This is a genomic window from Spirochaetota bacterium, from assembly GCA_035477215.1.
Lineage (GTDB): Bacteria > Spirochaetota > UBA4802 > UBA4802 > UBA5368 > MVZN01.
In genome coordinates, this window is sequence record DATIKU010000002.1 from 1 (window position 1) to 57,671 (window position 57,671).

The 57,671-nt window shown below is 58.1% G+C and carries 53 protein-coding genes and 2 tRNA genes (1 of these 55 running past the window's edge); 35 read left to right on the forward strand and 20 right to left on the reverse strand.

The genetic code is table 11. From position 1 onward, the window contains the following. Positions 1 to 184: hypothetical protein (locus VLM75_00045; GenBank protein ID HSV95302.1), on the forward strand; the 184-nt coding region annotated here is incomplete at its 5' end. Between the two features lie 71 nt (positions 185 to 255). Next, on the forward strand, positions 256 to 2,082 hold the full coding sequence (locus VLM75_00050; protein HSV95303.1) for a long-chain fatty acid--CoA ligase: 1,827 nt from the start codon (positions 256 to 258) through the stop codon (positions 2,080 to 2,082). 470 nt (positions 2,083 to 2,552) lie between these two features. Here VLM75_00050 and VLM75_00055 read toward each other — a convergent pair whose 3' ends face one another. Further along, positions 2,553 to 3,764, reverse strand: coding sequence for a pyridoxal phosphate-dependent aminotransferase (locus tag VLM75_00055; protein ID HSV95304.1), 1,212 nt, complete (start codon positions 3,762 to 3,764; stop codon positions 2,553 to 2,555). Between the two features lie 315 nt (positions 3,765 to 4,079). Between VLM75_00055 and VLM75_00060 the strand changes: the two genes are divergently transcribed. After that, positions 4,080 to 5,036 (forward strand): MBL fold metallo-hydrolase, encoded by a 957-nt coding sequence (locus VLM75_00060; GenBank protein ID HSV95305.1) that lies wholly within the window; start codon positions 4,080 to 4,082, stop codon positions 5,034 to 5,036. Between the two features lie 9 nt (positions 5,037 to 5,045). On the opposite strand, the gene VLM75_00065 is transcribed toward VLM75_00060, so the two are convergent. The 6 genes from VLM75_00065 to VLM75_00090 all read right to left on the reverse strand — a co-directional run bounded on the left by VLM75_00065 (position 5,046) and on the right by VLM75_00090 (position 8,422). Next, entirely contained in the window at positions 5,046 to 5,735 is a 690-nt protein-coding gene (locus tag VLM75_00065; protein ID HSV95306.1) for a TrkA family potassium uptake protein, read from the reverse strand. A 3-nt stretch (positions 5,736 to 5,738) separates the two neighbouring features. Next, positions 5,739 to 7,088: a potassium transporter TrkG gene (locus VLM75_00070; GenBank protein ID HSV95307.1), complete on the reverse strand. Its 1,350-nt coding sequence runs from the start codon at positions 7,086 to 7,088 to the stop codon at positions 5,739 to 5,741. A 44-nt stretch (positions 7,089 to 7,132) separates the two neighbouring features. Further along, positions 7,133 to 7,205 (reverse strand) — tRNA-Val (locus VLM75_00075). A 3-nt stretch (positions 7,206 to 7,208) separates the two neighbouring features. Next, positions 7,209 to 7,478, reverse strand: coding sequence for an HU family DNA-binding protein (locus VLM75_00080; GenBank protein ID HSV95308.1), 270 nt, complete (start codon positions 7,476 to 7,478; stop codon positions 7,209 to 7,211). Positions 7,479 to 7,498: 20 nt separating this feature from the next. Beyond that, a complete protein-coding gene (rpsT, locus tag VLM75_00085) occupies positions 7,499 to 7,777 on the reverse strand; it encodes a 30S ribosomal protein S20 (GenBank protein ID HSV95309.1) in 279 nt (92 codons plus the stop codon). 87 nt (positions 7,778 to 7,864) lie between these two features. Then, complete coding sequence (locus VLM75_00090; protein HSV95310.1) at positions 7,865 to 8,422, reverse strand: hypothetical protein; 558 nt, start codon at positions 8,420 to 8,422, stop codon at positions 7,865 to 7,867. Positions 8,423 to 8,834: 412 nt separating this feature from the next. Between VLM75_00090 and VLM75_00095 the strand changes: the two genes are divergently transcribed. The 3 genes from VLM75_00095 to VLM75_00105 all read left to right on the forward strand — a co-directional run bounded on the left by VLM75_00095 (position 8,835) and on the right by VLM75_00105 (position 12,065). Next, on the forward strand, positions 8,835 to 9,176 hold the full coding sequence (locus tag VLM75_00095; GenBank protein HSV95311.1) for a hypothetical protein: 342 nt from the start codon (positions 8,835 to 8,837) through the stop codon (positions 9,174 to 9,176). 48 nt (positions 9,177 to 9,224) lie between these two features. Then, a complete protein-coding gene (locus VLM75_00100) occupies positions 9,225 to 10,514 on the forward strand; it encodes a DUF362 domain-containing protein (protein HSV95312.1) in 1,290 nt (429 codons plus the stop codon). 117 nt (positions 10,515 to 10,631) lie between these two features. Next, positions 10,632 to 12,065, forward strand: coding sequence for a Mur ligase domain-containing protein (locus tag VLM75_00105; protein ID HSV95313.1), 1,434 nt, complete (start codon positions 10,632 to 10,634; stop codon positions 12,063 to 12,065). Positions 12,066 to 12,099: 34 nt separating this feature from the next. Here VLM75_00105 and VLM75_00110 read toward each other — a convergent pair whose 3' ends face one another. After that, positions 12,100 to 13,071 (reverse strand): FAD-dependent oxidoreductase, encoded by a 972-nt coding sequence (locus VLM75_00110; protein ID HSV95314.1) that lies wholly within the window; start codon positions 13,069 to 13,071, stop codon positions 12,100 to 12,102. Positions 13,072 to 13,220: 149 nt separating this feature from the next. Between VLM75_00110 and serS the strand changes: the two genes are divergently transcribed. From serS to VLM75_00140, 6 genes are all read left to right on the forward strand, one after another. Next, positions 13,221 to 14,480, forward strand: coding sequence for a serine--tRNA ligase (gene serS / locus VLM75_00115; GenBank protein ID HSV95315.1), 1,260 nt, complete (start codon positions 13,221 to 13,223; stop codon positions 14,478 to 14,480). After that, a complete protein-coding gene (locus tag VLM75_00120) occupies positions 14,477 to 15,436 on the forward strand; it encodes an RNA 3'-terminal phosphate cyclase (GenBank protein ID HSV95316.1) in 960 nt (319 codons plus the stop codon). The genes serS and VLM75_00120 overlap by 4 nt, the downstream gene beginning before the upstream one ends. Positions 15,437 to 15,998: 562 nt before the next feature. Further along, positions 15,999 to 16,331, forward strand: coding sequence for a hypothetical protein (locus VLM75_00125; GenBank protein ID HSV95317.1), 333 nt, complete (start codon positions 15,999 to 16,001; stop codon positions 16,329 to 16,331). A 29-nt stretch (positions 16,332 to 16,360) separates the two neighbouring features. Then, complete coding sequence (locus tag VLM75_00130; GenBank protein ID HSV95318.1) at positions 16,361 to 18,118, forward strand: O-antigen ligase family protein; 1,758 nt, start codon at positions 16,361 to 16,363, stop codon at positions 18,116 to 18,118. Further along, positions 18,115 to 18,360 (forward strand): MoaD/ThiS family protein, encoded by a 246-nt coding sequence (locus VLM75_00135; protein HSV95319.1) that lies wholly within the window; start codon positions 18,115 to 18,117, stop codon positions 18,358 to 18,360. The genes VLM75_00130 and VLM75_00135 overlap by 4 nt, the downstream gene beginning before the upstream one ends. Positions 18,361 to 18,397: 37 nt before the next feature. Then, a complete protein-coding gene (locus VLM75_00140; protein ID HSV95320.1) occupies positions 18,398 to 18,814 on the forward strand; it encodes a molybdenum cofactor biosynthesis protein MoaE in 417 nt (138 codons plus the stop codon). Here VLM75_00140 and VLM75_00145 read toward each other — a convergent pair. Next, positions 18,811 to 19,221 carry a HEPN domain-containing protein gene (locus VLM75_00145; protein ID HSV95321.1) on the reverse strand — a complete coding sequence of 137 codons (411 nt, stop codon included), beginning with the start codon at positions 19,219 to 19,221 and terminating at the stop codon, positions 18,811 to 18,813. The genes VLM75_00140 and VLM75_00145 overlap by 4 nt on opposite strands. A gap of 466 nt (positions 19,222 to 19,687) precedes the next feature. Between VLM75_00145 and VLM75_00150 the strand changes: the two genes are divergently transcribed. Further along, a complete protein-coding gene (locus tag VLM75_00150) occupies positions 19,688 to 20,914 on the forward strand; it encodes a cofactor-independent phosphoglycerate mutase (protein HSV95322.1) in 1,227 nt (408 codons plus the stop codon). A gap of 10 nt (positions 20,915 to 20,924) precedes the next feature. Next, positions 20,925 to 22,397 carry an SH3 domain-containing protein gene (locus VLM75_00155; GenBank protein ID HSV95323.1) on the forward strand — a complete coding sequence of 491 codons (1,473 nt, stop codon included), beginning with the start codon at positions 20,925 to 20,927 and terminating at the stop codon, positions 22,395 to 22,397. A 50-nt stretch (positions 22,398 to 22,447) separates the two neighbouring features. On the opposite strand, the gene VLM75_00160 is transcribed toward VLM75_00155, so the two are convergent. Further along, complete coding sequence (locus tag VLM75_00160) at positions 22,448 to 23,110, reverse strand: flagellar filament outer layer protein FlaA (GenBank protein ID HSV95324.1); 663 nt, start codon at positions 23,108 to 23,110, stop codon at positions 22,448 to 22,450. Positions 23,111 to 23,528: 418 nt separating this feature from the next. Here VLM75_00160 and VLM75_00165 point away from each other — a divergent pair, with 418 nt between their 5' ends. From VLM75_00165 to VLM75_00240, 16 genes are all read left to right on the forward strand, one after another. Continuing rightward, a complete protein-coding gene (locus VLM75_00165) occupies positions 23,529 to 25,172 on the forward strand; it encodes a hypothetical protein (protein ID HSV95325.1) in 1,644 nt (547 codons plus the stop codon). 90 nt (positions 25,173 to 25,262) lie between these two features. Further along, complete coding sequence (locus VLM75_00170) at positions 25,263 to 26,000, forward strand: ABC transporter permease (protein HSV95326.1); 738 nt, start codon at positions 25,263 to 25,265, stop codon at positions 25,998 to 26,000. Between the two features lie 2 nt (positions 26,001 to 26,002). Continuing rightward, positions 26,003 to 26,749 (forward strand): ATP-binding cassette domain-containing protein, encoded by a 747-nt coding sequence (locus VLM75_00175; protein ID HSV95327.1) that lies wholly within the window; start codon positions 26,003 to 26,005, stop codon positions 26,747 to 26,749. Between the two features lie 80 nt (positions 26,750 to 26,829). Further along, the gene (locus tag VLM75_00180) at positions 26,830 to 27,486 is read left to right on the forward strand and encodes an MlaD family protein (protein HSV95328.1); all 657 of its coding nucleotides are present in this window, start codon (positions 26,830 to 26,832) and stop codon (positions 27,484 to 27,486) included. A 127-nt stretch (positions 27,487 to 27,613) separates the two neighbouring features. Then, positions 27,614 to 28,315: an outer membrane lipoprotein carrier protein LolA gene (locus VLM75_00185; GenBank protein ID HSV95329.1), complete on the forward strand. Its 702-nt coding sequence runs from the start codon at positions 27,614 to 27,616 to the stop codon at positions 28,313 to 28,315. 4 nt (positions 28,316 to 28,319) lie between these two features. Further along, positions 28,320 to 29,453: a RodZ domain-containing protein gene (locus tag VLM75_00190; protein HSV95330.1), complete on the forward strand. Its 1,134-nt coding sequence runs from the start codon at positions 28,320 to 28,322 to the stop codon at positions 29,451 to 29,453. Then, entirely contained in the window at positions 29,454 to 30,767 is a 1,314-nt protein-coding gene (gene rimO, locus VLM75_00195) for a 30S ribosomal protein S12 methylthiotransferase RimO (protein HSV95331.1), read from the forward strand. Then, the gene (gene pgsA, locus VLM75_00200) at positions 30,764 to 31,429 is read left to right on the forward strand and encodes a CDP-diacylglycerol--glycerol-3-phosphate 3-phosphatidyltransferase (GenBank protein ID HSV95332.1); all 666 of its coding nucleotides are present in this window, start codon (positions 30,764 to 30,766) and stop codon (positions 31,427 to 31,429) included. The genes rimO and pgsA overlap by 4 nt, the downstream gene beginning before the upstream one ends. Next, positions 31,429 to 31,908, forward strand: coding sequence for a phosphatidylglycerophosphatase A (locus VLM75_00205; GenBank protein HSV95333.1), 480 nt, complete (start codon positions 31,429 to 31,431; stop codon positions 31,906 to 31,908). Before pgsA ends, VLM75_00205 begins: the two co-directional genes overlap by 1 nt. An 88-nt stretch (positions 31,909 to 31,996) precedes the next feature. Then, the gene (locus VLM75_00210) at positions 31,997 to 32,869 is read left to right on the forward strand and encodes a hypothetical protein (protein ID HSV95334.1); all 873 of its coding nucleotides are present in this window, start codon (positions 31,997 to 31,999) and stop codon (positions 32,867 to 32,869) included. A gap of 12 nt (positions 32,870 to 32,881) precedes the next feature. Then, positions 32,882 to 33,379, forward strand: a complete 498-nt coding sequence (locus VLM75_00215; GenBank protein ID HSV95335.1) for an HIT domain-containing protein — start codon at positions 32,882 to 32,884, stop codon at positions 33,377 to 33,379. Positions 33,380 to 33,466: 87 nt separating this feature from the next. Beyond that, on the forward strand, positions 33,467 to 34,168 hold the full coding sequence (locus tag VLM75_00220) for a tetratricopeptide repeat protein (protein HSV95336.1): 702 nt from the start codon (positions 33,467 to 33,469) through the stop codon (positions 34,166 to 34,168). Further along, positions 34,165 to 35,283: a DNA-processing protein DprA gene (gene dprA / locus VLM75_00225; protein HSV95337.1), complete on the forward strand. Its 1,119-nt coding sequence runs from the start codon at positions 34,165 to 34,167 to the stop codon at positions 35,281 to 35,283. Before VLM75_00220 ends, dprA begins: the two co-directional genes overlap by 4 nt. Then, entirely contained in the window at positions 35,280 to 35,891 is a 612-nt protein-coding gene (locus tag VLM75_00230) for a hypothetical protein (GenBank protein HSV95338.1), read from the forward strand. Before dprA ends, VLM75_00230 begins: the two co-directional genes overlap by 4 nt. 187 nt (positions 35,892 to 36,078) lie before the next feature. Next, positions 36,079 to 38,187, forward strand: coding sequence for a type I DNA topoisomerase (gene topA / locus VLM75_00235; GenBank protein ID HSV95339.1), 2,109 nt, complete (start codon positions 36,079 to 36,081; stop codon positions 38,185 to 38,187). A 56-nt stretch (positions 38,188 to 38,243) separates the two neighbouring features. Further along, positions 38,244 to 39,173: a tyrosine-type recombinase/integrase gene (locus VLM75_00240; protein HSV95340.1), complete on the forward strand. Its 930-nt coding sequence runs from the start codon at positions 38,244 to 38,246 to the stop codon at positions 39,171 to 39,173. 30 nt (positions 39,174 to 39,203) lie between these two features. On the opposite strand, the gene VLM75_00245 is transcribed toward VLM75_00240, so the two are convergent. The 4 genes from VLM75_00245 to VLM75_00260 form a co-directional block, all read right to left on the reverse strand. After that, on the reverse strand, positions 39,204 to 40,946 hold the full coding sequence (locus VLM75_00245) for a P83/100 family protein (protein ID HSV95341.1): 1,743 nt from the start codon (positions 40,944 to 40,946) through the stop codon (positions 39,204 to 39,206). A 151-nt stretch (positions 40,947 to 41,097) separates the two neighbouring features. Beyond that, a complete protein-coding gene (gene hslO, locus VLM75_00250; GenBank protein ID HSV95342.1) occupies positions 41,098 to 41,976 on the reverse strand; it encodes an Hsp33 family molecular chaperone HslO in 879 nt (292 codons plus the stop codon). Positions 41,977 to 41,978: 2 nt separating this feature from the next. After that, complete coding sequence (locus VLM75_00255) at positions 41,979 to 43,853, reverse strand: aldehyde ferredoxin oxidoreductase C-terminal domain-containing protein (GenBank protein ID HSV95343.1); 1,875 nt, start codon at positions 43,851 to 43,853, stop codon at positions 41,979 to 41,981. Between the two features lie 63 nt (positions 43,854 to 43,916). Continuing rightward, complete coding sequence (locus VLM75_00260) at positions 43,917 to 44,948, reverse strand: radical SAM protein (protein HSV95344.1); 1,032 nt, start codon at positions 44,946 to 44,948, stop codon at positions 43,917 to 43,919. 357 nt (positions 44,949 to 45,305) lie between these two features. Between VLM75_00260 and VLM75_00265 the strand changes: the two genes are divergently transcribed. Then, positions 45,306 to 45,575 (forward strand): FmdB family zinc ribbon protein, encoded by a 270-nt coding sequence (locus VLM75_00265; protein ID HSV95345.1) that lies wholly within the window; start codon positions 45,306 to 45,308, stop codon positions 45,573 to 45,575. A gap of 2 nt (positions 45,576 to 45,577) precedes the next feature. Here VLM75_00265 and VLM75_00270 read toward each other — a convergent pair whose 3' ends face one another. From VLM75_00270 to mltG, 4 genes are read right to left on the reverse strand one after another with little or no spacing between them, the layout of a single operon-like run. Further along, positions 45,578 to 47,416: a hypothetical protein gene (locus VLM75_00270; GenBank protein HSV95346.1), complete on the reverse strand. Its 1,839-nt coding sequence runs from the start codon at positions 47,414 to 47,416 to the stop codon at positions 45,578 to 45,580. After that, positions 47,403 to 48,686 carry a histidine--tRNA ligase gene (hisS, locus tag VLM75_00275; protein ID HSV95347.1) on the reverse strand — a complete coding sequence of 428 codons (1,284 nt, stop codon included), beginning with the start codon at positions 48,684 to 48,686 and terminating at the stop codon, positions 47,403 to 47,405. Before hisS ends, VLM75_00270 begins: the two co-directional genes overlap by 14 nt. Further along, the gene (locus VLM75_00280) at positions 48,680 to 49,930 is read right to left on the reverse strand and encodes a peptidase U32 family protein (protein HSV95348.1); all 1,251 of its coding nucleotides are present in this window, start codon (positions 49,928 to 49,930) and stop codon (positions 48,680 to 48,682) included. Before VLM75_00280 ends, hisS begins: the two co-directional genes overlap by 7 nt. Then, positions 49,914 to 50,933, reverse strand: a complete 1,020-nt coding sequence (gene mltG, locus VLM75_00285; protein HSV95349.1) for an endolytic transglycosylase MltG — start codon at positions 50,931 to 50,933, stop codon at positions 49,914 to 49,916. The genes VLM75_00280 and mltG overlap by 17 nt, the downstream gene beginning before the upstream one ends. A 171-nt stretch (positions 50,934 to 51,104) precedes the next feature. On the opposite strand from mltG, the gene VLM75_00290 reads away from it, so the two are divergent. Beyond that, entirely contained in the window at positions 51,105 to 53,114 is a 2,010-nt protein-coding gene (locus VLM75_00290) for a tetratricopeptide repeat protein (protein HSV95350.1), read from the forward strand. Positions 53,115 to 53,565: 451 nt separating this feature from the next. On the opposite strand, the gene VLM75_00295 is transcribed toward VLM75_00290, so the two are convergent. Further along, positions 53,566 to 54,483, reverse strand: a complete 918-nt coding sequence (locus VLM75_00295; GenBank protein ID HSV95351.1) for a tetratricopeptide repeat protein — start codon at positions 54,481 to 54,483, stop codon at positions 53,566 to 53,568. 29 nt (positions 54,484 to 54,512) lie between these two features. On the opposite strand from VLM75_00295, the gene VLM75_00300 reads away from it, so the two are divergent. Both VLM75_00300 and VLM75_00305 read left to right on the forward strand, forming a co-directional pair. Further along, positions 54,513 to 54,585, forward strand: a tRNA-Phe gene (locus VLM75_00300). Between the two features lie 229 nt (positions 54,586 to 54,814). Beyond that, a complete protein-coding gene (locus tag VLM75_00305; GenBank protein ID HSV95352.1) occupies positions 54,815 to 56,710 on the forward strand; it encodes a gamma-glutamyltransferase in 1,896 nt (631 codons plus the stop codon). 13 nt (positions 56,711 to 56,723) lie between these two features. Here VLM75_00305 and VLM75_00310 read toward each other — a convergent pair whose 3' ends face one another. Beyond that, positions 56,724 to 57,233 carry a flavin reductase family protein gene (locus tag VLM75_00310; GenBank protein HSV95353.1) on the reverse strand — a complete coding sequence of 170 codons (510 nt, stop codon included), beginning with the start codon at positions 57,231 to 57,233 and terminating at the stop codon, positions 56,724 to 56,726. 366 nt (positions 57,234 to 57,599) lie between these two features. Here VLM75_00310 and VLM75_00315 point away from each other — a divergent pair, with 366 nt between their 5' ends. Continuing rightward, a protein-coding gene (locus VLM75_00315; GenBank protein ID HSV95354.1) for a TrpB-like pyridoxal phosphate-dependent enzyme crosses the window boundary here: on the forward strand, positions 57,600 to 57,671 show its 5' end (the start). 1,293 nt of this gene lie beyond the right edge of the window; 72 of the gene's 1,365 nt are visible here — the first part of the coding sequence; its start codon is at positions 57,600 to 57,602; the stop codon falls past the right edge of the window.

The window sequence follows — 57,671 nt, forward strand, 5'->3', positions numbered from 1 at the left end:
AATAGACGATTTTCATGGATTCTGTTCCGTCGCCGCTTTCCATACGCGATTTTGCGACGGGAGTCAAGAACGAATTAGCGTGCCCGGTCACCGTGCGGGAATGATGATCATTCCCCGTCTTCCGGCGAAAATATTATTTCCGTCGGAAAAAGTGCTTGCCGTGAATTTGGCTTATGTAATATGATCATAGAACATAATATCTTAACGTCGCGTGCTATAGTGATAATATAAATTAAAGATAGGGAGGTTCGTTTGATGAAAAAGTACCCCGAGGTTTCGATCGCCGCGGTTTTCCAGAACAACGCGCAGCGTCTCGCCGGAAAGGCATATGCGGCGTATTACAAGGACGGAAAGTTTCACGACATCTCGTGGACCGAGATGAACGAGATGGTGCGCAATCTCGCCTATTACCTGCTGTCGAGGGGAATCCAGAAGGGCGACAAGGTGGGCATCTTCTCGCCCAACCGGTACGAGTGGCATATTGCGGCGCTTGCGATTCACTCGATAGGCGCCGTGGACGTTCCCATCTACGGCACCAACTCGGCCCAGGAGACGGAGTACATCCTGGAAAACTCCGACTCGAAAATGTGCCTGACCGGCACCAAGGACCATCTCGACAAGGTGCTGCAGGTCAGGGGCAAGCTTCCGCTCATTACGGAGGTCATCGCTTTTGACGAGCCCGGTGTAAAAATCGACGGTGTGACGAGTCTTAAAGACGCGCTTGCGGCCGGAAAGAGCAAGGCCGACGAGGCTACCTTCGACCAGCGCCTCAAGGCCATTCAGCCGAACGATCTGGCCACGCTTATCTATACCTCGGGAACAACGGGAAATCCGAAAGGGGTCATGCTCACCCACAATAATTTCTACTCGAACGTCAACAACACCCTCTTCGAAATGAAAGATAAAAAAACCGGCAAACCGCTCCTCACCGAAGACGATCTTTTTCTTTCATTTTTGCCGCTTTCGCATTCTCTCGAGCGTACGGCGGGTTTTCATGGGGCCGTTTATTCCGGAGCCAAGACCGCCTTCGCGCGCGACATCAGCACCATCCTCGAGGACTTCACCATGGTGCGGCCGACCGTCATCATCTGCGTGCCCCGAATTTATGAAAAGATACATGCGGGAGTACTCGGCAAAGTGGCCCTCGCCCCGCCGGCACGGCAGAAGATATTCGGCTTTGCCACCGCGCAGGCCTCAAAAAACCTTCACCGCGTTTGCCGCGATCTTCCGATCAGAAGCATAAAATACAAGATCGCGAACAAGCTCGTCTTCTCCAAGCTCAAAGCCGCGCTCGGCATGGACCGCCTGCGCTACGCCATCTCGGGCGGGGCGCCCCTTTCCGTCAACGACGCGGAATTTTTCATCGGCATGGGCATGAAGATCCTCGAGGGTTTCGGTCTCACCGAGACCTCGCCGGTCACGCATTTCAACCGTCCCTGGTTCATCAAGCCGGGCACGGTGGGGCATGCCATCCGCGGAACCGAGACCAAAATCGCCGACGACGGCGAGCTCCTCATCCGCGGGCCGCAGGTGATGACTGGTTACTACAAGAACGAGGCCGCCACGAAAGAAGTGTTTACCGACGACGGGTACTTCCGCACCGGCGACATCGCCATGATCGACGAGGAAGGCTGCCTTAAAATCACCGGCCGAATAAAGGACATCATCGTAACCGCGGGCGGCAAGAACATCTCGCCGCAGAACATCGAAAACAGCGTGAAGAACAGCCGCTACGTGGAGCAGATCGCCGTGATCGGCGACCGTCGCAAGTTTCTCTCGGCGCTGGTGGTGCCGGCCTTTCCGGAGCTCGAGGCGTGGGCCAAACAGCAGGGCATAGCTTTCGGCCAGGCGACTGAGCTTCTTACCAACGCGAAGGTGCTCGAGCTCTTCCGAAAGGAAATCGACGAGAACACGGTGCAGTTCGCGCGCGTCGAACAGATCCGCAAGTTCACGCTCATCAAGGCCGAATGGACGCAGGTGACCGGCGAGCTTACCCCCACGCAGAAGGTGAAGCGTCGCGTTATCGAGAAGAAGTACGCTTCCGAAATCGACGCCATGTACGCCGGCGAAACGGGGGACTGATTCGCGGTGGTACGGGCATGAAAGTGCCGCCTGTCATGAACCATTATCCGGAATAAGTGAAAAAGACCGGGCGGCGATCGTTATCGCCGCCCGGTTTTTCGTATAATCATAACCTTGAATGTTTCGCTTTCTGCCTGTTGAAGGTTCGTAGGGGGTGATTATATATCGATCGTTTGTATATCCTTTTTCAGACGGCCATCGCGGTTTGTTGTCGTACTGATTCTCAGGGTTTCCATTTTACTTAGAAGCCCTTGCTTTTTTCACTTCGTTCCCCAACCCGCGAATTCCAGGGCCGATTCGTTTTTTACGCAATCATCAATTTCCAAACATGAATACCCATATTCGGGAATAAACTCAATCGCCAGGGCTGTAAACAGGATGCAATCAAGACTGCAATTTGTCATGAGAACGCCGCGCCCGATCCCCGCATCGAGGATAGATCCCGCCGCCCCGGTTTCGTAATAATCCGATTACGCCAGCTTCTCCAGCGCCGCCTTGATGCGCTCCACGCCCTTGCGGATGTTCTCATCCGACGTGGCGAATGAGAGGCGGATGTTGTCGTCGTTGCCGAATTCCACGCCGGGCACCACCGCCACCTGGGCGACTTCCAGCAGGTACGACGTCAGCGCGCTTGAAGTTGAGGGGCCTTCGTATTTATCCTTCACGGTTTTCCATCCCTTGAGCTTCTCGACGCCCCTGATGTTCGGAAACGCGTAGAAGGCCCCTTCGGGCATGAGGCAGGATATTCCGGGCGCGGCGTTGAGCGCGTCGACTATGAGCTTTCGCCTGCGGTTAAAGGCCCCGACCATCGCGGTGACGACCGACTGATCTCCGATAAGCGCATCGACCGACGCCCACTGCGAGATGGACGCGGGGTTGGACGTGGACTGGCTCTGCAGTATCTCGACCTTTTTGATGACCTCGGCGTCGCCGGCCATGTAGCCGATGCGCCATCCCGTCATGGAATAGGCCTTGGAGACGCCGTTGAGCACGATGGTCTTTTTAAAAAGCTCGCTCGAGATGTTCGCGGTGTTGGTGAAGGTCCGCCCGTCGTAGACGATGGACTCGTAGATGTCGTCGGAGATGATGACGATATCGCGTTTTTCAAGCACTGCTGCAAGTTGCGCAAGCTCGTCGCGGGAGTAGGTCGCGCCGGTCGGGTTTGACGGGGAATTCAGTATGACCCCGCGGGTTTTTTTAGAGAGCGCTTTTTCGAGGTCGGCGGGAGTCGCCTTGAAACCCATTTCCTCGCGCGTTTGCAGAATCACCGGGACGCCTCCGGCGAGCTCCACGATCGGCGGGTACGATACCCAGTAGGGGGCGGGCACGATCACCTCGTCGCCGTCGTTGAGGAGCACCTGCATCAGGTTGTAAAACGAGTGCTTTCCGCCGCAGTTGACCGTTACCTGGGCGATGTCGTATTCCAGGCCGTTATCGCGTTTGAATTTCTCGACGATCGCCTTCTTAAGCTCCGGGATGCCGCCGGCGGGCGTGTATTTGGTCTTTCCCGCGTCGATGGCTTTTATGGCGGCGTTCTTGATGTGGGCGGGCGTGTCGAAATCGGGCTCGCCCGACCCGAAACCGATTACGTCGATACCCTTCGCTTTGAGCGAATCGGCGAGCGCGGTGATGGCGAGCGTCGCCGAAGGCTTCACCTTGAGAATTCTCCCGGAGAATTGCATGTTCACACCCTTGCGTGTCGTAATAATGAGGAACGAAACGGCATTGAGAGCGGTTACCCGGTGATCGGTGGCGTGACGGAGCGTATGGACTGCAGATGCCGGGCCTTTCCGCCGGACCGGAATGAAAATAGATGGTGGGTCCGTGATGTCAATGGTTTTTTGGGAAATTGATGATGCAAACAACGGAATTTTTGGACATATATAAAAAAGGATTTGCGTAATTGCCCGGATAAGGGTACGACCACGCAGGGTCTGAACACGGCGACTGCGGGCGAGGGGCCGGCGGGCTTCGGACGATACAACAGAGGCGAATATATGATTATACGGTTCTGGGGAGTGCGGGGTTCCATTCCGACGCCGCCCACCGATGCTGTAATGCGGGATAAGATCAGGAAGGCGCTCTTGCAGGCGTCTCCGGCGGACATTTCGTCGGAGGAATCCATCGATCGCTTCATCGATTCGCTTCCGTATTCCGTCCGCGGCACCTATGGCGGTAACACCACCTGCCTGGAGGTGCGTACCGCCGATGACGACATTTTCATCATCGACTGCGGCACCGGCATCCGCCATCTTTCGGCGGAGCTTATGAAGGGAGATTTCGGCCGCGGCCAGGGCATCGCCAATATCCTGCTTACGCATACGCACTGGGACCACATACAGGGCATTCCGTTCTTCGTTCCCTTCTTCGTGAAGGGAAACCGGTTTCATATTTATTCGCCGTTTCGCGACATCAGGGAGCGCGTGGAGTATCAGCAGGTATTCACCCATTTCCCGGTGAACCTCGATTCGATGCTCGCCACCAAGGAGTTTTTCATCATCGAGAAGGAGGCGCCGTTCCATCTCAACAACGTCACGATCATCAACAAGCGCATGCGGCACCCGGGCGGGGCCTTCGGTTACCGGATAGAGGAGGACGGAAAATCGTTCATCTTCACCAGCGACTGCGAGTTCAATATCGACGAGATCGACCAGATCGACTCGTACAGGGATTTTTTCTGGAATGCCGACGTGGTCGTCTTCGACACGCAGTACACCTTCGAGGAGGCCATCGACAAGATCGACTGGGGGCATTCCTCGGCGTCGATCGCGATCGATATCGCCCTGCGGTTCAACGTTAAAAAGCTTTTCCTCTTCCACCACGAGCCCACCTACAGCGACGACAAGCTCGAGACGGTGCTTTCGAACGCGCGGACCTACATGAGTATGAACGCGAGGAGAAAGGGGGTGCTCGATATCGACATTGCGCGCGAGGGCGTCACCATCGAGCTCTGACGTGCCGCGTCAGCGGACCCCCTGCAGGCGGTCGATGTCCGCGTGTTTGCCGATTACGATCATGATCACGTCGGCGGAGATTGTGTCGTGCGCCGTGGGCGCGATCTTGATTTTATGGTTCTTGTCCTCGATTCCCGGCGACGCGCCTTCGGGGGGCGGGTATTTCAACCCGATGATCTGACAGCCGTAGCGCGTGCTGATCTGAAGCTCCTTGAGTGTCTTGCCGACAAAGCTCTTCGGCGGCGTGACCTCGATGATGCCGTAATCGTCGGTAAGGGGCAGGTAGTCCATGGCGTTCTTCAGGGCGAGCTTGTTGGCAACGCGTACCGCCATGTCTTTTTCGGGAAAGATGACGTCGGTAACGCCGATCATTCTTAGAATTTTGCCGTGGTCCTCGGATATGGCGCGCACGATTATCCGCGGAATTCCGATCTCCTTTATATAGAGCGAGATGAGAATGCTCGCGCCCATGTCGTGCCCGATGCTGATGATCGCGCCGTCGAAGTCCCTTAGCGCGAGCGATTCAAGCACCTCCTTGTTGGAGGCGTCGCCGATGATGGCGTGGCTTATGAAGTCCCTTGCGTGCTGCACCGCGTCGCGGTTGGAGTCCATGCCCAGCACCTCGCAGTTGTTCTCCACGAGCGTGAGCGCGATGTTGAAGCCGAAATTTCCAAGCCCGATGATGATAAACTTTTTCATAACCTATCCTATCATTATATGCTCTTCGGGATAGCGGATATCCAGTTGTTTCTTCCCTGTCGTAAGAGCGGTGATCAGCGTAAGCGGCCCGAGCCTTCCGATGTACATCACCGCGCATAACAGCAGTTTACCCGTATCGCTCAGGTGGGGCGTGAGGCCCGTCGAAAGGCCGACCGTGCCGAAGGCGGATGTGACCTCGAACATGGCGGAAAGGAATACGTTTTTCACCGCCGGGGTTCCCACGACAAGAAGGCAAAAGGTGGCCGTTGAGACGAAAATCAGCGCCAGTATGAAAAGCGACGTGCTTCTCTCGACCGTATCGGAATCGAGTGCGCGACCCCACAGCACGATCTGGCCACGCCCGCGGAATTTCGTGATGAGCATAAGCCATACCACGGCCATGCTCGTGGTTTTTACCCCGCCGGCGATTGAGCCGGGAGATCCGCCCGTGAACATGAGAAATACCATCATGAAGAGCGTGGTCTCGCGGAGCGAGCCGATATCCACGGTGCTGAATCCCGCGGTGCGGCAGGTTACCGACTGGAAGAAGGAGTTAACGATCTTCCCGGAAAAAGTGAAGTTCATAAGCGTATTGTTCCATTCCAGCGCGGCGAATGTCACCATCCCCCCGGTGATAAAAACCGCCGTGAGCGTCAGAACCAGTCTTGTATGGAAGCTGTACTGGCCCATGAACCGTCGCAGGTGGAAGCGTGTGCGCGAGAGCTCGGAGAGCACGATAAACCCCAGTCCGCCCATGATAATGTTTGCCGCCACGGCCGTCAGCACTATCGGGTTGTCGTGATACCCCGCGAGGCTGTCCGGATAAGTCGAAAAGCCGGCGTTGCAGAACGCCGATATGGAATGGAACAGCGCGTTCCAGGCGGCCGTTTGAGGGGCCTGTGTTTTGATGAACTGGCTGAACAGCGCCGCCGCGGCGATCGTTTCTATGACAAAGGTGTAGAATATGATCTGTAAGAGGAGCTTCCGTATGGGAAGATTCCGTAAATCGCTGTATACCGATTCGAACGTAAACCGCCATTTGATTGAAATGCTTCCGCTCAGCGCGGATAAAAGCGCGATCGAGAAGGTCATGATCCCGAGGCCGCCGAACTGGATCAGGACGAGCATGACCGCCTGACCGAACAGGGTGAAGTCTGTGGCCGTGTCGAGAACGATAAGCCCGGTAACGCATACCGCGGAGGTCGCCGTAAAGAGCGCATCCACGAACGATATGCCATGGACGGTCGAAAAGGGAAGCATGATGACCAGTGCCCCGACCAGGATGAGCGCGAGGAAGCTCAACAATATCTTGTTGATCGGGTGGACCGACGAAAGTGTATTTCGTGGACTCATGGCTCATAAAAAAAGGGTATCGGTCATCAATACCCTGTTTTCTTTGGGCGCTGCAGGGATTGAACCTGCGACCCTCTGCTTGTAAGGCAGATGCTCTCCCAGCTGAGCTAAGCGCCCCGTTTAGGCCTCTCTTTCGGTCGACTTACTGGGTTTGAATGACAGCACCGATCGGGCCGGAACATCCAGGCTTCTTCCCGCAATGGGGGAGAACACCCTGCGCTCCTTGCGCAGCACCCTGGTGAACGTACCGAAACCCCTTATCTCTATTCTGCCGTCCGTGTCAAGATTTTTAAGAATGAGCTCGAGAAAATTGTCCACGATGTAGCCCACTTCCCGGCGCTTCATGCCGCTCTGGCGGGTGAGCTGGTCGACGATCTCGTGCTTGGTCAAGCAAGCCCCCGTTCGGCGTCCTAACGGCTCGCCGCGGCGTTTACCTTCCTGGCGAGGCGCGATTTTTTTCGTGCCGCGGTCTTCCAGTGGAAGACTCCCTTTGCGGCCGCCTTGTCGATCTTTTTAACGAAACCGGCGAAAACGGACGAAAGAACGGAAGGATCCTTCGCTTCTTTCGATTCGAGGGTTTTCTGCACCTTTTTGATCTCGGTCCTCACCGACGACTTGACCTGCGCGTTTTTCTGACGGCTCTTTTCGTTGGTTTTTATTCGTTTCTGTGCGGATTTGATGTTCGCCACTGTGCCACCTTTACGCTGATGCTGAATTCGCAAAACTGAAGCGCAACTATGCTGTGCGGGCCTTTTTGTGTCAAGAATAAAAACCCATCATTCGGTCAACAGCAGGCGGAAGATGGATCGGGCGTAATAGTGCATGGTACACTCGTAGTTGCCTTCCACCTTGGAGATCTGCACCAGCACGATCGTTTTCTCGCAGGAAAAGGAATAGCTTGTCGTGGAGCCCTCGTGCTGGATGTGGGGCTTGCCGTATACATTCATAACGGCCCCGAGCTTCTCCGCGAATGCCGCAGTGCTTATCGCTCCGTGCCGCTCCATCACCGCCATGAGGCGGCTCCTTATAAAGAGGTAGTCTCTTGCGGGGGTGGAGGCGGCCTGGACGATCGTCATGTTGTCGGCAAGAGCGCCGTTTACGGACAACAGGTAATTCACGATCTTATTGTCATAACGGGGATTCGCCCTTGGCGAAAGCTCGCTGACGGCGGTTCCCGGGGCGATTATACGGCCAAGGACCGCGTCCTTTGTCATACCCCACGAACTGAAGGAAGGGGGAAATCCCGATGTTCCCGCCGGGCCCGCTCCGGCGAAGGCCGTCAGTACCATGAATGCGAAGAGGGCGGCCCCTCCTTTCCGCGCGATGTATTCCATAAGCTCTCCGGAGTGGTGAAGTCTGGCCCGTCTTCGGTACCGCTTTTCCGCCGATTCCGTCTTCCATCGATCATCGAAACGCATACCGTATTGTGTCAAACATTTTAGTCCTTTGGTGACAGTGTTTAACCGTTTAAGCGTTCACATCGATATACCGCAATGGATTGTTCGGGGGCAATCCGGAATAGACTTTTATTATATCACGCTTAAAAAAAACGGTAAAGGTGTTGTAATTTATAATTGCCGTACGTTATTGTACCACAGGCTCGGGATGTGATTGTAAAGGAATAAAATGGAGATGCCGTATCGGATATGGGTGTTCCCGGTGGCGGTCTGAACGCGAACGTTTTCCCGGTTCGGCACCCACGCCGCACGGATAAAATCGGAACGACGCGATGGAGGAGGGAGGGTGATGCTGCTGAAACTTGAACATATATCGATGCTCACGACGGCCTTTATCGTACTGGCCGGATTCATGTCCTTTTCCGAGGCCGGGGATAAGCCGGGCCGACAGTCCGAGTTCACCGGTCGGGTGATCGACGTCGGCGGGAGCTATGTGGAGCTGAAGCGCGGAGCGAGGGAGTTGCGGCTCGAGTACGCCGCAACCACAAGGTTCTTCGGCCTGGATGGCGTCGAGACAGACAAAAACGTCATCGAGCTCTGCCAGGTGGTTAAGGCGGTCTACCAGCCGGTCAATCGTGCCGGGGAGCCGGCGAGTATAGCGGTCGTAAAGGAAGGAAATTGCCGGAAATAGAAAGTATGCCGATATGTCCCGTTCGAAAAGCCGATCTGGAGGCCCATTATGAATAAGCCGCGCGTGCTGTTGAGGAGATGCGACGATTATGCCGTAGACGCCATCGAGCGCATTCTGTCCGAATCCGTAGATGACCTCGGACTGAAAATAGCCGGAAAGGTGTTTGTAAAACCAAACGTGGTCAATGCCAATAAAAGATACAACAGGCATTCATTTACGAATCCGGCGGTCGTCGAGGCGATGCTGCGACTCGTCAGGAAAAAAAACCCCGACGACATTACGGTTGGCGAGTCCGGCGGTTTCGGCATCCCGACGCGCTACCTGTTCAAGGAAGCCGGGTATTATGAGATGACGCGAAGGCAGGGCGTGCGCCTTATCGATCTTAACGAGCATGCCGTTGATCGTGTCGAGCTGTCAAAAGGAGTGTGTCACAGGGACATGCTGCTTTCGCGGTATATCCGCGAGGCCGATTTTAAAATATGGATGCCCCGGCTCAAGTACCACATTTTCACGGACATCACGAACGCGCTCAAGCTCAACATCGGCATCCTCACGCACAAGGAGCGGATGATCTGTCACGACCACCGTATCCACGAAAAGATCGTGGACATGCTCGAGGTGGGCTATCCCGACCTGGTGGTCTCCGACGCCATCGAGACCACATACGGCTGGGAGTCCGCGGCGTATCCTGTTCCGCTGGGCCTGCTTATGATTGCGAACGATCCCCTGGCCGCCGATGTAGTCGGCGCGTACATCATGGGCTACAGGGCCGAGGAGGTTCGGCACCTCAAGATCGCGCACGAACGCGGGTATGGAAGCCTGTCGCTCGGTGATATTTCCATTGAGGGCGATGCCGATCTTGAAGAGCTGCGCGCAAAACCCAAGGGGCAGACGCGCCTGTTCCAGCACCTGAAGGAGCTCGACACTCCCATCAGGTTCTATGCGGGCTACGCGCCGGACACCGACATGATATGCGACGGCGGTTGCGAAGCCGCCCTCAAGGCAACGCTCGCCCTTGTGGAGAAAAAGTATCCGGGCGCGCTTAAAAAAGCGAAGAAGGGGGCCGTGGTTACCGGCATCTATCATGGAGACGTCGATATGCCCGACGGCCCGGTACTTTTCATCGGCACGTGCACGCGTGTGGAGGGGACGCTCAACGCCAAAAAGATCCGCCGCGTAAACGGCTGTCCCATGGGGGCCAAGGACCTCATGCTCAGCGTCCCGTTCTTGTTCGGGTTGCCCAATCCCGTGCTTGATTTGAGGGACCTCGCTCCGCTCGCGCTCAATATCGTCCAGAAGGGGATGAGCATCGTCGCGAACAAGGTAATGGGCAGGTAATCGCGAAGCGATATTTTCATTGACGAAAGCGGTCGATTTCGTACCGTCAAAGGCGCGGCGAAAGGCCGCGCCTTTGTCTTTGTGCGCGGCGATACGGACCGGCCATCCGGGGTAAGCATGAAAAAGGACATCGCCTCAATTCATCTGATCGGCGTCTGCGGCGTTGCAATGGGAAGCCTGGCGGGCATGCTCAAGAGCAGCGGTTACCATGTCACCGGCTCCGACGAGGCGGTATACCCGCCAATGAGCGATATGCTCGCGGAGTGGGACATAAGAGTGAGCCGCGGATACAGCGAAGAGCATGTGGGTAACCCCGACCTCGTGGTGGTCGGAAACGTCATAAGCCGGGGCAACGCCGAAGTCGAGTACGTGCTCGCGCGGCGAATTCCCTACCGCTCCATGGCCCAGGCCCTGCGGGACTTTTTTCTGGAAGGGAAAGAGGTCGTCGCCGTGGCCGGTACGCACGGTAAGACCACCACCACGGCGCTGCTTGCCCATATACTGATAGAGGCGGGCCTCGATCCATCCTTCTTTGTAGGCGGCGTGCCGAAGAACCACGGCTCGAATTTCCGCCTGGGAAACGGCAGCCATTTCATCATCGAGGGCGACGAATACGATTCCGCGTTCTTCGAGAAAGTCCCCAAGTTCGCCGTCTACCGCCCGCAGCACCTGGTGCTCACCTCTCTCGAGTTCGACCACGCCGACATATACCGGAACCTGGACGAAATTTCTCTGTGGTTCCGTCGGCTCGTCAACGTCATCCCTTCCAACGGAAACATCGTCTATTCGACCGCCTATCCGGCCCTGCGCGGCGCGGTCGGGCGTTCATTCGCGCCATGTCATTCATACGGCGGCACGGACGCGGATTTCTTCTGTGAGGATGACGGGGTGGATGGTGAATGGTCGCGTCTTGTGCTGCACCTGCCGGGGGCACGGGCCATCCCGCTTCGCTCGCGCCTTTTCGGGGAGTTCAACCGGGCCAATATCGCGGCGGCTGCGGCCATGGCGCTTCGGCTCGGCGTTTCGCCCGACACGCTTCGTCGCGGTGTCGAGAGCTTCGAGGGGGTAAAACGCCGGCAGGAGCTCATCTACGCGCGGGAAAACTTCATGATTTACGAGGACTTCGCCCATCATCCGACGGCGATCGCCGGCGTGATCGCCATGATGCGCGAGCGCTTCCCCCTGTCGCGCCTGTGGGCCGTGTACGAGCCGCGGAGCGCGACGAGCAGGCGCAATGTATTTCAGAACGAACTGCCGGGCGCGTTCGCCGGCGCGGACAGGGTATTGATCAGGGCCCCCGATAAACTGGACGGCATTCCCGAGGCCGAGCGCATTGACATCGCCCGCGCGGTCGGAGATATCAATGCGCGGGGCGGCAGCGCCCTGGTGTTATGCGACGTCTCTTCCATCGTGGCCGTCATTTTCGGGGAAATCGACAGGATGGAGGACAACGTGGTGATCATCATGTCCAACGGAGGATTCGACGGCATCTACGATGCGATGCGCGCGGCCGCGGACGATTTTTTCATGATGAACCCATCGCGCGGCTGAACCCGCCCGGAGCGGTCCGAAGGCCGGAGCGCGCTCAGTGCGACCACTGCGAAACGGCGCGCCCCCGCTTATTGATGTACTGCTCGGCCGAGAGCGCCGCGATACATCCCTCCGCCGCCGCTATGACGACCTGGCGCACCTTCTTGCAGGTTACGTCACCTATGGCGTATACGCCCTCAATCGAAGTGGCCATGGTTTCCCTGTCCACGTCGATGCATCCCTCGGCGGTGGTCTCGATCGCCCCGTACAGGTAATCGACGATCGGCTTGTTGCCGTGCAGGTACAGGAAGACCCCTTCAACGTTCAGGGTCTGTTCCGCGCCCTGCGCGCCGGAGATGGTTACGCCGCTTACGTGATCGTTCCCCAGGATTGCGGTTATCCGGCTTCCGGTCTTTACGGAGATCGCCGGATTGGAGGCGATAAATGCCGCGTGTTCGGCCGGAACCTCCTTCTCGCGCGTGACGAGGTGGATGCGCCGGGCGAACCTGACGAGGGCCTCGATCTCCTCGATCACTTCCCCGACGGCGCCGGCTATGGCCACGTCTTTGTCCTGGTAGAAGGCGGCGTCGCAGGTGGCGCAGTAGCTTACGCCGCGGCCTGTGAGCTCGGCCTCGCCCGTCAGCGTCGCCGAGCGTCCCATCGAGCCCGTCGCGATGATGACGGCCTTCGCGCGAACCGACGAGTTCGAGGTAAAAACCTGGAAGGGGCGCGCGGCGAAGTCCACGCCGTAAACCTGCTCCTGCTGCACCCGCGTTCCGAAAGATTCGGCCTGGGCGCGCATGCGCTCGAGGAGTTCGGTCCCGCCGATGTTTCCGGGAATGCCGGGGTAATTGGCGATGCGGTCGGCCGAGCCGAGCGCGCCGCTTGAGGGGTTCTTGTCCAGGACCAGCGTTTTCATTTTCGCCCGCGCGGCGTAGAGCGCCGCCGAAAGGCCGCCCGGGCCCCCGCCGATGACGATGATATCGTACAGCTCGTCGTTTGTGTGTTCGGTCTTTATGGTTTCCACGTCCGGTGCCCTCGCTTACCGAGTCTTTGTGACAGTAGAGCGCAAGATGTCGCGCGGCGCAACCAATTTCCCGCCGCATCTTCCTTGACAATCCGCGGCATGGGTGTACTCTGCCCATCCCGTAACCAAATGAAACACGGAGATTTACCATGATAGATCCCAAGCTTGTGCGCGAAGAACTTGAAAGCGTCCGCGGCATGTTGAAAAAGCGCAATATGGAAACCGTCATCGATCTCGCCGAGCTGAAGCGCATCGACGAGGAGCGGCGCGCCGTCATTGCGCGGGCGGACGAGCTGCGCGAGAAGCGCAATCGCGTCTCGAAGGAGATCGGAAAGCTCAAGTCGAAGGGAGAGGACGCCGCCGCGCTTATGGCGGAGATGGGCGGCGTTAACGACAGCATCAGGGAGCTCGAGGCGTCCGCGGAAAAGCTGGACGCCGGTTTCAACGAGCTCATGCTCTCGCTGCCCAACGTGCTTTCGGACATGGTCCCCGAGGGGCGCGGCGAAAACGACAATGTCGTGGTGCGCACCTGGGGCGAAAAACCCGCGTTTCCGTTTGGGCCCAAGCCCCATTACGACCTGGGTACGGACCTGGGCATCCTCGATTTCGAGCGCGGGGTCAAGCTCTCGGGTACGCGCTTTTACGTGTATCGCGGCCTGGCGGCGAAGCTTGAGCGCGCCATCATAAACTTCATGCTCGATCTGCACACAACGGAGCACGGCTACACCGAGACCTTCGCGCCGTTCGTGGTAAACGACGACAGCATGATCGGCACCGGCCAGTTTCCCAAATTCAGGGACGAGTACTACCGCATCGAGCGCGACGGCCTTTCGCTCATACCGACGGCGGAGGTGCCGCTAACCAATCTCTACCGCGATGAAATACTCGAGAAGGAGCAGCTTCCGCTGTACGTCACGATGCAGTCGGCGTGCTTCCGGCGCGAGGCCGGGAGCGCGGGGAAGGACACGCGCGGCCTTATCCGCGTACACCAGTTTCAAAAAGTGGAGCTGGTGAAATTCGTGGAGCCGGAAACCTCCTTCAGCGAGCTCGAAAAGCTCACGGCCAACGCCGAGGAGGTGCTCAGGCGCCTCAACCTTCATTACCGCGTGATGCTGCTGTGCTCCGCCGATACCTCGGCGGCCTCAACGAAGACCTACGATATCGAGGTATGGATGCCCGGGCTCGACCGTTATGTAGAGGTTTCGTCGTGCTCGAACTTCCTGGACTACCAGGCGCGCCGCGCGCGCATTCGCTATCGGAAGGCCAGAGGCGAAAAGGCCGCCTTTGTGCACACGCTGAACGGGTCGGGCCTCGCCGCGGGAAGGACGCTCGCCGCGGTCATGGAGAATTACCAGACCGCTGAAGGCGGCATAGAGGTGCCGGCCGTCCTCAAGCCGTACATCAAATGATCGGGTTGTCCCTGCCCGAAATCGACCATGTAGCGCTCCGTCACGCGATATCGCTTTCGCTGGCCACCGGCAGGGCCTTCCGCCTTGCCGATGGTTTCCGGTTCGTCAGGGAAAACCCCGTCGCCGGGAGCCTGCTCGCCGACTGGGAGAATGCGCTCGGCATGCTTTCGGCCGGCTCATTCGGAAGCGACGGAGACGACCTGCTTTTCAGGCCGGGCACGTTAAAGCACGGCGATTATTCATTCGTAACAGGTGCATTTTCCTCGGCGCTCGAGCTCGTACTTCTCCTGATTCCGCCGCTCACCAGGCTCGAGTATCGCAGCACGCTCGGCGTACGCGGCGTCACGCATTCGGACCTGACGTACACGACCGATTTCGCAAACATCACAATTTTCGACCTGCTTGAACGGATGGGCTTCTATATCCATCTTTCACTGAAGCGTTTCGGTTTTTACGGCTCCGGCGGCGGATTGCTCGAGGCGAAGGCCTACCCCGAGGAGAGCAGCGGGGTGTTCCCCGCCCTGCGGTACCGGGACGTTCGGATTACGGGCGCCCGCGTATACATAGCGAAGCTTCCGACCGACATCGCCATGACGCAGCGGGAAATGCTGGTCGAACGGGCGGGGATTCCCGCCTCGGCGGTCGGTATCGTCGAGGTGCTCGACGCGGACGGTCCCGGCAACTTCATCCAGGCGTACGCGGAGTGTGACGGTGGCGTGCGGATAGTGCAGGCGGCGAGCCCGGTCTATTCCGGGGAAGGGGCGTACATCTTCAGCAGGGAGGTCGCGGCCGAAACGGCGCGATCGGCGGTTGAGGAATGTGGGCGGCTTGTGGCCGAAAAAGCGGTCCCGGAACGCGCGGTGAGGGAGCTCCTTCCGTATATTGTGTTATCGGGGAGCGGTTTTTCCGCGCGGGCTGGCGGGGCCGGGGAGCGTCTGGCCGCCGCTTTTCTCTGACGCGCCCGCGGCGCTAAACAAGGGTGATTATCCTTTCCTCGCGCGCACACCTGATGCAGTAACGCTTTCCCTCCGTCCCGCCACTGCATGGGACGAAATAGTGGTTGAGCTGATGAACGTCCGTACCGCACTTGCAGCATTTCATGACGTGTCCCCCGCCGGAAACTTGAATGACGCTTCTCTTTGAGTTTCGGAGCATTAGCCACAATTGATAAGAAAAAAGAGGATACGGGACGGATCTTTATCGTGGAAAATCGCTTTTTACCATTAATTTTTTCTCGAGAATAATCATTGCATGGTTGACTAATTCATGCTTCGTGATATCATATGCAGAATAAAAGGGCCGTTGCGATGGGAAACCCTTTCGCCCTCAATTGTCGCGACATGGCCGATATAGAAAAGCGCTCCCCGCCGGGGGCGTGGTTTCAATTGGGTTTTTTAGTTTTATCAAACGTCAAACAGTGGACAATCCGCCCGCTGTTGAGACATAAAATTTGTGTTTACAACAGCCGTCGCCGCTTCTACTATCGCCGAATATTTGATTTTGGGGGGATGTCACAAAATGGCTCAGAAAAAGAAATCCGGGACCGGGAAAAGCGTGACGGTATCGGAAAAAGAAAAGGCGAAACCCAGGGCGAAAACGGGAAAGCCGCGCAGGAAGAACAACCTTCTCAAGCTTTGTTCGGAGATGAACAGGTTTGTTATTGACGCCGTCGATAAAGAAGTTGTTAAACGCTTCAGGACGCTCATTGACACCAGCGCCGAGGAGATCACCAAGGCGAGCCTCGATTCCATGCTGAAAAATCCGGGCGATGTCGAGGTTTCAAGCTTCCACGAAAGCCTCCAGCCGTATATTAAGCACTATATTTTCATGGTTAAAAGGAGCGCGAAATAAGCCGTGTTTGGAGGGGATCCCGCATTAAAATGGAACACCTCGTCTTCAGTGTAGTCGCAAAAAACATTCCGCGGCGATTCGCGCCGTACCTGCAAGGCCACATTATTGTGGCCTTTCTGCTGTTTCTGGCGCTTCCGGTGATCAGGATCCAGTCCATCCCCGCCTTCGGCATCACCCAATTCATCATTCACTGCGTGGTGTTCGTCGCGTGCATGTCCGCCCTCGCGTGCATGGTCCGTCGCGGCGGCGAAGAAAAGCTTCGTCTTTCAGCGGTAGACTTCCTTGTCGCCGGCTTCTACGCGCTGTATTTCGTTGCCGGCGCCCTTTCGGAAAACCGCGAGCTTTCGTTTACCGACCTCTCGGGCGAGTTTTTCATGATCGGACTGTATATTTTTTTCAGGGCGACGCTCGCCGGACCTTCGGGTGAGGATTTTATTGAAAAGATATCCATGTTCGCCGCGCTGGCTGCGATAACCCTTTCGCTGTGGGGCCTCGCCCAGTATTTTTTCGACTTCGACGTTCCGCAAGGTCTCAAGCTTTTGTTTAAGACACACCACTATCCCGTCGTCGCTTCCATGGGGAATCCTAATTTTCTGGCCGAATTCATTGCACTGTCGCTTCCGCTTTCCTTCCACTTTCTGCTTGCCCGGAAAAGCGCGCTGCCGTTGGTGGCCGTCGCGGTGGTTGCGGGGCTTGCGGTCTTCCTTACCTATTCGCGTCTGGGCTGGTTCGCGATGGCTTTTGCGCTGCTGCTGCTTCTGGCAACCGGGAACAGGGGTGAACGCCGGAGGCTTGTCGCGGCAATGGCGACGGTCGCTGTCATCACGGGCCTTTTCTTCCTTTACCATCACCGGACGGGCTCGACGAGATCCGACAGGATTTTGCGCAGCTTCGAGATGTCGAGAGCAACGCCCCTTTTCGAGCGGACGGTCATCTATCGCGCCGGGCTTTCCATGCTCCACGACGCGGGTTTTTTCGGAATGGGCCCGGGAATGTTCGGATACCGGTATCTCGATTACCAGGGGAGAGTCCTGCATTCCGGAAGCGCGGGGCCGTCCAGAAGCCTTCCGGTCGACCTGGATCACGCGCATAACGATATAATCGAGATCGGGGTCGACCTCGGATACGGGGCCCTGGCGGTTTTTATTCTGCTCATCGGCTTCGGTTCGGCCGCCGGGGTCCGCGCCCTTGCGCGGCCATCCGCCGGCCGTTCGCCGGGAAATCTCGGCCTGGTGCCGCTGATCTACCTGCCGTTCTGTCTGTGGTCGTTCGCCTTCTATATGCCTTTTAGCAAGATCATACTCCTGCTTTCGCTTGCGTTTATCGCCTCGCGTTCGCGTTCAGTGGAAGTCGGCGCCGTGCGGCCACGGCTGGTCGGCCCGCTCATTGCGATACTTATGGCCGTTTTCATGGTGGCGGATGCGCGGTACGCTTTTTCCGTACGACAATACGGGAAGGGTCTCTCCTTTTTTAAAAGTAATTTCGAAAAATCCTTCGAACATTTTCGGAATGGCGTGGAATGGTATCCATATAACGGCTATAATTATTTTTCGATGGGGGCGCTGCTTCTCAACAACGGGCGGAGCGAGGGCATAGGCTTTTTAAAACAATCGATGAAGTACTTCAGCAATTCTTCAACGTACCTCTATATCGCGCGCGGGTTGCGGGACCATGGCTCCCTCGAAGAGGCGAAGCGCTGGTATCGGCATCTCATCTTTATAAGACCGGACATTCGACGGGCGCATGAGGAGTATCGCGAAATTCTCGACAGGAGCGGAAAACAATGAAGATTAAAATAAAGGCCTTCGCGAGCGTTAAGGACCTGTGCGGGTTCTCGGAACGGGTGTTTGACCTACCCGAACGTGCGACCGCCGCCGATGCGGTGCGCAAGCTCGAACAGGAATGCGGGCAAGGCGTTGTCGGACTCGATTACCTTCTCCTCGCGGTAAACGAGGAATACTGCCGGGGCGAGCGGGTGCTGGCTGAAAACGACGTACTGGCCCTTTTCCCGCCGGTAAGCGGCGGGTGATGCATTCAATTCATCGGCGGGAGGAAAAACAGCCATCATGAAAACGGTACGACTGCAGAACGATCCGATCGAGTGCGCGGCCGCCCTCGCCGCGACCGGGACCGAGGAGGACGGCGCGGTGCTCACCTTCATCGGAACGCCACGAAGGGATTCGGCGGGAAGGCCGGTCGAGCACCTCTTTTACGAGGCCTACGAGGGGATGGCGCTCAAAGAGATGGATAGGATCGCCGACGAGGCGCTCGCCGCCTGGCCCATCACCGACTGCATGATCATTCATCGCACGGGGCGGGTCGATCCCGGACAGGCGAGCATTCTGATAGCGGTATCGGCACGTCACAGGGATGAGGGTTTCGCGGCGCTCCGGTTCATCATCGACACCGTGAAAAAAACGGTGCCGATATGGAAGAAGGAAGCGTATGCCGACGGGTCGGAGTGGGTTTCCGACAGGGTTTAACCGCGCGCGGCCGGCCCCGGCTCTTCGATACGGGAAAAAACCTCGCTGGCCTTGCCGTAAAACATCTCGGCCTTCTCTCGTGTAATTCCCGTCCCTTTACGCGCCGGACCTTCGGGCATGGCCAGAAGGGCGCCGATATCGAGCGCGCTCCAGCCTGTCGGCTCGAAATAGCGTTCGGCAAGCTCGATGATTTTCGCGGGATCGTCTGAATCCGTACCCTCTTCGAGCAGAAGCATGCGTACCGCGTAAAACATGGAAAGATAGGAATACCTGACCACTTCGCCGTACTGGCCCTTCCGAAGCATGATCGAGGCCAGTTCGAGCTTCTCCCTGCTCTTGGACAGTCGAAAACCGCGTGTGTGCTCGGGCGTGGTTTCCATGCGCGTAGTGTCCGTCGTTCCATTCATAATAGCAAGTCTTTTTCTCGGGATGCTCTTTCCAATTCATTGGATTGTCCCCGTACCTGCAGAACCTCGCCTCTACCCACAAGTCATCTGAACGCCCCCCATACCCCCCCACAGGGGGACAATGACATGTAGTTATAAGAAAAAATACCATTTACAGAAGTTTTGAAGTCCCCCTCCGGGGGATTTAAGGGGCCGCAGGGTTGAATCGTGAGAAGTGGGCGCAAGTGAGCCTGCGGAACAAGGGTTTCAACCCCCTGCTCTGAAAGGATGAAGGCCTGCGACATCAATTGCATATGGGCCTTGTTTCGGACGCATAAATTATTGACATATCCCGCCGTATGGGGCCATTCTCCAAAGTCGAAACGCACCGGCGTGAGGCGTAATCGGTCTGTTGTGACGAAATGAAGAATTCGATTCTCGAGGCACACGGCATGTTTCATGACGGCGAAAGGAAGGTTCAATATACATGAATGACCACAGGATCGCAGTGCTTCTCGGCGACGGCATGGCGGATTATGCCATCGACTCGCTTGACGGCAAAACGCCGCTTGAGGCCGCCGATACTCCCAACATGGATTACCTCGCCGGAAACGGCCTGCTGGGCCTCGCCAAAACAGTGCCCGACGGCATGCCCCCGGGAAGTGACACCGCGAGCATTTCGGTGTTCGGGTATGACCCGCGGGATGTCTATACGGGGCGCGCGCCGCTGGAGGCGCTCAACATGGGGATAGATTTGGGCCCGCGCGACGTGGCGTTTCGCTGTAACCTGGTGACGATCGATGACGACGGTGTTCTCGTCGATTTCAGCGCGCACCATATCGAGACCGAATTTGCTCATGCGGTGATTCGGGAGTTCGCGTCGGTTATGGGAACGAAATCATTCGAGTTCCATCCGGGTGTTTCATACCGGCATATCCTGGTGTGGCGGGACTATCCGCACGATGATCTGGCCGATACCACGCCGCCTCACGATATACAGGGACAGGGCTCGGACCTGCACCGGCCGCGCGGTCCCGGTGCGGAGACGCTTAATCGTCTGATGGATGAATCGATGCGGGTGATCCGGTCATCGCCGGCGATCAACAAGGCGTTGGCGCGCTATCGCGGGAGGCCCGTTTCGGCCTGGCTGTGGGGGGCGGGGCGGAAGCCCTCAATGCCGTCTCTCCGGGAGCGCTTCGGGCTCTCGGGCTACACCATATCGGCGGTGGACCTCATTCATGGCATCGGTCGGGCGGTGGGGCTCTCGCCGCTGTGGGTCGACGGAGTGACCGGTTACCTGGATACCAATTACCGCGGCAAGGCCGATGCGCTCCTTTCCGCGATGGAGCGCGCCAATTTCGTGTTCCTGCACGTGGAGTCCCCCGACGAGTCGGGCCACGAGGGAAACCTCGAGCACAAGATGAAGGCCATCGAGGATTTCGACGCCATGGTGGTCGGGCGGGTGATGGAAGGGATGCGCCGCTATGATGATTACACCCTGCTCGTGATGCCCGACCATCCGACCCCGGTCAGCCTTCGCACGCATACCTCCGACCCGGTGCCCTTCTGTATATATTCGCCACGGGGAATCGCCGTGCGCGATTACCGTCGGGACGGCATAAGCGGTTTCAACGAACCGTCCGCCGGGAAAACCGGCCTGTACGTCGGGGAGGCTCACCGCCTCATGGAAATAATGATTAATAAAAGCTTTTAAACGGTGGACCATGAAACGTTCGACGATTATCGGAATCATCATCCTCGCCGTCGCGCTCGTCGCGCTCGTCGCCTGGGCGCTCCTGCGGGGGTACGACCTCGAGGACGCCATAGACAGGTACGACAGCGGCAGGTACCTCTCGGCGATTGAAATACTCGGCCGCCTCCTGCGCACCGCCGACTACGACGCCGGTGAGAAGATCTATTATTACCGCTGCAGGGCCCTCAACGGCCTTGCGGAAGAGCTCGAGCGCAAATACGGCGACGAGCTGCGCGCCGCGGCCTCGGATAACACCGACGAGCGCGCCAGGGAAAAGGAACGGACCTACCTGGAGAAAAAGCTTGCGAAGATAAACGACAGGATCGGCGCCGACCTGACGCTCGTTATCGATAAAAAAATGGGGAGAATCGTTTCGCGCGGAAAATTTTACGATGAGTTCGCCGCGCGCTACAAGGGCAGCCGGTATATCGAGGACCTGGATTTCGAGGAGCTGAAAAAGATCGAGCGCCTGGAGCCGGGACGGCTGCTCGGCGCCATCGCCGGTTTTTCCGCGCGCTATCCCGGCACCATTCACCTCGGTCCCATTGTACGGGCGATTTTCTCCGTGCTCGGGGAGGGGAGCGTTACGGTGAAGGAACGGGAGGGTCTCGTCAGGGAGCTCGTCGTCGAGTATGCCCGGCGGTATCCGACCAGCGCAGAGGTGCAACGGTTGTTTACCTGTGTGGGCGATGATGTCAATCTGCGCAACTCGCCCGGAATAGAAGGGCAGGTTGTGGGCAAGATAGCCCGGGATGAGATCGTCCTGCAGCTCGAAAAATCGATGGATACCGCGCAGGTGGGTGATGTCCGCGACCACTGGTACCGTGTGGCGACCATGGGAGGGCTGCGAGGATGGATATTCGGAAAATTCCTCAAACCGATCGAGGTGATGCCTTACAAGGAGGACAGGGCCGGCATATCATGGGCGGTCGAGGACCGCTTTTCGGAATGGGACGATTCGTACACGCCGAAGAACTGGATGCACATGGAGAACGCCGATCGATCGTCCGTATCCTTCGCGGGCCCCGGCGGAGCCAAAATCCTCAGACTGAACGCGGTCAAGGGAAAGACCACGGGCCTCTTCCGGCGCTTCGATCCGGGAACGAGTTTCGCGCTCGGAGTGCGGGCGCGGATGATCGCCGGCGATTCGGTGGTCCTGATCGCGAAGGGTGTCGGAGGAGGGAAGAGTTACGCGCTTACCATACGCGGCGAGGAGATCGAATTGTCCGGCAGAAAGATACCGCTGCACACTTCGGACTGGCACGATTATACGATCGAAAGCAAGGACGGAGGTCATGCGCGCCTTCTTGTTGACGGTGAACCGGTGCTGAGCAGGATACCGCCGACCGGGAGCGCGGTGTTCTCGGGAGGCGGTATTTATTGCCTGTACACCGGCGAGGACGAGGCGGCGCTCGTTGAGGTCGAATACATCAGGCTGAGATAAAAAAAGCGGCATCGGGCGATGCCGCTTTCTGGTGTTTTACCCGGGCTCTTCTACCACTCGTCGCTCTGGCGGTCCGTATATTTTTCGCGCACCAGCGCGATAATATCGTCCATATAGAAGTAGTTCCAGATGGGAAGGCGCCCGGTGTTTCCCGGCTTGTAAAGGAACTTCATGATCTCGAGCTGACGCTTCTGGGTGAGGAACTTGTCTTCCTGGGACACCTGGTCGGACAGTGTGACGGTCATTTTTCTCCATCCGAGGAAGTTCAACTTGCCGATCGGGATCCGGTGGACCTTGGCGTCGGCGTCTTTAAGGAACATTGAAAGCTCTCCCGAGAAGTTCTTGCCGTATACCCATATCGAAATGGATTTGCAGAACTTGTCTATGATCAGGGTTTTGGGGGGATTTATTGTAAGGTTGTCGCCCTGCTTTCCATATATCTTCGCACCGAGATATTTTTTCGAGTTGCTGATCGGCGCGGGGAACTGGTCCCGGATCGAGATGCTCGCCTGCTGTTCGCCGGACTTCGTGAAGCTTATGTCCTTGTCCGAGTATTGAGTCGTCTCGAAGTCCTCGACGGTTAATTCGGAATAAAGCTGGTCGCCGGTGACCACTTTGTCGGTTGCGGCGGGTTTTTCGGCGGGCTTTTCCTGCGAGTAAACGGGCAAAAGCGCCATGAGAAGAATAAGCGAGAAAAGTACACTTCGTTTCATGTAACGCATCCCTCCAGTAAATTAATTAAGGTCGCCGCATAATCCGCGAACACGGGCCGTTCGTCCGCCCACGGTGGGGAAATCCCGCGCTCTGCGGTCGCGCGATAATCCGGTTCTAACGGTTCCGCATTGAGACCTGCTGCAATCTCCCCCCACACCGTCCATTCGCCCGCCGTCCGGCGGGAAAAATCCTTGAATATTCCGGTTGGGCAACAGCCTAAGTATGGAAACAATTCATGATAGATCAATATATTTGAAGTATATTCCCGGCGCCGGCGTATGTCAATCAATAATCGGGGACGGCGGCGGTATTGGAGTTAACCGATTATTTATTTATGGAATGTATCTAAATGGTTGCATTTGATGTCTCAATTTTAAATACTTTGCATCACCGGCCGCAACCGTCCGGCTAATGGGAATGAGCGGAAGAAAAAACGGGTTAACACGGTTTATAATCGCCGCGCTTGTGCTGTTCGCGGCGCCGGGCGCCGCGCGCGCGGCCGTCGATTCGGGCTATGAATGGTTCTGGGTCTTCTACGAGAAGGACGCGGCACGCCCGTACTCCAGCATCGTGTACCGGCCTTTTTATATGCGAAACGCATACTCCGGCGGCAAAACGTTCCGGGCCTCGCTTATGCCGGTCGTATACTGGGAATACGCTACGGCCCGAAAGACCGAATGGAAATCCCTGCTGGGCTTCGTCCACTCGGTCGATTACAGGCACCCCGACGGCCGACCGGACTACGATCTCGGCGTCTTCCCGCTGCTGTATTACGGCGACTCGCCCGACAGACGCGACCGTTATTTTCTGATGATGCCGATCGGCGGCACCGTAAAAGGAAAGCTCGGACAGGACAGGATCTCCCCGTGGATATTCCCAGGCTTTCTCCTGTTCTTTCTGTATCCGCCGGCAACCGCCTGGCAGGCGCTGTTATGCCTGGCCGCATCGTTCGTGCCGGTATATGTCGATTACCAGTCGCGTGATTACAGCGCGTTCGGAATACTGTGGCCGCTCGTGCAGAGAGGGAAAAGCCCCGACCGGGACGACTTCAGAATACTTCCGTTATACGCGCATAATTACAAGCGCAACGCGTACGACAATTACTCGGTTTTGCTGATCGGCAATTACCAGAACGTCTATATGAAGGATGACAACCAGAAGACCCTTTTCGTATTTCCCTTTTACGGCAGACGGTGGAACACATCGGACAAGGCGGGCGCATCGACGCTTTTCTGGCCGTTCTTCTCCTGGGGATACAATATGAAATCGGGCGATTACGCGCTCAACTTTCCCTGGCCCCTGGTAATGATACAGGACTGCGCGGACCCGTACATCTACAAACGCATTTATTTTCCCTTCTATGGCAGGTACGTTTTTCGAAACAGTGAGATGTCGTTCGCAACGCCGCTCCATTTCCGGCTGACGAAAAAAAACGAATCCATGCGGAGCGATTATACCGTCAACGCGCTTATTGTATGGTACTTCAAGCGGGACTATCATCACGGGCCCGATCCCTATTACGGTAATTCGTGGCGCTATTTCAAGATCTGGCCGCTGTTTCAGTACGAGCGCGACGACCGCGGGAACATGTCGTTCTCGGCGCTCTCGCTGCTTCCGTTCCGCGATCCGGACGGCTATGAACTGTTATACCAGCCGTTCTGGACGCTGTTTGAATACCGGCGGTTCGAATCGGGCGAGAAGCGTTTCGGTGTTCTGCTTCGCACCTATTACCAGGCGTGGAGCGCGGACTTCCTTGACATACGGGTCCCGATTCTTTTCAGCTTCCGCAGCTCAAAAGATGAATTGACGAAATGGTCTTTTCTGTGTTCCATGTTCGCCTATACGCGGAGCGGAAGCCGGAAAAAAATCAACGTGTTGTGGATACCCATTACGATCGAGAAAGGGGACCCGGCCGAAGAACGGCACGCGGGACGTGATGAGATCGAGGACGTCGACCGGAGCGGTCCGGTTTTTCCGCCGCCGGCCTCCCCGAGCGCCCGGTGGGCGCTCGGGGAGGCCTGGCGAACGGACTGTGTGCGGTATTCAAAGGCGGTATTTTAAAATGGAACGGAAACGGGCGGGATGAACGGCGGGATAAACAACACGGCTCGCGCTCTGATCGGTCTCCTCGATCTGATCGGCTCGCGGGTGATGGAATTCCTCGACCAGGCGGGCTTCACCATCCTGCTGCTCGCCCGCGCGTTCTATTATCTGAAAGAGGCGCCGCCGAAGGCGCGGGAGATCGTCACCCAGATGTACTTTGCCGGCGTGAAGACCCTGCTGGTATGCTCGCTGGTCGGCGTCTTCACGGGAATGATCCTCGCGCTACAGACGGGGATAGAGCTGCAGAACTTCGGGATGCAGTACCAGATAGGCCATCTCATTGTCGCGTCGATGACCAGGGAGATGGGCCCCTTTATGGCCGCGATCATCATTACGGCGTCGGTCGGCTCGGCCATGGCGGCCGAGATCGGCACAATGAAGGTCTACGACGAAATCGACGCGCTCGAGATGATGTCGATAAGCCCGGTGAAGTTTCTCGTTATGCCCAGGGTCGTTGCGCTCGCCACCATGATGCCGGTGGTTTCCATCTACATCATCGTCCTCGCCTGCCTGGGCGGCGCCGTGGTCGCGAATTCGATACTCAATGTATCGTTTAACGTGTATATGAAGCACCTTTACAAGGGGATACACTTCAAGCCTATATACGTGGGGCTGCTCAAGGCGTTCGTGTTCGGCCTCATCATCTCGGGGGTGAGCTGCGCTTACGGCCTGCGGGCGACGAGCGGAGAGCTCGGGGTGGGGCACGCAACACGCTCGTCGGTGGTGGCGTCCTTCCTCCTGGTGCTCATCATCGGCTATTTCATCACCGCGCTTTTTTACGGATGACCATGATAGAGTTCGTAAACGTGCATAAATCGTTCGGTCCGAAGCGGGTGCTCGGTGGTTTCAACCTTACAATAGAAAAAGGGGAGACCTTCGTCATCATCGGCCAGTCGGGCATAGGGAAGACCGTGGCGCTCCGGCACGTCGCGGGGCTGCTCCAGCCGGATACGGGAGCGGTACGCGTGGATGGCGTACAGGTGAACGGTGCGTCGCCGGGGACCATGCGGAAACTGCGCGAGCGCATGGGGGTGCTCTTCCAGTCCGGCGCGCTCATCAACTGGATGACGGTGGCCGAAAACGTGGCGCTCCCCCTCTCGGAACACAGGCGGTTCCCGAAAAAGGAGATCGACCGCCTGGTCGACGAAAAGCTCGAGCTTTTGGAGCTTGGCGACGCGAAGCGGAAGACCCCGTCGGAGATCAGCGGCGGCATGAAAAAGCGAGTGGCACTTGCGCGGGTGCTCATGAGCAATCCGGACATTATCCTTTACGACGAGCCCACCACGGGTCTCGATCCGGTGATGTCCATGGTGATCAGCGATCTCATCCGGCAGATGCAGCGTGATTTCGGGGTAACGTCGCTCGTGGTGACGCACGACATGAAAAGCGCCTTCTATGTCGGGGACAGGATCGGGATGCTCTACGGCGGAGAGCTGGTGCAGGTCGGCTCGCCCTGGGAGATCAAGGGCACGGAAAATGCCGTGGTCAGGCAGTTCATCAACGGCGAGATGGAAGGACCCATCCGCGCGCAGTGAGCCCGCGGCATGGCCACGGGGGCGTGATGGCGGACCGGTCTGGAAGCGGACGGCAGGGCCATATATTGGAGGTATGCAAAATGCGGATTAAAAACGAAGTCGCGGTGGGTTCGCTCTTCATGGTCGCCATGATCGTGCTCGGCTATTTCACCATAATGGTCAAGGACGAGATATTCGAGCCCAAGGACCACTACGTGTTGCACGCGATCTTCTCCAACGTCGAGGGGCTTGAGGTCAAGGACGACGTGAAGGTGAGCGGCGTGCGCGCCGGCGTGGTCGACCGGATTGTTCTCGAAGAGGAATACATCTCGGTGTACATGAAGATGTACAGCCGTTTCGCGATGTTCGAGAATTATCGTATCAAGATTGCCGCCGAATCGGCGCTGGGCGGCAAGTTCATCGCCATATACCCCGGCGAGCGGGAGAGGGTGGGCCGCAAATTCAGCGAGATCGATTACCGCACCAACATGAAGGGCATTTCCGGTGACGATCCGATCGCCCTGTTCTCGGACCTTGTAAACGAGAACCGCGAAAACATCTACGAAACGATCCGTAATATCCAGCAGATAACCTCAAAGATGAACTCCGGCCAGGGGACGCTGGGTCAGCTCATCAACGACAAGCGGGTGCATGAAAACGCCAATGACCTTATCCGCGAGCTCAGAGACACCATGGAGGACGCGCGCGAACAGGCGCCGATTACCAGCTTTATCCGCGCGGCGCTGACCGCCTTCTAGCGGGCGGGCTTTTTTTGCTATTGACTTTTTGTCCCGCTTTTGTAGGCTTTGCCGAGGCGCCGGAAAGGGTGTCGGCGCACGCGTTAAGCCCGCGTTTAGTAAATTTGGTTTTTCTGGATACTCTGTCATGAAACTTCGGAGAACGCTGCTTGCGGCTTCCCTCTTGATCGTATTCCTCGTACCGCCGGCGCCCCGCGCCGGGGCGTATAAGTTCGAATTCACCACCGTGAGCGATGTCGTTAAAAGGATACGCCAACGCTTCGGGGAGGTCGAATCGTACCAGGCTTCATTCCGGATAGTTTCCGAGAGGACCGGCAAGAAGAGCCAGCAAAGCGGTACGGTGCGTTATAAATCGCCCGACAGGATGCTCGTCGAGTTCGACCAGCCGCCGGGACAGAAGATAATCACTACCGGCTCCACTATGTGGGTCTATATTCCCTCTATGAACGTGGTCGCGGAACAGGATCTCAAGTCGCAATCCGACTCGATTTTCGGGGCAGGCAGCAGGAGCGGCCTACAGCGGCTTTTCACCAGGTATCATTACAAGTTCGCCTCGCGCGAACAGCCCGAGACACAGAAGGATGGTTCGAAGAAATATACGCTCTTTCTGCAGATGAAAGAAAGCAGGAGCGGTTTCAGGACACTCCGTTTGTGGGTGTCCGAAGATTACATGATCACCCGCGCGGAGGGCGAGACGTCCGCCGGTAAAAAGGTCGAGATCGATTTTTCGAACATACGGACGGACATCGACCTGCCCAACGGCATTTTCAAATTCGAACCGCCGTCAAGAGTCAGAGTCATCAAGAATCCAATGATATCCGAGGAGTGAGGAAGTGGATACGATAGGCGAAAAGCTGAGGAGCACGCGCGAGGCCAAAAAACTCAGCCTCAAGGACGTGGCGAAGGACACCAATATTTCGGTTACATATATCGCGGCGCTGGAAAACGAGGAATTCGACCGTTTGCCCGGAGAGACGTACGTTACGGGTTTCATGAGGAGCTACGCCGATTACCTGAAGCTCGACGCGGACGAAATAATACAGCACTACAAGGCATTCAAGATCGGTGAGAGCGCAACGCCGCTCGAAGAGCTCACGCGATCCACGCGCACGCCGGTGTTCATAAACCTGGTGGCGCTGTACCGGCAGTACCGGAACGTGGTGCTGATCGCCGGGGGCGCGCTGGGGGTCGTCCTCATTATGTGGATGTTCGTTTCCCTTTTCTCATCCAGCATCGACGTAGGCGGGGGCGATTCCATATCCAGCATCCAGGACGAATACAACCGTTCGAAGCAGAATATCGGCATTGAAAACATACGCAATCTGCAACTCGCCAACGACAGCGGTTTCACGCTGCTGTATGGGAGCGAGGCTGTCCAGTTTATGGTGGACAACAAGGAGGTACTCCTCCTGCTCAAGGAAATCAAGAAGGACTCGGTCGTGGTGGAGCTGTTGCCGGGTGAGCGCGGCGAGACGCTCGAAATGGACAAGCCGGTCGCAGTGAAGCTTCCGGAATTCGCCCGTGAGGTGATGTTCACGCTCAAGGGCCTTACCGAGAACAGGGCGAAGATCCAGATCGTGCTGGGGCAGAAGCCGGAGGCCGAGGCGAAAGACGTCGCCGTGGAGAGGGGCGTGGATATAAACGCGGACAATACGCGGGTGGTGGCACAGAACGAGAAGAACCTTAAAATCGTCTTCGAGGCCGAATTCATCCAGAAGAGCTATTTCGAACTGTACCTGGACGGAGCCGAGAAACGCCGCGGGTTCATAGCCGCCGGCACCCGCGAGCGCTGGGAGGCGACGGAATTCATCCAGGTCAAGATCGGCAACGCCGGGGGGCTCAAGGCGCGCATAAACGGTAAAGACTATAACTTCGGACTGCCCGGCCAGGTGGCCAACAAGGTCATCACCTGGAAAAAAGACATAAACAATCCCAACGTTTATCAGATCGTGATCAAAGACTGGTAAGTGTTCCAAGCGCCGGATATAAGTTTTTACATCATCTCCCTGGGGTGCGCGAAGAACCTCGTCGATTCCGAGCGGGTCAACGGTGAGATGCGCGCCATCGGCTTTCAGACGGCGCCCTCGCCGGAGGAAGCAAACATTCTGATCGTCAACACCTGCGGTTTCATCGAGGAGGCGAAGAAGGAATCGATCGAGGTGATCCTCGACGCCGCCGAAATCGGGGATGGTATTCGTTCCGGCTTCGGTCGAAAGCTCGTGGCCGCGGGTTGTCTCTCCCAGCGCTATCGCCATGAGGTGGCGGCCGACATCCGCGAGATAGATTTTATATACGGAATCATAGACGATGGTTTTGTCCCCGCGCTTTGCGACGCGTTCGGGATCGCTCCCGCGGGCGCCGTCGGCGGTCACGTGCGCAAGCTGCCGCTTATAGAGGCTCTTCCGTATCGATACATCAAGATAGCCGAGGGCTGTTCGAACAACTGCAGCTACTGCGCGATTCCGCTCATCCGCGGCCCGATGGTGTCGTTCCCACCAGAACGTATAATGGAGGATGCGGAAGCGGCCGTGAGCGACGGCGCGAAGGAGCTCATCGTCATCGCCCAGGACATCGCCTCGTACCGGCACGGGCGGACCGACCTTGCCGACCTCGTTCGGCGCGTTTCAGAAATTCGAGGTGTCGAGTGGGTCCGGCTTCTCTACTGCCATCCCGACCATATCGATGGGCGCATCATCGATCTGCTCCGCGATAATGAACGGATCGTCAAATACATCGATATACCGTTTCAGCATGCGAGCCGCTCCATTCTTTATTCAATGGGGCGAAAGGGCGACGCGGCGATGCACCTGGCCCTTGTGGAGGAGCTCCGTGCGCGGGTGGCGGGCATTCGAATACGCTCGACCTTCATGGTCGGGTATCCCGGGGAGACCGACGGGGATTTCGGGGAGCTTATGCGGTTTGTTGAGCGGGCTGCGCTCGACCGGGTGGGCGCGTTTGTCTATTCTCCGGAAGAGGGTACGCGGGCGGTGGAGATCGATCAACGGGTGGCGCCGGCGGTCGCCCGCAGGCGCCACGCGCGCCTCATGAAGCTGCAGCAGGGGATTTCGGCGAAGAGCATGGAGCGCCTCGTCGGCCGGACGGTACGTGTGCTCGTTGAGGAGCGAATCGACGAGCATACCTGGGCCGGCAGGACCGAATACGACGCGCCCGAGGTGGACGGCATTTTTTACTTGACCGGCGGTAATGTTTCGATTAATTCGATTGTGAAAGCCCGGGTCACAGGCAGTACTGAATACGATGCAAGCGGGGTTCTGGTGTGAATATTCGCGGTCTCCTGGAGGTGCCCAATTTACTCTCCCTTTTGAGGATTGTGCTCATCCCCGTCTTTTTGTACTTTATCTTCATCCCGACGATGGAGCACCGCCTGTGGGCGCTGGTCGTTTTTATCTTCGCGTCGATCACCGATTTTCTCGATGGTTGGAGCGCCCGCAAACTGCACCAGGAATCCGATCTCGGCAGGTTCCTCGATCCGCTGGCCGACAAGGCGCTGGTCATCGCGGCGCTTACCGCCTTTCTCATTCTCGATCCCTTTATTCCACTCTGGATGATGGTTATCATAGTCGGGCGCGATGTGCTCATAACGCTCATGCGCTATCTTGCCATTAAAAAGGGCACCACGCTTGTAACCAGCAGTTTCGGCAAAATCAAGACGGCTTTCCAGATGGTCTCAATCATCGTCATTATAATGGTGTTCGTTTTCAGGCGCGCGGGAGTGGGCCGGTACGCCACCGACGAATTTCTCAAGATCGTCCGCGTTTATGAGATCATGACATCCTCCATCCCGGACAAATGGCTCATCATCGGTCCGTATTGTCTCATGCTCATCGTAACGCTCCTCACGGCGTTTTCCGGTATCCGGTATATAATGACCAACTGGCGGCTTTTTCTGCCGCCGTATTCGAAAAGAGACAGTGCCGCATAATGTGGTGGAAGGAACTCCTTTTTACCGGCCTGTATACGGGGTATTTCCCGTGGATGCCCGGAACGGCGGGGAGTTTTTTCGCGATGATGCTCTATTTTACGGGATATTGCCTTTTCGGAGAGGCGGTCGTCTGGATCAACGCCGCCGCCGTGCTCCTTATGCTGTACCCCGGCGTGAAGCTCAGCGAAGCGGGCGAGCGTTTTTTCGTGGAAAAGGATCCGCCGCAGATAGTGCTGGACGAGATGCTGGGGTACGGGATCGCGGTGCTTTTCCACCCATTCAACTGGAAGGTGGCTGTTCTCGCGTTTCTGACCTTCCGCGTTTTCGACATACTCAAGCCATGGCCGACGCGCAGGCTGCAGGCGATGAAAGGCGGGCTTGGCGTCATGATCGATGACTGGGTGGCCGGAGCCTGTACCAGCGCGATCATCGTCGGGCTGAAGCTGCTTCTGCCGGCACTCGGTATCGCGGCGTTATAATCGCTCCGGCCGCGGGGGAGACAGACCGTCTGCGCGCCGGCCAACGGCACCGCCGGATGCCGTATTTTTTCGATTGGGGAGTAAACCTATGAAAAGCGGATTTGTGGTGCGCGGCGCGGCCGTATTGTTTCCGGTTATCCTGCTGTGCTCCTCGGCGGTCGCGGCCGTAGGCGGGAAACCAATCACGTCCAAAAACCCGGTGGCGGTTGAAAGAGCGGACCAGTGCGTCGATTGTCATAAATCGCTGGGGGGCAGGCACGCCGCCATCGTCGATCAATGGTCGGGAAGCGTCCATGCACAGAACGGCCGCCGATGCAATGCCTGCCACAAGGGAAACGACGCGATAAACGATGCCGGTCTCGCCAAAAGCAAGACGGGCGGCTTTATGGGAAAACCGTCAAAAAAGGAAAATCCCGTCTTTTGCGGCCGTTCAGAATGTCACGACACGGCCCTCCAGCATTTCAGGAAAAGCCCGCACTACGACTCAGTCATTAAGAAGGGCGCGCCATCGTGTGTGAGCTGTCACGGCGACCATAACATCCAGCGCTCGTCGATCAACATCATCAGCGACAAGACCTGCTCGGGCTGTCATTCGGTGGAGCATTCGCGCCAGATCATCTCCTCCATCTTCTCGACCGAAAAGGAACTCGAATTCATCGAAACCAACATCCGCTTCCTCGAATCAAAGAGGGCCGACGTGCAAAACGAGCTCTCGCAGATGGAGAAGATCACGAGCCTTTTCCACCAGATGGTCCACGTCTTCTCGCGCGAGGAAATACAGTCCACCAAGAAGATCGTCGATCTTGAAATCGCCTCGTTGAAAAACATCGTGTTGATGAAGGTCGACGTTTCGCGACGGATGGATATCCTTTACATCATCACCGTCGCAGTGTGCTTGATAATCGTCTTCGGTCTCGCCTTTTACGTATTCTGGATGCTGTCGCGCCGGCCCAGGCGGTGAGGCGGCTGTCCGATGCGGGACCACCTGTTCAATACGGACAAGATCGCGTACGTTAAAGGCGCAAGGCCCGACGTCTCCTGCATTCTCTGTGCAATCGCCGCGGGCGATCCCCGGCTCGAGATCCTCGAGGTGCTTCGAACCGGACTCTGCATGGTTTCGATAAACCTCTATCCTTTCAATACGGGACATCTCCTGGTCTTTCCTCTCCGGCATGTAGAGGACTACACGGGACTGAGCGACGGGGAGGCCCTCGAGGTGCACCGACTTACCTCGCTCATGATTTCCGCCGTTAAGGAAGAGTTTTCCCCGGCCGGCTTTAACCTCGGGTGGAACCTTGGATGCGCGAGCGGAGCGAGCATCGCCCATCTGCACCAGCATATCGTCCCCCGCTATGAAAACGAACTCGGGTTCCTCGACGTGCTTGCCGGCACACGGGTTGTGGTCGTGGATCCGCGCGACGCCCTGGGGCGCCTGAAGAAGCGGATCCTCGAAATCGGGGGGCCGGTGTAAAAAAAGCGCACGTCGGAAAAATTTTATTCTTCGGGGCCATATTTTCGTTTATATTATAGGGGACCAATCCAGGGAGGGGGGAGAGCGATGAAACTGCAGCCTGTGGCCGTGTGTCTGGTCGTATTTAGCGCGCTGTCGGCGTGCGGGGACATATCCTGTCCCATGTCGAGCCCCCTGCGCTCCGTCAAGTCCAGTGCGATCGCCGATTTAAAGAAAAAAGCCGCAGAATATGAAGCCCGGCTTGCCAAAGGGGACCGGCCCGACCGCCTCGGTCAGATATATTATGATCTCGGCCTCAAATACGTTGAGGATGGGAACTGGGACCAGGCCATAGCCTCGTTCGGAAAGGCCATGGAGTTCGGGAAAAAGTCGGCGGCACTGCAGTATTACGCGGCCGTATCGTACGCCAACCGGGGCAAGGATCTTGGAAAAGATGAGGATATCCGCAGGGCCGAATACCATTACCGTCAGGCGATTGGCATTAATCCCGATTACCTTGACGCACACTATGGTCTGGCCATTCTGGTATATTACGAAAAGGGCGATACGGCGCTTGGAACCTCGATGATGGAACAGGTGGTCGCCCGCGGCGGTACCTATTACCGGGCTCATTTTGCGCTCGGTAAAATCTATTACGAGCAGGGAAAACCCGAGAAGGCGCTGTCGGTATACGAGGCCCTTTGCTCGGAGCTTGAGCGAAAGTCGGACGATTCCACGCTGATACGGGAATATCGCCAGCAGTGCGGCGATAACGTCCGACAGCTCATGAAGGAGCTCTCCAGAAGTTGAGCGGCACTGAACGCGACATCCTGTGCGCCATTGCCCTTTCGGTCTCTTCGTCCCCCGCGGGAAACGACCTGTGGGAGGCGCCCTCGTTCCCCGATGCGTCATCGGCCTGGGAGGCCCTTGCCGGAGGAGACCGGCTTGTCACGCAGGCGTACATCACCGCACGGTATTCCCCCCGCCCGATACAGGCCGCCGAGCAGATACTGAAGGTGTGCCGCAAAAAGTCGATACGGGTCGACACCTGCTGGGACGCCCGTTATCCGAAGCTTCTGAAAGAGATATCCCGCCCGCCGCTTGTCCTCTACGCGCAGGGAGGGACCGCCGTCGAGAATAGCATCGCGATTGTGGGTACAAGGAAGGCCGATCCCGGAGCCAGGGAGACGGCGCGCCGCATCGCCTCGGAGCTTGCCTCGAGCGGTTTTTCCGTGGTCAGCGGCATGGCGGTCGGCGTGGACAGGGAGGCGCACGAGGGGGCTCTCTCCGGCGGAGGAATGACGGTGGGAGTTCTCGCCAACGGCATCGACATCTTCTATCCCGCCGCCAACAGCGATCTGTACAGGATGATACTCGCGGACGGCCGTTCCACGCTCTTGTCCGAATACCCGCCCGGTATTATGGCGGGCAGGTGGACCTTCGCACGTCGAAACCGTATAATAAGCGGGCTGTCGCTGGGCACCGTCGTCGTGAAGGCGGGAACGAAGAGCGGCGCGCTCATCACCGCCCGCTACGCGCTTGAGCAAAACCGCGAGGTCTTCGCCTGCCCGGGGCCGGCCTTCGACGAAAGCTATTTCGGGTGCAACGGACTGATAAGGGAGGGGGCGCAGATCGTGTCTTCGACCGAGGACATAGTGAGCCAGTTCTCGGCCGCGACCGCCGGAGCAGCGCGAGTCCCGGTCGATTCGGCGCCGGCCCGCGACGAAGACGATTCCATCGGCCCGCTTGAACGCGAGATTCTCGGCCTGCTCGGCGGGGACTCCGCGGACATCGACGCGCTGGTCAGGAGTTCGGGGCAAGACGCGGCATCGGTGAATGAAACACTGGTGCTGCTCGAGCTATCGGGAAAAATCATCAGGGCCGGTACCCGCGTGGAGAGGCTCAAGACAGGGCCCACGACATGAAGATGAAATACGCATTTTTAGTGCTGCTGTGCATCGTGCTTGCGGTATCCGTTTTACAGATGTTTTCCGTCCCCCCATACGCCGGAGACGTCCATGCCCTTTACCGTTCGGGATATTTTATCGAGCTCGAGAAGGGATTCGACGTTATTAAAAGCGCGTTTGTCGAAACGAAGATATACGGCCGTACCGTTTCCGCCTGGATACTTCTGGAAGATGTCGGTGCGCGGCACGGGATCGATATCCGGGTGTACAATGCCTCAGGCCTCAGGGTCAAGGCGCCCGGTGAGGCCGAAAACGGAGGCGACGAACGCGTTGTGCGCGTATTGAACTCGGCGGAGCCGGCCGTGTATTCGGAGATTATCGGGGGCAGGTATTACTCGGCCGTCCCCGTTTTTATGGAAGACCGCTGCCGTTTCTGCCACGATTCGCGCTCGGGCAAAAAACTGGCGGGGGTACTCACCTTCGAAAGGGACTTCGACGCACTCGTCTATTACGGCGCCGAGCGTGTTATCATTTTCGCCGTCATTTCGGCCGCGCTGTGTCTTCTGATTTTTTTAACCCTCCGCTGGGAGCCAGGCAGGAGGCTAAAAGAACTGTTTGACAAATAAATGATAGTCTGTGGTTCTTGCTTTTAATTGCCGCGCGTCCGCAGTGTGCGTGGCGCGTTTTCACACGGGAAAAGGGAGTTGCGCCCGGTCCCGACGGGAGTCAATCCACGGTCACGTACGCAGCCGCTTCATTTACCGACGGCAGTCGGGGGTAAAGAGGTGTATAAAAGGAAATGTATAAGAATAAATGGAGAAAGACGGGAAAACGCTTATCATCGTAGAGTCGCCCTCCAAGGCCAAGACCATTAACAAGTACCTGGGCGGTAAATATATCATCTCGTCGTCCATGGGGCACATCATCGACCTGCCGAAATCGAGGCTGGCGGTGAACGTCGACGATAACTTCACTCCGGAATACATCACCATCCGCGGAAAAGCGAAGATTCTGAACGATCTGAAGAAGAAGGCGGGGCAGGCATCGAGGGTGCTGCTCGCGACCGACCCGGACCGCGAGGGCGAGGCCATCTCGTGGCACCTCGCAAATGCGCTTCGGCCGAAGAACGATAACATACTGCGCATCGAGTTCAACGAGATCACCGAGACGGCGATACTCGAGGCGGTCAGACACCCGCGCGACATAGACATGAGCCTGGTAAACGCGCAGCAGGCCCGGCGCATCCTTGACCGCATAGTCGGCTACAACATCAGCCCGATTCTGTGGCGAAAGGTCAAGAAGGGACTTTCCGCCGGCAGGGTGCAGTCGGTCGCTCTTCGCGTTATATGCGAGCGCGAAAAAGAAATCGAGTCCTTCGCCCCCGAGGAATACTGGTCGCTCGACGCGGTTCTCGAATTGAAGGGAAAGAAGTTCACGGGGTCGTTTTACTCGCTCGAGGGCGAAAAGACAAAACTTAAGACAAAGGCCGATGTGGACGCAGTTCTGGAGCGCCTGGGCGATGGCCCGTTTACGGTAAAGAGCGTACAGCGCAAGGAGCGAAGGCGAAACCCGCTTGCTCCCTACATAACGAGCAAGATGCAACAGGACGCCGCCAACAGACTCGGCTTCACTTCCGGAAAGATCATGATGGTCGCCCAGCAACTGTACGAAGGGATCGATCTGAAGGGCGAGGGGCCGGTGGGGCTCATCACCTACATGAGGACCGACTCCACGCGTGTTTCCGATAGCGCTCTTTCGGCCGTGCGCAGGTATATCGGCGAAAGCTTTGCCGAGGGCTATCTGCCGGAGAAGCCGAACACTTACGCCAATAAAAAAAACGCACAGGATGCGCACGAGGCAATACGGCCGACCGACGTATTCCGTACGCCCGAGTCGCTGAAGGCCGACCTCAGCCGCGACCAGTACCGGCTTTACGGTCTGATCTGGCGGCGTTTCGTCTCCTCGCAGATGACCTCGGAGGTCTCTGAGGTGTCCACCGTCATGCTGGAGCGCGGCGATGTCGCCTTCAGGGCGAGCGGAAGCCGGGTCCTTTTCGACGGTTTCACCGCCGTGGACAGCGAGGACAAAACGAAAAAGATGGACCTGCCGAAACTCGCGGAAGGCGACGAACCCGCTGTAAGGGAATACCTTCCCGAGCAGCATTTTACCACGCCGCCACCCCGCTATAACGACGCCTCGCTCGTGAAGTTCCTGGAGGAATCCGGTATCGGAAGGCCGTCGACATACGCTCCCACCATCAACACGTTGATCGCCCGCTATTACGCGGTGCGCTCGGGGCGTCAGCTCGTTCCGACGGTGCTCGGGAGGCTGGTCAACGAGATCATGATGGCGCATTTCGGTTCGCTGGTATCGATCGATTTTACCGCGAAAATGGAGGAACGGCTCGATCTCGTGGAGGAATCGAGAGCGGACTGGGTCGATATGCTGAGGGAATTTTACAGCTCCTTCAAGATTACGGTCGACGAGGCCGAACATAAGATAGAGGAGATGAAAAACATCCTCGACGAGGAAACTGACGAGGTCTGCGAAAAATGCGGCGGAAAAATGATGAAGAAGCTCGGGAAGTTCGGCTTCTTTCTGGCCTGTTCGGGGTTTCCGGAGTGCCGCAACGCAAAGTCGCTGCCGCTCGGGAAGTGCCCGGTGGATGCCTGCGAGGGCGACGTGGTGAAGCGCCAGGCGAAGAAGGGGAGGCCCTTTTACGCCTGCAGCCGGTATCCGGAATGCACCTTCATGACGCGCGAAGTCCCCTCGAACAAGCCGTGCCCGAAATGCGGAAGCCTGCTCTTCTCCCGCAGGGTCAAAAACCGGGGTCAGATGCTCATCTGCCTCAAGGAATCATGCGGATACCGTCTCGAGCTTCTCGACGAGGAAAACGCCAAACAGCCGGAAAACGGGGAGTGACCGTCCCCGGCCATACGTCAGCCTGCCGGCCGGCCCATACGGAGGTTTGAACCGGCGTGTACGCGGAAATAGACCGTTTCATGGACTACCTTGTCTCCGAAAGGAACGCCTCGCGGATGACCGTTAATTCGTATAACGACGATCTCGTTCAGTTCTCCGCCTTTCTGGCCGGTCTCGGAGAAGACGAGTTCGACTCACCGAAGGGCGGCGCGGATATCCCGGCCGGCGAAATAACGACGGGGCTCATTCGTGCATTCATCGAGTCCTGTTACGACCGCTCGTTGAAGAAGTCGTCCATATCGCGAAAAATCGCCTGCCTGAAGTCGTTTTTTACCTATCTTTATAACGAGCGAATCATAGCGTCCAACCCCGCGGCTGAAGTGTCCTTTCCCCGAAAGGAAAAGCCCCTGCCGCGCTTTCTGTACAACAAGGAGGTGGAGCGCATACTGGATTTCCCGGTGGAATCCTTCCTCGATTTCCGCGACAGGGCCATCCTTGAAACCTTCTACTCCACCGGAGCGCGCGTTTCGGAGCTCGCCGCGGCGGAGCGCGCGGACTTTGACGAGCACGGGCAAAGACTTCGCGTACTCGGAAAGGGCGCGCGGGAGAGGATAGTTTTTCTCACCGGCGACGCGATCAGATGGATCAGAGCGTATCTCGTGGAGCGGGGAAAGAAGTTCGGGTCGATCGACGGCCCCCTTTTCGTCAACGGGCGCGGAGGGGGGCTGAGCGCCCGCGGCATTTTCGGTATCGTCGATAAGCGGTCGCGCGCGGCGGGCTTACTGGCGCGGGTGACCCCGCATACTCTCCGGCACAGTTTCGCGACTGAGCTTCTCAACAACGGGGCGGACATACGAGCCGTTCAGGAAATGCTGGGCCACCAGAGCATCTCCACCACGCAGGTCTACACCCACACAACCAAGTTGCGTCTCAAAAGGATATACAGCCGTTGCCACCCGCATTCGGACGAAAACTACGGCAAATAGCCGCACCGACCGTCCCGGTCCCGCGCGGGATCATTTGGGCTCGATCACCTCGACGAGCGAGAGGTCGGCCTTCTTGAGCACCAGTATCTTTTTATCGTGCCGGTTGATGTACACATATTCGCCGTAAAAACTGATAAAGGTATTCTCGCTCACCTGCTCCTGTGAACGGGCCGTGCGCGCGAGGGAGCCGTCGTACCTGCCGAGATAATATTTTCCGTTCTCGACCGTAACTGCATAGATAAAACCGTCGCGAACCTCGACAAAACTGCGCCAGAAAACATCGTCCTTTCCGCGTCTGGATTCCTTCAGCGTTTCGCGGTCGAGGAGCATCAGCCGATGGCCGGTCTTGTGGTCGCCCTGGTGGACGATTACCGCCACGCCGCCCGAGAATACGTCGTAGCGGCTTCCGCAGATGTTTTCCACCGGGGATTTGAACATCACCCTGCGCGCGGCGGCGTTGATCATGTACATCTCGTTATTATAATGCCCCGCCTCGAGATATTCCCGTATTTTAAGGTAATAGAGCTTCTCGGCGAACACGCTCTTGTCGAGCTCCTTGCTTCGAAGTTCGTCCTCGCGCTTGTCCAGTTCCTTTTCCTTTTCCTCGAGCTTCGCTTTCGCCTTTTCGGGGCTTTCCTTTATGTCTTTTTTCAGCTCATCCTTCTCGATTTCTTTCTTTTCTTCTTTGAGTGATTCCTCTTTCTTCGCTATCTTGCTCTCTTTTTCGGCGACACGCTTCTCTTCTTTTTTGATTTCCCCTTTTTTCTCGGCTACTTTCCTCTCTTCCGTCGCGACGGCCTTCTCCTTTTCGGCCGTCTTTTGCTTTTCCTGTTTTAGCTTTTCCTCGCGTACGGTGATCTCTTCCTCTTTTTTCTTTTTCTCTTCGGCGTCCCTTATGCTTTTCGCTTTTTCCTTTTCGTCTTTGAGCTTCTGTTCCTCCCGGTCCTGTTCCCGTTTTTTGCGCTCCAGATCGGCTTTCTCGTCCTCAATTCGTTTTTTCTCCTTCTCGACCTCGCGTGCTTCTTTGACAAGGTCTGCTTTTTTTTCGGCGGTCTCCTTTTTATCTTTCTCGATTATTTTTTCCTTCAGGTCCACAAGGTCCTTGCGCTGTTCGAGGTTTTCATCCTCCTTGCGAATGGCCGTCCGCACCTTCCTGTCGGAGATGATATCGGGATCGATCGAGTCGATCTCGCCGCGTTTCGCAGTCTCGGAGAGCGGGATGACGATTCGCGTTGCGCCGGGCCATTCGTCGTATCTGGTCGAAAGGCCGGCGTTTCGCGGAGTAAGGTTTCCGGTCACGACCTTTTTATAGGCTTTTCCGAAGTATTCAACATCCCCGCGATAAACGGCGTTGTAATAAGTGGTGAATACGGCGAGCGTGTACGCGTTCTTCCCGGAATACCCGTACATTCTCTCAAAATAGCCGGAAAGGATATGGCGGATGTACCGGATGTGCGTGACCCTGGCATTTTTATTTATTGAAAAGATGTCGGCCGAGAATTTTTCGGGCTCTTCCTTCGAGATGGCCCTGATAAGCGAATATTTCGTGTAATAGTGTACCCGCGCGTTTTCGCCGCGCTTCTGCGCTTCCGCGGCAAGGCCGCTTCCGATCGATTTAACGACGGCGACGCTGTCCTGGTTTTGCCGGGGGCCGGTGTAATTGATAAATTCTATCTTCCCGGCTTTTTTCAACTCGTCGATGTCGACTTCCAGGCCGGCGGCGGGAACGACGGCAAGAAGAATGAGAAGGATAAACGCACAGTGTTTTCGCATGGTACTCTCCGGGCATGGTACGTGATCGGGCGACTGTCGTACAATCAACCCGCCGCGAAGTATAGGATCTTCCCGCGGTATTTCAAGTACTATTGGCAGGGTAACGTGGAATTTGATTATTACCGGCGTCCTGGCGAGCGCTATCCGCGCATCATCGGTCAAGTAGAGCGCGCACCTCGATCTCGTCGTAATGATAGTTTTTCGTGCAGAAGGTGCAGCGCAGTTCAATGCCGTGATCTTTATCGAGCATCTCCTCGATTTCCCCGCCGTCGATCCCCTGAATTATTTCGCCGATCATCTCCCTGTTGCAGCGGCACGCCGCCCGTATCGGATTCGTGCTCAGCAGGCTCAGCGGCTGGTCGTCCATTAAACGGGAGACGACCGATATGATGTCTTCGCCCCGACGGAGCGATTCGCCAAGCGGGTTCTTCATGCCTGCGATGTTGGTCTCGACGCGCTCCAGCGCGGTATCGGCGGTGTCCGGGAATCTCTGGACCAGTATGCCGCCCGAGCCCGCTATGGTCCCGTCGCTTTTGAGCGCAAGGCCGATGATCATTGCCGACGGCACCTGCTCGGATTCGGTGAGATAATAGGCGCAGTCCCGGGCGATCTCGCCTGTATGAAGCGGGATGACGCTGCTGTAGGGCTCCTTGAGTCCCAGGTCTTTCACCACGGTCAGAAAGCCCGCCCCGATGATCGCGGGGATGTCGATGGCGCCGTTTCTGACTACCGGCTCCACCGCGGGGTTTGCGACGTAGCCCCGTATATTGCCCTTCGCGTCCGCCTGCACGTGAATCTCGCGGATGGGGCCGGTTCCGGATATCCTGAGGGTGACGCTCTGCGCGGAACTGGGCTTTAGCGCGGCGCAGAGGAGCGCCGTTGCGTTGATCGCCCGTCCCAGCGCAAGCGTGGCGGCGGGCGAGGTTTTATGCTGCCCCGTAATCGTCCGTGCGAGGTCCGCCGTCAGCGCCGTGTAAATGCGTAAATTGTAGTGCTCGCAGATTATGCGCGCGACGTGATCTCCTTTCATATTCAGAATTCCCTCAGCGACTCGTGAATGCCTTTTAATGTCTCGAACCAGAATTCCAGCGCCGCCTCGTGCTTGTCTTTATTGAAGCGGTCGATCCATTCCAGGAGCTCTTTTGAGTTGTCGTTCTCGACCTCGTGCAGGCGCGTCAGCCAGGTCGATACGAAGTCCACGTTGCGCTCGGATTCCCAGAATATTGAGCTGTTACGGCTGCTGATGCGGCTTGCGGTGATCGAGACGGCGGCCAGATACTCGGCCTTTTTATCGTAGAGCGTTCCAATAATGTCGGGAATCATCTCCTCGGCCCAGTTGCGGTGGAACCGGCAGAAGCCCATATTGTCCATGAGAAGCTCTTTTTTAAAGCGGTCCGCGTTTTCCCTGCCGAGCCTCCGCGGTTCGTAAAAATTGTCCCCGTAATACATGTAGTACTTGCCCATGATCGGCATGGGCGAAAGGACGCCGGCCGTCCAGTACTGGTTCGGCACAATCCATCCCCTGCGCGCGTTCGCGTTGTAGACGAACAGATCGAGTATCTTTTTGCCCCGGTCGCGGGCGAGGTGACGGGCGAAATCGCGCGCGCCCTCCTCGAGGTCCAGGATTCCTTTTTTCTCGATGATTGAGTCCAGAAGCGCCATGCCGAGCTCGGCGTTGTGCATGGAGTCGGTCTCGATGCCGAAGCCCTCGGTCGAGAAAACGGGGAGCGTCGACACTCCGAGCTCTTTCGGGGCGAGCAGGCCCTCGTGCAGGCATTCCATGAGCCATGAGAGCACGCCGCCCACCGAGATGGCGTCGAAGCCCAGGCTGTCGGCACGGCGGTTGAGCATCTCTGCCGCGCGCTGGTCGAAGATGCCGCAGAGCGGACCCATCGTCTGGTAGGGTTCGTAGTCCTTTTTATATTCGCCGTAAATCTTCTTGCATACGGCCGGACAGGGCTCGCCGCAGGTGCGCCAGCTCTTGGGTCGGATGATCTCCTCGTTGAACTGTTTCAGATAGTGGTTGACGATGAATTTCTCGTGGATGTGGCGGCGCTCATCCTCGCGCATGTTGATGCTGCGGTAGTTGAACGCGATTATCCTGCCGCCTATTTTGGCGTAATTAACGCCGAAGGTGCCGCCGGTGTCGAATTTCGGATCGAAGCGGTACTTGGCGGTGACCTCCATGTCCTTCGCCGCGAGGCGTTTCTGGTACCGATCGCTGAACCACTCGTCGGCGACCTTGCGATCGCGGAAGTCCTCGTCGATATACGTGCCGCCGTAGATGACCGCGGCGATGCCATGTTCTTTGAGGAGCTTGGTGCCGAAACCGCCGCGTCCCGCCCAGGTGTCGGCCTGCGTCGGTTTCCCGTTCTTCACCGGAGCCGAGGCTATCGCCCCGAAATCGGTCGAAAGCGAGGCCGCCCCCGTGGCCAGCACCCTGGGCTCGGAGCTGTACCGGTGGCCAAAACGCTCGAGCGCGTAATCCATGAGCGCGTACACGCCCGTTTTGCCGCTCTTCCAAACTGCCCACACGTCGACAGGATGAAGCTCCACCTCCACCGCCTCGCCATGGACGCGGTTGAGGTACAGGACCGAAAAGGAGGAGGCCCGGTTGCGGAGCGAGAGCATGTTGATGCCGAGGTTGTCGAAGACGAGCGACGCCCCTCCCATGGAGGATATGTAGAAGCCTCCCCAGTTCGGCGAGAAGCCGTTGACGATGAGGCGGTTGGAGCCCGGGAAAATGGAGCCGGCGAGAAGGCCTGCGCCGATGTTCAGGCTGTTGTGCCGTTTGGCTATGTTGAGGCCCACGTCGACGGGACCGAAGAATTCGCCGACCTTGAAACGCTCCATCTTATAAAAGCCCGACGAACAGTCGACGTGTAAAACCTTTAGATAGTTTTCCATGATGCCTCCGATTTAATGATAGCTCCGGTACGGTGCAGGGAGTTCAAGCAAAGTGTACTTTTCTTAGAGCGCGGTTTCAATAATAATTTCCGGTCGGTCAGAATCGACCAATATACGCGTGATGTGAACGGGTGCAAAACGGGCTTTAAGATGTTCCATGTTTTCCCCGCGATGGCCGAGGTACTCCTCCTTTTCGCGCAGCGGTATTTGAAGCCGGACCGCGGACGGCGGCGAAGCGGAGCGCTCAAGCACCCCTGCGAGTTCGCGCTCGATGATCCTTCTTTTCAGGCGGGCCTTCACGAGGAAACCGAAGGCCGGATGATAGGGGCCCGCCAGCACGCCTGCCGTTTCGCCCGGGGCCAGGGGATGGAGCCCGGTGCGGATGACCGGTATGTTCTTTTCCGCGAACAGTTCGCGCATATCCGCCGAGCGCTCCAATGCGTCCTCAAGCGAAAGGGGCTCATAGCGCCCCTCGCGGTAGAGGTCGGCCAGGCGCGTATGCTCAAGCACCACGGCCGGATATATCCGCACCGCGTCGGGAGCGCAATCGGCGGCCGTCCGTGCCGAGCGAAGCGATTCCAGCGGGCCATCGCCGGGAAGTCCCGGCATGAGTTGAATCACGAGCGAAAAGCCCGCCTGCCGTATCCGCGCGGCGGCATCGATCGAGTCGGCGGCGGAGTGGCCGCGTCCGGAGGCGGCCAGTACCACATCGGAAAATGATTGCGCGCCGATCTCGATGGTATGAACGCCATATTCGTGGAGAAGTTCAAGCCGGGCCGTGTTTACGCAATCCGGCCGCGTCGAGAGGCGGATGCCGCGGATCAGGCCGTCGCGAATGAAACCGTGCGCGGCGCCCAGAAGCTCTCGCTGCAGGGCCTCATCGATCGCTGTAAAACTGCCCCCGAAAAAGGCCGCCTCGACGCTTTCGATCGATGCGGCTTTTGTTTCAAGGTGCGCGCGTATCTTCTCGCGCACGAACGAAGCGTCGGGAGGCGTGCGCACGGCGCTCGTCTCCCACTGGTTACAGAAGACGCAGCGGTGCGGGCATCCCAGGTGCGGGACGAAGATGGGTATGGTCATGTGGGTCTTGCTCATCTCTTTCCTGATGTATATCCGTCGGGATGCGCCTGGCTGCCCTGGCCGGGAGATTCCTGCAAGTGTATCACCATTGTGCTGCGGACTGTCAATACTCAAATCGTGCAAATAGTGTCAAACTTTCACCCCGCCGGTGATACGATTGTGCGTATAAGCTGACAGGTATCACATGGCTCGCCGGCTATAATAAAGTGGCGGCATACTGGAGTTTTCCACGAAATTGTCTTGACAGGTGGGCTACAGAGGTCAAATTTGGTTGGTCGAAACGGCGTTATTTTGCTATATTTAATCCTGACCGCGTTCCCGCTTCGCGAAGATGGTAAAACATGAAGAATCAGGCTTGCGTGGAGGTATACAGTGCCGACTTATGAATATGAATGTATGGAATGCGTTCACCGGTTCGAGGTATTCCAGTCGATAAAGGCCGATCCGGTAAAACAGTGTGTGAAGTGCGGAGCCGCGGTGAAAAGGCTGATCGGCTCGGGTGTGGGTATTATCTTCAAGGGCCCGGGTTTCTATGTGACTGATTATAAAAAGGGCGCGGCTCCCTGTGCGTCCTCTTCGGAAGGCGCCCCGGCCGCGGGGACATCGTGCGATTCCTGCGCGAAAAGCGAATCCTGCTCCTGAGTTCAAAGCTCCCTTTTAAGCATCTGCGCTCTTTTCTGGCGATAGTGCGTGAGAAGATACTTCTCAACGACCATTATCGCCCGGGCGGGGATCGCCTCGTCCTTGATCTTGAATCCGACCAGCGTGTCGGTGTATTTCCGTATCGTCTCCGGTGAGCGCACGGACTCGGCGGGTACCAGCAGGTATTCCGTGTCCGGCATGAGGAGCTTGAGGCTTCGCTTCGGATAGAGGACCTCCCGCGCGTTGTAGATCGGGATGACAATGCGCAGGCTGTTCTCGCGCATGTCCTGTATCAGGTGGTCAACCAACATGTCGTTCTCGGGAACGAGCTCGATAAAGTCGGAAAGAGCGAGGATGGGCCCGGTCTTCGCCGCCAGTTTTTTATAGACCTGCCGGGCCTCTCTGGGGGGCGCCGCCTGCGCGTGCGCCGCGGCCGGTGTGGTATCGGATTTCACGGTTTTTCTTTCCCGGCCGCCGAACAGGCGCTTGAAAAAATTGATGATCCGGGTAAACAGGCCGGGCTTCTCGACCCGCCACTCGGCGCGCCTGGCCGCTTCCTCCCTATGGTGGAGTTTCTTTAAATGTTCCTCGTATTCGGCAATAAGCGATTTCAGTTTTTCGAGGTCTTCGCCCGACAGTCGCAGGTCCGCCTTTTTATCGAGCGAGGAGAGGATCGTTCGCGCCGCGCGGTAGAGTATTTCCATGTGAGCCGAGGACTGCTGCCGTTCGGAGTACGACAGGTCGGCAAGCTTTTCGGGACTGTGCAGAACGAGTTCGGACAGTTCGGTGATATGGCCGAGGAAGGTGCCGCCGTCAATGTAGTACACGGTGCCGTCGTCGCTCACGTATGAGAGAACGGAGCCGGCGCGCATGTTTTCGGGAGTGCTCCACTTCTCCAGCACCTCGTCGGTGACCTCCAGAATAGAGCCCACTATATCGGACGCGGCGCAGATGCGGTGTTCGCCGATGAAACGGGCGATGTCCCTGCCGAGAGTCCTGGATGGGTCGAGGCTCTTCTCGGCGTTGATGACGCATGCGCGCAGCGAGTGGATGTTCTTCGCGTCTATGCGGTCGTTGTCGGCGAGCGACGAGGCTATGTCGGCGATCAGGATGTTCAGGATGTAATCCAGTTTCGGGTCGCGGTAATCACTCACGTAATCGTTCAGAATGCCGAACCGCTTCAGGCGGCGCATCACCAGCTCGTTGTAACGGCCGGTGATCTCTTTGAGTCTGTTTAGGTTGATCGAGTCGCGCGCGGACGGATAATTCTTGGCGTGAAAGCAGTAATCCTCCTCGATCTCGGCCTTATTGCGGTCGAGGCTTGAACTCTTGAATGCGAAAAACTGTTTGCCTTCCTCTTTCGCGATGATCCGCGAGAGGTCAGTCTTGTTCTTCGCCACCTTTACCAGTTTCGTCAGGTTGAAGAAACGGTATTTCTGGAGGAGGGCCATCAGGTTTTCGAGCGAGTTGTCGTCCCTGATCGAACAGAGACGTTCGAAGTCGCGCGCGTTCAGCATTACGCCCAGTTCGACGTACTCGACTACGGAGAGTTTCTTCGTGGTTTCGTCCACCTGAAAATCGAAGGTAATGAGCTGCCGGACCTGTTCGGGAAAGCGCGAGGTAAGGTACTCGACGAGGTATTCGACCGTTTTCTCCCTCTTGGGAGAAAGCGGTATCTTAACGTTCCGGGACTTCTTCAGCGATTCGAGGGTCGCAAGCGGCTTGATCCCGGCGGGCAGGGACTGGCCTTGCAGCGCGTATATCTCGTTAAGGACCTCGAATACATAGGGCTCCCGCGTGCTCGATTCATCGAGGAAGTTGAAACGGTCAATCGCTTCCATGTCGCCCTTTCGCGATGATAAGTGATTCGCGGAGCCATGCCGGGCATTCCTCCGCCGGCAGCTTTTCCTGTGATCCGGTCGCCATGTCTTTGATGGTACAGCTTCGCTCCGCGGCCTCGTCCCCGCCGATGATGACGGTATAGCGCGCGGATTCGCGATCCGCCTTTTTAAACTGGTTCTTGAAGCTTTTACCCTGCGGATCGAGGTCCGCGGAAATGCCCGAGTCGCGCAGAAGCCGCGCGAGGGCCACGGCCTGGCGCAGCGACTCGCCGCCGCCATGGACCAGGTAGACGTCGAGTCCGGAGGCGGGAACGCTCGCGTCCCCGGCGAGCAGAAGCATTCGCTCGATACCCGCCGCGAAGCCCACCGCGGGGGTGGGTTTGCCGCCGAAGGTCTCCACCAGCGAATCGTAGCGTCCTCCCGCGGCGAAGGCGTTTTGCCCCCCGAGCCTGTCGGTGACGAATTCGAATGTGGTCCTCGAGTAGTAGTCGAGGCCGCGCACCAGGAAGGGGTCTTCGGTGTAGGTTATGGATGCCGCGTCGAGGTGTTCCTTTACCCCCGTGTGATGGTCGCGACAGGCCTGGCACAGGTGGTCGGTGATGGAGGGCGAGCCTTTTTTCAGCGCCGAGCACCCCTCCTGCTTGCAGTCGAGGATGCGCAGGGGGTTGCTGTCGAGCCGCCGTTTGCAGTCTTCACACAGCGCGTCGCGGTGGTCGATAAAATACGACCGGAGCCGCTCTATATAGCCGCCCCTGCAGTCGGCGGCGGGGCAGCCGATGGAGTTGACGAGCAGCGTAAAGTCGCCGATAGCGACTCTATGCGCGATCGCGTGCATCATCGCGATGATTTCGTAATCGTAATACGGATCGGCGCTGCCGAAAAACTCGGCGCCGAACTGGTTGAACTGGCGCAACCGCCCCTTCTGAGGGCGCTCGGCCCGGAACATGGGGCCGCAGTAGAAAAACTTGGCGCTGGAGAGCCGGTTGTATTCGCCGTTGGCCACATAGGCGCGCACCACGGAAGCGGTGCCCTCCGGGCGCAGTGTGAGGCTCCGTCCTCCGCGATCCTCGAAGGTGAACATCTCCTTGGAGACGATGTCCGTTTCGTCGCCGAGCCCGCGGGCGAAGACCTCGGTATACTCCATGACGGGAGTGATGATTTCTTTATAGTTACTCAGGCGGAACACGTCGCGCGCCGCACCGGTCATGCGGTCCCAAGCGTCTATTCTGTCCGGATAGATATCCTCGATTCCGGGAGGATTGGTCAGCATCTGGCTTGCTCCTTGTCGTCCTCGATCCTTTTCCTGAATACTGCGTCCGGCCTGACCGCTTTGTCCAATTTAAATAGATATACCTTCCCCGGTTGTGCCATAGCAACACTTTTTTCTTCTTCGTTGATTTCCATCACGCTGAAAAAATCACCGCCCGCGTCACCGTCGAGGACCGGGAATATGGCCTCGATTTCGTCGCCCGTGCGGATGGGGTTATGCGTCTTTACGCGCACCTCGTTCGGGTGCTCTCCCGGCCCTGTCGCGTAGCCCATGAAGAGCGTTTTTCTAACGTACGGCACGCCGTCGAAGCGCATGCCTTCGAACTCGTTCCATAGATCGGCCGTGTAGGGACGGTGGCTGACCAGGTCGAGCTCGCCGATCCAGCGCGGAAGATGGGCGAGGTAATCGCCGCCGCCGGCGGCGACCTCCGCGGCGTGGCGGTAGACGCGCGTTACATTGGCCGTGTAGTAGAGCGATTTCATGCGGCCTTCGATCTTGAAGGCGTCGACCCCGGCCTCGACGTACTCGGGAATCCGTTCGATCAGGCAGAGGTCCTTCGAGGAGAGTATCTCGGTTCCGCGCGCGTGCTCGACGATCTCCATGTGGTTGCCCTCGCGTTTCTCCTCCACCAGCGCGTAGCGCCAGCGGCAGGGGTGCGAGCATCCGCCCGTGTTGGCGTCGCGCCCCGAAAGAAAACGGCTGAGGAGGCAGCGCCCCGAGTACGAGACGCACAGCGCTCCGTGGACGAACACCTCGAGCTCGGCGCCGGTGTGTTCGCGTATGGCGCGTATTTCGCCGAGCGTGACTTCGCGCGCCAGCACGATGCGGGAAACGCCCTGGCGCTCCCAGAATCGCGCGGCCGGGTGATTGAGAGTGGACATCTGGGTGGAGAGGTGGACGGGCGTTTCTACGCCGGCGTCGCGCAGCAGCATGAGCATGCCGGGATCGGAGACCATGTAGGCGTCGAAGGCAAAGGCGCGCACTTCGTCGATATATGCGCGCGCGCCGCCGACGTCGTTTTCGTGGAGGAAGGAGTTGAGGAGGAAGGTGGTCCTGACGCCGCGCTCCCTGCAGAAATCGCATGCGCGCCCTATCTCGTCGAGCGAAAGGTTTCCCGACTGGCTTCGCAGGTTGTGCGCTTTACCGCCGAAGTACACCTCGTCGGCGCCGAAGCGTACGGCCGCCTCCAGCTTCTCGAGTGTGCCCGCCGGCGAGGCGATGGCCGGCCTAACGCCTCTGTTCATCCCTGAAATCCTTTCCGATGCCTTTCTGGTAATAATTTACGGCCCTGTTGTGTTCTTTCAATGTTTTGGAGAAATAATGCGAGCCGTCGTTTCGGGAAACGAAGTAGAGATAGTCCGATTCCGCGGGCCCAAGTGCCGCCTCGATGGCCGCCAGGCCAGCCGAGCTGATGGGCGTGGGCGGCAGCCCCCGGTGCAGGTAGGTGTTGAAGGGCGAGTTGTCGGCCAGGTCGCGGTAGCCGATCCTGCCGGTAAATTTCCGGGTCGCGTAGCGCACGGTGGGGTCGCAGTCGAGCTTCATGTTTCTTTTCAGCCTGTTGTTGAATACCGAGGCCACCAGCGCGCGTTCCGCGGGGACCGCCGTCTCTTTTTCGACCAGGGAGGCCAGGGTGAGGAGGCCGTGGACGGAGAGGCCGCGCTCGCGGATGACCGCCGGGTCGAGTTTCGCCAGCACATTCCCGGTGCGGCGGTACATGAGCGCGATGACGTCGCGCGCGTCGGACTCCTCGGGGATGATGTAGGTGTCCGGGAAAAGGTAGCCCTCGGCGGACGGCGAATCGATACCCAGGGCGCGCATATGCGATGGATTGAAGGCGTAATACAGAAAGTCCCCCGCTCCGGTGACCCGGTTCGTCTCGAGCCGCTCCGCGATCTGGTAGAGGTTGAACCCCTCGGGAATCGTGATTCTGCTTTTCACCACGTCGCCGCGCAGGAGGGCATGGAGTATACCGAACGAGGAGGTCCCGCGACTGATCCGGTATTTGCCCTTTCGAATGCCGGCTCCGGCGATCCGGCCGGCGGCGCGGGCCGTGGTTCCGAAAAATATTTCGCTTGTGATGAGGTTACGGCCCTTCAACCGGCGGGCCACGCTTCGGGCCGGCTCGCCCTCGCGGATGATGAAATCCTCGTCCTTCATCATGCCGGGTGCCGAGTTGAGTATGAGCACGGCAAGGCCGCACAGGATGAGCGCGGCGGGAATTGCGATACGTACTGGTCTGCGTTTCATTCCGGTCAACTGTATCCGAAGGGAGTCCGGGCGCGAAGCGCCCGATAATCGTACTCTACGCCCGGCGCGCCAAAGGTCAATTGAAAATAACGCCGGGCAGGTAATTTTGTTGACGGGAAAGAAAAAATGCCGCCCTATGAGCCCATTCCGTTTTTATAGAAAGGTTTTTCAATGAGCGACCGACGAAGCACCCGGGTACTGGGCATCCTGATCTGTACAGCGCTTGCGCTTGCTTCCCATGGCGTTGCACAGACCGGCGTGACCGAAAAGAACGCAATATATTACAACAAGACCGGCTGGGAGCACCTGGATAGGGGTGACCGCTTCAGGGCCATCCTCAGCTTCAAGAACGCGCTCAGGCAGAACCCGCGCTATCGCGAGGCCCTGATCGGTCTGGGCCGGGCGTATCTCGGGACCGAGGCCTACGAGGAATCGCTGAAACTCTTCACCGATGTGCTGAAGGTCGACCGGGACAACCACGACGCCATGACCGGAATGGGTTTTGCGCTGATGGGGATGGGTCGCTACGAGGAGGCCCTGAAGCTCTTCGACGGCGTCGCCAGGCTCTCGGAGGACAACCTCGAGGCGCGCTACGGAATGGCCTCGATCTATTACCTGATGAACAGACGGATATGGGCGCTTCGCAAGCTCGAGGGCATTCTACGGAACAACCCGTATCACTACCAGTCGCTCCTCCTCATGGCCGACATCAGGATGGACGACGGCCGGCCCGCCGAGGCCGGGAGCTATATTGAAAAGGCGATCGAGTCCGACCGCGAGCTTCCCGACGCGTACGTCAGGGCCGGCGAGATCCACTACCGCAATTATCTCCGCACGGACGACACTGACTATCTGGAAGAGGCGCGCGAGGAGTTCGGCCGCGCGCTTTCCATCCAGCCCGAAAACTACAAGGCCAACCGCAGCATGGGCTACGTTTCGCTCGCCCTGGACCGCGGCGGAGACGCGCTGGCATATTTCCAGAAATCGCTCGCCTCATTTTCGCGGAACCCGGTAACGCTTTACCACGTCGGCCTCGCGTACGAGGTATCCGGCGACGAGGCGAAGGCGATCGAGCAGTACGTAATGGCACTGAAGTATGCGCCATCGGACGACGTTGTGCAGTCCAAGATCGAGGACGTGCTGGCGCTGGGCAACACCAAGATCGGGCACCCGCTGCGCGTCGGTTACGCCAACGACCACTTCGCGCGCGCCCGGAGGAAGGCCAGGGATAACCTGGCCGACGAGGTCCTTCTGCACCTGCGCCGCTCGCTCTACCTCAATCCCATGCACAGGGAGGCGCGCGAGACGCTGCGCGACTATTACTCCACGCTCGACTATTACGAGTTCTTTCTCGAAGAGCAGAAGGCGCTCCTTCGCATGTACCCGGACGAGCGTATTCAAGATCAACTCGCGACGGCGGTCATCAAGCGGCGCGATCGCCTGTATTTCAAGGCCGGGTTCTACGAGGAGCCCCCGGTGCGCGACGTGCCGGGACTCATCGTGCTCAACCTCTGGCCGGCGATGGGGATCTCAACCTACCACGACGCCGGGGCCGTGCTGGCGGGGTATCTCAGTTTTTCGCTGGGGCAGTTCGGCCGCCAGGACGCGGTGAAACCGGGCAAACGCCTCGAGATGACCGGTGGGATGAAAGACGGCGAGGCCTTCCTCGGCGACAACATCGAAAAGCTCGCCGGTATATTCAAAGAAGAAGATCCGGACCGCGCGCGTATCGTGGTGTACGGCTCGTACCGCGACGCGACCGGCTTTCTATCCGCGCAGTTCAAGATTATGGATCTCTCCAGGGGAGTCATTATCGACGAGTTCGAGCTGGCCGAATCGGGAAAGGACAACCTCTCGCGGCTGTCGCTCCGGGCCGCGCGCCGTATCTATTCGGCCATCCCCTACCGGGGACGCGTGCTCTCGGTCGGCGACGACGGTATCGTCGTCAACATGGGAAGCTTCGACGGCGTCGCCCCCGGCGACCTCTTTGTGATGTATCGTTATGAGAAGTCCTTTTCGGGTGACAAGATATCCGTTAAGCGCAAACTCGTTTTTACGGTGAACGAGGTCGACACGCTCGTGGCCTCGGCGAAGCCGGTAGTGGCGAACGACCTCAGGCTGGTCGACGAGGGCGAGGCCGTTTATCCCGAGCGCAAGCGCAGGGCGAAGCTCATCAAATAGCGCTCGGTCCGTGCACGCTTTTTCCCCACCCGGACGCTCAACCAGCATTACGACTGCGCCGTCGGCGGTTACGTTGGCGGCGCTCCCGGCGGCGATACCTGTCAGAAGCCTGAATATGAGGGCGTCTCGAAGTTTCATGGAGCGGTGTCTCCATTTCTCTTTGGCCGGGGAGTGATTCCGGATTGAACGAATTATTTGAATGGGATGCGGCCGTGCTTTTGTGAAGGGCTTCAGGCTTGTGGCGGACCGGATGGCGCGGGGAAAATAGCGCAGAAGCCGAGGACTGTCCGGGTCTTCCACGCCTTGTACGAGTTTTGCGGGCATCGGAGCCCTTTCGCCGTGTCATCCGGCCTGCGATCCGGGGTATTTTGTATCGATCGGCGCGCTGCATAGCAGTGTGATTATGCGTTTCGCGACAGGTCTGATCATGCCATCACTCGAATGCGATGGCCTACTTTTTCTCCAGGGCCATTGCCGCCTCGCGCAGTTCGTCGGCTTTATCACGGTCTCCCATGTGGAGGTAGACCTCGGCGAGGCCATGGAGCGTTTCGGGGTTGGCCGGATTGATATCGCGGGCGCGCTCGAAGTTTCGTATCGCCTGCGTTAGTATATACTTCCTGTTGCGGGCGTGGCGCTTGACGTAATAAAGGTGTCCCAGGTACACGTGCGACTTTTCGTTGTCGGGTCGTATCTTTTTTACCTCCTCAAGCGTGGCGATGGCGTCGTCCGGCCGCGCCGTACGCCGGTAGAGCTCCGCAAGGCCGAAGTAGGCCTCGAGATACACGGGGTTTTCCATTATCGCCTTTTTATACATGGCGGCGGCCCCGGCATTATCGCCCTTTCGTTCATCCTCGAGCGCCCGGGCGAGGAAACGCTCGCCGGCCTCCCTGCCCGGAGCGTACGCGGCGGCGAAATGCCGGTTGGCGCCGGTGGCGTCCTTCCGCTCAACGTACCAGCGCACGAGCCCCAGGTGCGCCCTGATATGCGACGGGTCAATGCGGACGGCGTTCGTGTAATGCTCGAAGGCCGTCTCGTGATAGCCGAAGAAGTCGCGTGTCTCGCCGGCGGTAACGTGGATGTCGGCCTGGTCCGGTTTGATCGCGAGCGAGCGGTCCAGGTAATCGAGCGCTTCGGCTTTTTTATTTCGCGTGATGAGAATGCGCGCAATTTTATTGGCCGCGTCGTACAGGGAGGGGTTGCGTTCGAGCGCGCGCTCGAGGTTCTCCATCGCCGCCGGATACATTTCGGCCTCGAACTGGACGGTCCCCCTGCGATAATAGTATTCCCAGCCGACGCCGGAGGCGGTGCCGGAGACCGCTATCGAAATTATCAGCGCGAGCGCGCAATTTATTATTGACTTTTGGAACATGAAATTTATAAGGGTACTCGCTTCAAAGTGGTCAGGTAGCTCAGTCGGTAGAGCAGAGGACTGAAAATCCTCGTGTCGACGGTTCGATTCCGCCCCTGACCACATCTTTCCTTTTTTACCGCATCCTCCATCCGGCGTTTCTCCGCGTTCCCTGTGTATACTATCGGCCTGTATGCCGCGCGCCTTTGCATTTTCATGCACCGGACGACCGCTGCGAGGTCTTGCTTAAATGAATTGAAAGAATACATGCGCCGAGATAGTATGCCTTTTAAAGATGCCCGGTCCGTGGTCCGGATTGCGCGATGCGATATTTTCCATGCGGGGGACGCAAATGAAAGCATTACGTGTGATATTAAAGACAACCGGTGTCGCGCTGGTGTCTTTGTGCGCGCTTCTGGTAACAATATACCTCTTCCTTCCCAAGGGTCCCCGCGGCCTCATGGAGTTCGACGATCCCTTCGGCAAGGAGCGGCCTACCGCGGTGGCGGAGCGGCACATGGCGGCCACCGGGAACCCCTGGGCCACCGCCGCCGCGCTGGAGGTGCTCGACCGGGGTGGAAACGCCGTGGACGCGGCCGTGGCGGCCCTCCTGGTGCTCAACGTAACCTTCGGCGAGGCTGCGAGCTTCCCGGGCGTCGCGCCGGTGCTGGTGTACGACGCGCAGACCGGAAAGGTGGCGAGCTACACCGGGGCCGGAAAGGCCCCGGCGGCGGCCACCATCGAACTTTTCAAACGAAAGGGCCACAAAGTGGTGCCTAAGCTAAGCATCCTCTCGCAGCTCGTACCGGCCTCGCCGGACGTCATCACGGCGCTGCTGGAGCGTTACGGCACCAGGAGCTTCGGCGAGCTGTCGGCGCCCGCCATAAAGCTCGCCGAGGAGGGCTTTCCTGTGCACGCCACGATGCACAAGAACCTCTCCATGAACGTATTCAAGCGGCTGGGCCTTTCAATCCTCATGCCCTACAACGCGCAGGTCTACCTGGGCGGGCAGTGGTGGCGGCCGCTGCATAAAAGGGACCGCTTCAGGCGACCGGATCTCGCGAAGACCTTCAGGGCGCTCGTCGACGCCGAAAAAAAGGCGCTGGAAAAGGGCGCCGGGCGAAAGGCGGGCCTTGCGGCCGTTCGCGACTATTTCTATAAAGGGCCGATCGCCGATGCCATACTCGGGCTCCACCGCGAGAAGGGCGGCCTCTTTACGCGCGAGGACCTGTCCGGCTATCGCGGCGAATTCGAGACGCCGCTTTCCGGAAGCTTCGGCGAGTACACCCTCTATACCAACCGCACCTGGAGCCAGGGCGCGGTGGTGCCACTGGCTTTGCAGATCCTCGAGGGCGCGGACCTCAAGACCATGGGCCACAACTCGCCGGCGTACGTGCACGCCGTGCTCCAGGCGATCGAACTTGCCATGGCCGACCGTGAGGCCTTCTTCGGCGACCCGGCCTTCATAAAGGTGCCCGAGAAGGGCCTGTTGTCGAAGGACTACGCGGCCGCGCGGCGCAAGCTCATGACGAAGGGAAAAGCCTTCGGCGCGATGCCGCCGCACGGCGATCCGTGGAAGTACCGGTCGGCGGCGCCCGGCGCCCGTGCAAAAGGCCCGGAGGCCCGCCCCGTCGCGCGCCTCGCCGAAAACGCGGCAGGTTACGGCAGGGACACCAGTTACGTGAGCGTTGTGGATCGCCGGGGCAACGCCGTATCGCTCACGCCGAGCGACTTTCCGCAATCGCCGATGGTGCCGGGGACGGGGCTTACGCTCGGAATCCGCATGACGCAGTTCCGGCTGGACCACGGACACCCGGCCGCGCTCGCGCCGGGCAAACGGCCGACCATCACGCCGAACGCCGCCATGGTGTTTAATAAAGGCAAATTCTACATGAGCTACGGCACGCCCGGCGGCGACATGCAGACACAGGCCCTGGTGCAGGTATTCCTGAATATCGTCCTCTTCGGCATGGACGCGCAGGAGGCGATCGACGCGCCGCGCTTCCGCTCGCTCAACTGGCCCGACGCCTTCTCGCCGCACGCGTACCGTCCGGGCGCCATAGAGCTCGAGGGCCCGCTGGGGCGCGCCGCGGGCGGCGCGCTCGAGGACATGGGCTACCGCGTGGAGGTGAAGGGCGAACGCGATAACAGCTTCGGCGCCGTGTGCGCCGTCATCCGCGATCCGAAAACGGGAAAGCTCTACGGCGGCGCCGACGCGCGCGAGAGCTCGTGGGCCGAGGGGCGGTAGGGCCGCCCCCGCCTCAGGCCGAGAGGCAGCGCACTATCGCGCCGACATACATGCGGTGGTAGTCTTTCTGCGGGTAGAGTTTCGAAATTCCCTCGGCGAGGAAGTTCCGCGGCAGGATGTCCTGGAAGTATATCTTCTCGCACTCCAGTACCAGGCGCGCCTCGGCGAAATACACCGCGCCGCTTTCGGTCGACGCGGGGGTTATTCCCGCCTCCTTCGCCTTGTCGACGTCCTTCCCCGAGTGCGAGCCGCAGTAGTTCAGCGCCGTGCGGTACTTCTCGCCGAAGAACGAAAGCGTGAAGCGAGCGGCGTCCTCCATGAATTTGTAGGTGTGGCGCGTGGGGCGTACGAAACAGAAGCAGACGTTTTTGTTCCAGAGCACGCCCAGGCCCCCCCACGAGGCCGTCATGGTGTTGTAGCTTTCGGGCGTACCCGCGGTGATGAGCATCCAGTCGTCACCGATCAGTTTGAAGGGGTTGTCCCCGAGCGTGCGCGGATCGATTTCCCTGAGTGTGTGTGCCATATCTCCTCGTATAAAGCGCCTGCGGCGCGGTGGTCGTGATGTATACGCCCGATATAACCGGTCCGCGCGTGCGGGGCAAGTTTTTTTCGAACGTACGCATCACGCCCGAAAAAAACTTGACAACGTTGCGTATATGCCCTTAGTGTCTCCCATACACGGCGCGGCATAGTCGCTATGAAACAGAACGGCAAATTCAACATGAACTGGGCTTGGTGGTGGCGAACCGGACATCGATATCCGGGCGCTTTGGCGTGCCTGTAGCGAAACAGACAACGGAAAGAGCACAAGGGCTGCGGATATCAAAAGAACCGCAGCCCTTTTTTTGTGCCCCGGGAAACTGAAACCATCATACAAAAGGAGGCGATAATGCCACACGAATCTACGAAGATACTCTTACCCGAAAAGGAAATGCCGCGGCAGTGGTACAACATCATCCCG

Excerpts from the sequence above, each read along its gene's own strand:
- VLM75_00050 (HSV95303.1), top strand. The coding sequence starts at position 256 with ATGAAAAAGTACCCCGAGGTTTCGATCGCCGCGGTTTTCCAGAACAAC.
- VLM75_00055 (HSV95304.1), bottom strand. The coding sequence starts at position 3,764 with ATGCAATTCTCCGGGAGAATTCTCAAGGTGAAGCCTTCGGCGACGCTC.
- VLM75_00060 (HSV95305.1), top strand. The coding sequence starts at position 4,080 with ATGATTATACGGTTCTGGGGAGTGCGGGGTTCCATTCCGACGCCGCCC.
- VLM75_00065 (HSV95306.1), bottom strand. The coding sequence starts at position 5,735 with ATGAAAAAGTTTATCATCATCGGGCTTGGAAATTTCGGCTTCAACATC.
- VLM75_00070 (HSV95307.1), bottom strand. The coding sequence starts at position 7,088 with ATGAGTCCACGAAATACACTTTCGTCGGTCCACCCGATCAACAAGATA.
- VLM75_00090 (HSV95310.1), bottom strand. The coding sequence starts at position 8,422 with ATGGAATACATCGCGCGGAAAGGAGGGGCCGCCCTCTTCGCATTCATG.
- VLM75_00095 (HSV95311.1), top strand. The coding sequence starts at position 8,835 with ATGCTGCTGAAACTTGAACATATATCGATGCTCACGACGGCCTTTATC.
- VLM75_00100 (HSV95312.1), top strand. The coding sequence starts at position 9,225 with ATGAATAAGCCGCGCGTGCTGTTGAGGAGATGCGACGATTATGCCGTA.
- VLM75_00105 (HSV95313.1), top strand. The coding sequence starts at position 10,632 with ATGAAAAAGGACATCGCCTCAATTCATCTGATCGGCGTCTGCGGCGTT.
- serS (HSV95315.1), top strand. The coding sequence starts at position 13,221 with ATGATAGATCCCAAGCTTGTGCGCGAAGAACTTGAAAGCGTCCGCGGC.
- VLM75_00120 (HSV95316.1), top strand. The coding sequence starts at position 14,477 with ATGATCGGGTTGTCCCTGCCCGAAATCGACCATGTAGCGCTCCGTCAC.
- VLM75_00125 (HSV95317.1), top strand. The coding sequence starts at position 15,999 with ATGGCTCAGAAAAAGAAATCCGGGACCGGGAAAAGCGTGACGGTATCG.
- VLM75_00130 (HSV95318.1), top strand. The coding sequence starts at position 16,361 with ATGGAACACCTCGTCTTCAGTGTAGTCGCAAAAAACATTCCGCGGCGA.
- VLM75_00135 (HSV95319.1), top strand. The coding sequence starts at position 18,115 with ATGAAGATTAAAATAAAGGCCTTCGCGAGCGTTAAGGACCTGTGCGGG.
- VLM75_00140 (HSV95320.1), top strand. The coding sequence starts at position 18,398 with ATGAAAACGGTACGACTGCAGAACGATCCGATCGAGTGCGCGGCCGCC.
- VLM75_00145 (HSV95321.1), bottom strand. The coding sequence starts at position 19,221 with ATGAATGGAACGACGGACACTACGCGCATGGAAACCACGCCCGAGCAC.
- VLM75_00150 (HSV95322.1), top strand. The coding sequence starts at position 19,688 with ATGAATGACCACAGGATCGCAGTGCTTCTCGGCGACGGCATGGCGGAT.
- VLM75_00155 (HSV95323.1), top strand. The coding sequence starts at position 20,925 with ATGAAACGTTCGACGATTATCGGAATCATCATCCTCGCCGTCGCGCTC.
- VLM75_00160 (HSV95324.1), bottom strand. The coding sequence starts at position 23,110 with ATGAAACGAAGTGTACTTTTCTCGCTTATTCTTCTCATGGCGCTTTTG.
- VLM75_00165 (HSV95325.1), top strand. The coding sequence starts at position 23,529 with ATGAGCGGAAGAAAAAACGGGTTAACACGGTTTATAATCGCCGCGCTT.
- VLM75_00170 (HSV95326.1), top strand. The coding sequence starts at position 25,263 with ATGGAATTCCTCGACCAGGCGGGCTTCACCATCCTGCTGCTCGCCCGC.
- VLM75_00175 (HSV95327.1), top strand. The coding sequence starts at position 26,003 with ATGATAGAGTTCGTAAACGTGCATAAATCGTTCGGTCCGAAGCGGGTG.
- VLM75_00180 (HSV95328.1), top strand. The coding sequence starts at position 26,830 with ATGCGGATTAAAAACGAAGTCGCGGTGGGTTCGCTCTTCATGGTCGCC.
- VLM75_00185 (HSV95329.1), top strand. The coding sequence starts at position 27,614 with ATGAAACTTCGGAGAACGCTGCTTGCGGCTTCCCTCTTGATCGTATTC.
- VLM75_00205 (HSV95333.1), top strand. The coding sequence starts at position 31,429 with ATGTGGTGGAAGGAACTCCTTTTTACCGGCCTGTATACGGGGTATTTC.
- VLM75_00210 (HSV95334.1), top strand. The coding sequence starts at position 31,997 with ATGAAAAGCGGATTTGTGGTGCGCGGCGCGGCCGTATTGTTTCCGGTT.
- VLM75_00215 (HSV95335.1), top strand. The coding sequence starts at position 32,882 with ATGCGGGACCACCTGTTCAATACGGACAAGATCGCGTACGTTAAAGGC.
- VLM75_00220 (HSV95336.1), top strand. The coding sequence starts at position 33,467 with ATGAAACTGCAGCCTGTGGCCGTGTGTCTGGTCGTATTTAGCGCGCTG.
- VLM75_00230 (HSV95338.1), top strand. The coding sequence starts at position 35,280 with ATGAAGATGAAATACGCATTTTTAGTGCTGCTGTGCATCGTGCTTGCG.
- topA (HSV95339.1), top strand. The coding sequence starts at position 36,079 with ATGGAGAAAGACGGGAAAACGCTTATCATCGTAGAGTCGCCCTCCAAG.
- VLM75_00245 (HSV95341.1), bottom strand. The coding sequence starts at position 40,946 with ATGCGAAAACACTGTGCGTTTATCCTTCTCATTCTTCTTGCCGTCGTT.
- hslO (HSV95342.1), bottom strand. The coding sequence starts at position 41,976 with ATGAAAGGAGATCACGTCGCGCGCATAATCTGCGAGCACTACAATTTA.
- VLM75_00255 (HSV95343.1), bottom strand. The coding sequence starts at position 43,853 with ATGGAAAACTATCTAAAGGTTTTACACGTCGACTGTTCGTCGGGCTTT.
- VLM75_00260 (HSV95344.1), bottom strand. The coding sequence starts at position 44,948 with ATGAGCAAGACCCACATGACCATACCCATCTTCGTCCCGCACCTGGGA.
- VLM75_00270 (HSV95346.1), bottom strand. The coding sequence starts at position 47,416 with ATGGAAGCGATTGACCGTTTCAACTTCCTCGATGAATCGAGCACGCGG.
- hisS (HSV95347.1), bottom strand. The coding sequence starts at position 48,686 with ATGCTGACCAATCCTCCCGGAATCGAGGATATCTATCCGGACAGAATA.
- VLM75_00280 (HSV95348.1), bottom strand. The coding sequence starts at position 49,930 with ATGAACAGAGGCGTTAGGCCGGCCATCGCCTCGCCGGCGGGCACACTC.
- mltG (HSV95349.1), bottom strand. The coding sequence starts at position 50,933 with ATGAAACGCAGACCAGTACGTATCGCAATTCCCGCCGCGCTCATCCTG.
- VLM75_00290 (HSV95350.1), top strand. The coding sequence starts at position 51,105 with ATGAGCGACCGACGAAGCACCCGGGTACTGGGCATCCTGATCTGTACA.
- VLM75_00295 (HSV95351.1), bottom strand. The coding sequence starts at position 54,483 with ATGTTCCAAAAGTCAATAATAAATTGCGCGCTCGCGCTGATAATTTCG.
- VLM75_00305 (HSV95352.1), top strand. The coding sequence starts at position 54,815 with ATGAAAGCATTACGTGTGATATTAAAGACAACCGGTGTCGCGCTGGTG.
- VLM75_00310 (HSV95353.1), bottom strand. The coding sequence starts at position 57,233 with ATGGCACACACACTCAGGGAAATCGATCCGCGCACGCTCGGGGACAAC.